Genomic DNA, 57,671 nt, shown 5'->3' on the forward strand with positions numbered 1-57,671 from the left:
ATGAAAAAAGGGCGACAAGATAGAATCGCGGAGACGCTTACTCACACCTTCACAAGATATGCATTTCACAGTCTCGTTATATAGCGAAAATGACTATCCAACATCGGCCGACTATAGTCGACCATATAGTCAACTCCAGTCATCCGATCAGACAACAGGAGTTGTCCAGCTGGCCAACGATAAACGGCCGACAGGGATATTGTTAGTTTATTTATGAATATATGCCCCTATTCAGGCAGCTTATCATGCATGTAAATGCATCCCCAGATACACTCCTATTAAATAAGGTATGAGCCAGATGCACCAAACCACAATACTGAAACGATTAAAATGCTTTTTAGCTTTAGGTGATCCCTTTACATAAGTCCATATTGCCCACGAAGCATGCACAAACATTAGAAGAATAGCAATAGTTCCCGTCAGCGTATGAATTTCGTCATGTAGATGAGTCAGTTCGGCGATGTGCTCCATCAGACTTGTGCCAACCGTATCGGCAAGCAAACCGAGAAGGAAGAAAATGATATGCCAAAACTTCAATTTCTTTTGAATACGTTCCCCCCAAACACCTATCGTATAAAAAATAAGCGCAGATGAAATAACGCAAATTGCCGCTATTAAATAATGTATATCTACTTGATTCAGTTCCATAAATTTTCGTTTTCTAATAACAACAAAGCAAAGAATAGATAGTTCTCCCAGCTTCAATCTTTCACAAATGCAATCCCGACTTTACAAACGAAGAAAAAACGCAAACAGATTTGTCTCTTTTCACAAAAAAGTAATAAAAGGCGATTTGCAGAAACAAATAAATCGACTACCTTTGTGGGCGATTTAGAGAATCGTGACTACGTATTTTTAATTATATCACTTAAAAAAAGAGCTAATTATGACTTATTCACACGAAGTGGAACACATGTGTGTTGTAAAGAAGGGTCCTAACCATGGACCGGCTCCCATACCCGAAGAAGGCAAATGGGTAAGATCTAAAGAAATCGTTGATATTTCTGGTTTGACACACGGTATCGGTTGGTGCGCTCCTCAACAAGGTGCTTGTAAACTGACACTGAACGTTAAAGAAGGTATCATCCAGGAAGCCTTGATCGAGACAATCGGTTGCTCTGGTATGACTCACTCAGCTGCTATGGCTTCTGAAATCCTTCCGGGTAAAACAGTTCTTGAAGCATTAAACACTGACCTTGTTTGCGACGCTATCAATACTGCAATGCGCGAACTTTTCTTGCAAATCGTATACGGACGTACTCAATCAGCTTTCTCTGAAGGTGGTTTGATTATCGGTGCAGGTTTGGAAGACTTGGGTAAAGGTCTGCGTAGCCAGGTAGGTACTCTTTATGGTACTTTGGCTAAAGGTCCTCGTTACCTTGAAATGGCAGAAGGTTATATCAAACAAATCTTCTTGGACAAGAACGACGAAATCTGCGGATACGAATTCGTACACATGGGTAAGTTCATGGACGAAATCAAGAAAGGTACTGATGCTAACGAAGCTTTGAAGAAAGTTACAGGTACTTATGGACGCGTAACAGCAGAACAGGGAGCAGTTAAATCTATTGATCCACGTCACGAATAATATAAGGAGGAAAGAAACTATGATTAGAGAAGTAAAATTCGAAAGCCAAGACCGTCGTATCAAAGGTATCATTGAAGCCTTGAACGCTAACGGCATCAAAGACATCGAAGAAGCTAACGCTATCTGCGAAGCTGCCGGACTTGATCCTTATAAAACGTGTGAAGAAACTCAGCCTATCTGCTTTGAAAATGCAAAATGGGCTTATGTAGTAGGTACTGCTATCGCTCTTAAGAAGAACTGCACAAACGCTGCTGAAGCTGCTGAAGCTATCGGTATCGGTTTGCAAGCATTCTGTATCCCGGGTTCTGTAGCTGACGACCGTAAGGTTGGTATCGGTCATGGTAACCTGGCTGCTATGTTGCTGCGCGAAGAAACTAAATGTTTCGCTTTCCTGGCAGGTCACGAATCTTTCGCTGCTGCCGAGGGTGCTATCAAAATCGCTGCAAAAGCAGACAAAGTACGTAAAGAACCGTTGCGTTGCATCCTGAACGGTCTTGGAAAAGACGCTGCTCAGATCATCTCTCGTATCAACGGCTTTACTTATGTTCAGACTCAATTCGATTACTTCACAGGTGAACTGAAAGTTGTTCGCGAAATCGCTTACTCTGACGGTCCTCGTGCAAAAGTAAAATGTTATGGTGCTGACGACGTTCGCGAAGGTGTAGCTATCATGTGGAAAGAAGGTGTAGACGTATCTATCACAGGTAACTCTACTAACCCGACTCGTTTCCAACACCCAGTTGCTGGTACTTACAAGAAAGAACGTGTTCTTGCTGGCAAACCTTATTTCTCAGTTGCTTCTGGTGGTGGTACAGGTCGTACTCTTCACCCGGATAACATGGCTGCCGGTCCTGCTTCTTATGGTATGACTGACACAATGGGTCGTATGCACTCTGACGCTCAGTTCGCTGGTTCTTCATCTGTTCCTGCTCACGTAGAAATGATGGGATTCCTGGGTATTGGTAACAACCCGATGGTAGGTTGTACAGTAGCTTGTGCTGTTGACGTTGCTCAAGCTTTAGCTAAGTAATTTAGATAATTACTATATATTAAATCCCTGTAACTGATAAGGTTATGGGGATTTTCATTTATAGCTAAGTTCAACTCTTAATTACAGTAATCACCTACCCTACTGACCTCTTTTATGTATCTGCTATTAGTCAAGTCAACAATTCCTTGAACTTCATTTTCCTTCTATTCTGACTTACAAATAAGAGAAGTTAGAGGAATGTCAAAGGTGGCTTATAGATGTTAAAATCACAGCCATTCACAGCCAATTCACAGCCATTAGGCTCTAAAATCAAAAATGGCTGTGATTCAAAGACAATCAACTGTATATCAACACTAAGGTTAAGGTCATACTCCATAATTCTATGCTATAGAAAACATCATTTATAGTATGGAAAGACATACATACACAATTAACTTTTGGGTTAGCCCAAGTAAAGCAAGGAAAAATGGTAAAGCACCCATCAACATTACCATCACTCTAAATGGTCAAAGAGCATCATTCTCATCTAATAAGATGATAGCTCCTAATGACTGGGATGCCACAAGGCAAAGAGTAAAAGGAACTAATGAGACTGCCAAGTTGATTAATGAATCTTTACTCCTAATCAAAAACAAGATATACAAGAAGGAAGTAGAGCTATTGGAAAGAGGTTACATCCTGACAGCAGACTTATTGAGGGATGCCTACCAAAATAAGATAGATGCCATACAAACTAAAACCCTGAATCAAATCTATCAAGAGTTCTTAGATAGCCTTATCAAAGTAGTAGGTAAGGGAACATCAGAAGCAACTTACTACAATTATAATAGAACCTTTAATCTCTTGAAGGAATACATGAAAAAGAAATTCAAGAGAGATGATATGTTCCTCTTAGAGCTTAATTATTCATTCATGGCAGACTTTGATATTTTCCTAAAGACTGAATATAAACAGAAGAAGAATACCACTGTTAAGCATTTAAAGTGCCTGAAAAGAGTAGTAAACATAGCCCTAGCCAATAAGTACCTACAGATAGACCCTTTCCTTAATTACAAAGTAGAAAGAGAGAATGTGGAAAAGGAGTTTCTAACAGAGGAAGAGCTAAGAGCTATCATCAATAAGGACTTCTCACTGCCAAGACTAGAGAGAGTTAGAGATCTTTTCATCTTTAGCTGTTTCACCGGACTTTCATATGGTGATGTTAAGACCCTTAATGAATCTCACTTTATCCAAGATGAAGAAGGTAGAATTTGGATTAAGAAGCATAGAGTTAAAACTGGTGTGCTATCAAGAATCCCCCTACTACCTATTCCTAAGTTGATATTAGAGAAGTACAAAGGTGGAGATAAGCTACTCCCAGTCATTGATATTTCCTCTACAGATTCTTACTTGAAGGAGATTGCAGATTTATGTGGTATCAAGAAGAAGATTAGCTACCATACAGCAAGATTTACATTTGCGACCACAGTTACCATCACCAACAGGATATCACTTGAAGTAGTAAGCAAGATGATGGGACATACCAATACAAGAATGACATCTCACTATGCAAAGATTGTAGACAAGCACATAGGTGAAGAAATGGATAAATTAATGAATACTTATGATGATGTAGCACTAGAATAAAGGCAGATATTGAAAAGAACCTCTGTAGTTGATTGAACTATGGCGGTTCTTTAGTACCTTTGTTCACTTACAATCTATATACTAACTACAAACTAAGTGAGATATGAGCAAAGAAGATGAACTGGCAAAAGAACAAGCAGAAGTAGTACCTAATACCTATGGTGACTTACATGATGCACCTGTAGAATATATTGGAGAAGGAGCAGGCATTAAAACCATACCTCAAGACACAGTAATAACTAGTTTGGATAACTTACTATTTGGCAGACCACCAGAAGTAATAAGAGAAGAAGTTGGTGACTCCTTCTGGAATCTGGCTGACTTCATAGATAAAATGCCTCATGGCATTGTAGACAAACAGATACCCGGCATTGGAGCTACTACACTTGAGATAAACTCAAAGAGAAACTCAATCATAGTCTTTCCTACTAAGGCTCTGGCTTATGGTAAACACTCAAAGCATCCTAATACATTATATGTAGGTAGTGAGATTAAAGGTGAAAAGGTCACTAATCAGCAGATTGAGGAATACTTGGCTAAAGATGGATACAAGAAACTTCTAGTAGTTGCAGACAGTCTAGGTAGACTATTAGGTATCATAGGAAAAAACTACAAGGACTACTTCCTTATGATTGATGAGGTTGATGTTCTCCAGACTGACAACAACTTTAGACCTCAATTGGAGAATGTGATTGACTACTACCTTATGTTCCCATCAAAGAACAGATGTATGGTAACAGCTACTATGAAGGAGTTCAGCAATCCACACTTAAAGACTGAATGTAGATTTCCTATAACATGGCAATACAATACCCATAGAAATATAGACTTACTACATACAGACAATATCACACAGGCTGTCATAGAAAAGGTTATCTCTCATCCTACAGAGAAGATATTCATTGCCTATAACTCCATACTCCAGATAAGGAATATTATAGCATCACTAGATGAAGAAACCAGAAAGGAATGTGCTATCCTATGTAGTGAGGCATCCATAAAGGAAGCAGGAGAATACTTTGCACCCAAATTAGGAGACAATGATACCTTACCTGCTAGGATTAACTTTGCCACCTGTTGCTACTTCACTGGTATAGATATAGAGGATAGTTACCATCTAATCACTGTATCAGATGTAAGAAGAAGCCACTCAATGTTAACCTTAGATAGGATGACACAAATACATGGTAGATGCAGAAAGGTCAATGGGATACTTAGTGAAACTATCATATATAATACCTTAGGATATGTATCAGTAATGGAAAGTATGGATAGCTATACAGTCACCCTCTTAAATAAAGCTAAGAAGGTGCTCAAAGTAATAGAATCAGCAGATAATATCATGCAAGGTGACCATACCCTAACTGATCTGTTTGCAATGGTCAAAGAAGCCATAAGAGAGAAAGCACAAGAAAGAATTGCGGGAAATGAGTTAATTAACTTGACTAGAAAGGATGTATATGGAAAGGATGTACCTGCCTACCTCAACATAGACTACATCATTGAAAGAACCGAGTTATATGCCTCATACTTCATGCCTGAAACACTGAAAGAAGTACTAAGTAAACAGGTTAAAATCATTAGCTACAAATCCCTGAAGTATGATGTATCCCCAGAGCAAAGTAGCATAGAAAAGGCTAATAAGGATGCACAGAACAAACTAACAGACAGCAATATCCAAGATGCCATAAAATACATCAAAACATTATCAACCACAGGACAGTTGAATGATAATACCTTGTACTCATATACTAGACATTGCAGAAGTAAAACTAAGATATTCTTAGAGAGATTCATCAAGCTATATAGGTATGTTGACCTTGATAGTCTGCTACATCAACTATGGGAAAGTAGGACAAGTAACAGTGTAGTCTTCAAGAACCTCAATAATACAGTCATGTACTGGGCACTAGATGAAGAGCATCCTTTCAAAGTTGCTATAAGAAGAAGTTTCACCTTAAATAAGAGCTATTCAGCAAGTGAGATACAAGAGATATTAGCTCCTATAGTTCAGTATCATCTACATAAGGTACTGAAACCAAGAAAGTATGTAGTCTTATTGAAAAGTATGTATGCTACTGATAGAACATCTAGGAATAAATACACCATCAGAGAAGAGAATCCAAGAGGCTTTAAAGAACATACTGGCAGGATAGCTACCAAGGAGAATAATATGTTAAAGCTATTTATGTTATAGAAAGTTAATAAACGACCAAATAAATGATAAGGATGTTGGTGTTACTGATATTATTTGCTATATTTACACCTGATAGCCAGGTAGTTATAGAGTAATTCACCTCTAATATGACATTAACTATCAACAGAACCAACCTTAGGGTCAAATTTCACCCTATACTAATTACCTTTAATCCTTTATTACTGTAGGTAATTAGTATGGGGTGGATTTTGACCCCTCTAAAATAAGAATTAATGATAACAGTTAAGCAATTCACTATCATTCCCATTGAAGCTTGCAGGTACTTCAATCCAAAGCAGCTCTACCTATTAGCAGGTCTCTATATTAATGCTTATCCCCAAAGGGAAAGCAACTACATGACAACAGATACTACTTTCAGCCAGTTAGCAGCTCTTACAGGAGTGAGCATATACTATATCAAAGAATCTTTTGTTCCTAGACTAAAGGAATTAGAAGATAAAGGATATAGGGTAGAGACTATACAATCACAAAGAGAGATTAAAAGGAACATCTATCATCTACCTAATCCACCAGTGAATTTCAGAATTATATGGGCTGAAATATTCAGTGACAGATCTTTAACTCCTGAAGAAAAAGGAGTTATGATAGGGTTATACTGCCTTTGTGTTAACAAAGAGTTCAGGATAGACCTATCAGACAAAGTCATTTATAGTCACTTGGATATGGCAAAGAACACATATAAGAAGTATAGAGACCTATTGATTGAGAAGAAAGTTATCTGGTCTTCCTATGATGTTCCAATGACACTAACATGGAGTGAACACATGGATGCTAAAGTTCTATTATACCCTCACTTAGGTTACAATACTTGGATAGATAAGGTTATATCACATGTACCAGATGATGATGAAATCAAACATTACCTTGATACTACTAATGATGAATGAATGATACATACCTCAATATCCCCTGTTTTCACACCAGAAGGCAGAGGATTATTGTATATATACATAACTAATGTATAGCACTCTCTACTGTCATCTGATATACTGTCTCTCTGATATTTCTAATTTTTATTTTAAATTTCTGCAAACTTGATACCTATAAGTGCACTCTAAGTCACACTTTCACCCACCCCAGACCTTAAGAGTGGGATATCTCCCCTGTGCATATTGGGGATTATTGTATTCACATTGTGAGCTCATTACAGTAAGCTCATTACCCCACCATAGAAACTGAATCAACAGCAGCAGAATGGTCTGTCTGCACAACAATAAAATTACAAGATTATGGAAAGATTAAAGTTCTTAGAGACAGTAACAGTGAATGAGTTTAAAGCTCAAAAGGGAGTAAGCAAGATTGAGGTTAAGCAGAACCCTCATACAGGTAAATGCTTCTTTGTCTATGGCTGTGAAACAGGTGCAGTAAGTGACAAGTTCCTTAATGGAGAAGTAACCAATCCTGTTATCTCTCAAGTATGTTCACCTGATACAGGTGATATGTTTTATATGCTGCATCAGAGAGGTGAAGGTGGAGCTATGACATTGGCAACTCTATGACAGGTATCAATGTAGACCTCAAGGAGGCAAGTTCATTAGGGCTTGCTTCCTTTTTTCTTTATAGATTATACATCAACTATTAATATTATTCAGATATGTTGAACTTAAGAGTTTCATCCAAGAAGCAAGCTAAGATTAAGCTTGCTCTACAAGGCTGTGCAGGTTCAGGTAAGACCTATTCAGCATTACTTTTGGCTTATGGTTTATGTAATGACTGGACTAAGATAGCCATCATTGATAGTGAACATGGAAGTGCAGACCTCTATTCTCACTTAGGTGCTTATAATGTATTAAGTCTAAGTGATAACTTTACACCTGAAATATACATGGAAGCCATTGGTATATGTGAAGATGCAGGCATGGAAGTTATCATCATTGATAGCATCTCACAGTGTTGGGACAACTTGCTTGAATACCATGCAGGATTACAAGGTAACAGCTTCACTAATTGGCAGAAAGTGACACCTAGAATCAATGCTTTCATGCAGAAAGTATTGCAGTCTGGAAGCCATGTAATATGCACTATGAGATGCAAACAGGACTATGTTCTAAGTGAGAAGAATGGCAAGATGATACCAGAGAAAGTAGGACTAAAAGCAGTCATGAGGGATGGTATTGATTATGAGTTTACCATAGTCTTTGACATCAACATGAAGCACCAAACTATTGCATCTAAAGACAGGACAAACCTGTTCATAGGTAAGCCAGACTTTACCATTACACCTGCTACAGGACAGATAATCCTAGATTGGTGTAATGATGGCATCAATCTGGAGATGATAAGGAGTAAGATTAACAGCAGCAAGACCATTGAAGAACTGACTGCCATCTATCATGCTTATCCAGAATGGTATCAGCAGTTAACATCTGACTTTATGCAGAAGAAAGCAGCACTTCAGGTACAAAAGAATCAACCAACTATTAACTATACCCCTAATTACATTAGATATGGAAACAATGCAGTTGCAGCCAGTCAGAGCTAATCTGATATACCCTAATAGAATCAACAAAGAAGGCTCTCATGTTCAAATAGTTAAGCCAATGGAAGTCATTAGCACAGGTATTATATCAACAAATCCTGTAGAAGCTGAACCAATAAGCACCAGAGAAGGTAATAAGTTACCCTTCATTGAGGCTAATACAAAGGAAGTCACTATGCAGTACCTCAAAGAGGAATGTATTACACCTGTGTTCTCTAAGGACAATGAGGTTACTATATCACACTCCAGTTTCATTGAAACTGTATGGGAAGCAGCTAATAAGGTGTTCTCCAATGAGAGAATAGAAGAACCTGCCATCAGGGTAAGCCATGTTATCAAAGGCAGAATACCGGAAGCCATTCATAAGCCAGTGAATCAATTACTGGAATCTGATAAAACCATCTACTTTGAGAGAATGATGTTCTGTTTTGAGATACCTACCATATATGAGGATATTGCAGGTAACAGACTGAATTTAACCATAGGTGGAGTTAGAGCTTATAACCATGAAAACCTTTACAGCAAAAAGGGTGCAGAGAAGTTCAAGGTATTCATTGGCTTTCAAAACATGGTATGTTGTAACATGTGTGTCTCAACAGATGGTTACAGGTCAGAATTAAAGGTTATGAGTACTGCTGATCTATTCAATGCAGTGATGAAACTGTTCCAAGAGTACAACATAGCCAAGCACTTGTATTACATGTCAGCCTATAAAGACAGCTATATGAGGGAGTCTCAATTTGCCCAGTTCTTAGGCAGAAGCAGATTATATCAGTTCTTACCTGTAGACCAAAAGAAGAAGTTACCACAGATGCTAATGACTGATACTCAAATAGGATTAGTTGCCAAAGCATATTACAATGATGATAACTTTAGTACTCTTCTGGATAGTAGGGAAATCAGTATGTGGAATGTGTACAACTTACTAACTGGAGCTAATAAAAGTAGCTACATTGACAACTTCTTGGACAGGTCACTTAATGCCACCCAATTGACGGAAGGACTTAATAAGGCTTTATATGGTGAGAATGAATACAGTTGGTTCATTAATTAGTGCATCTTATGGACAGTATAATGAATGTAGCAGAGGTTCAATTGAGCTATAAAAGCAATGTCAAATCATCAACCAGATACAAGATAAATAGCTCACAAGATGCCTATAAATTATTGATAAAGTACTTCCCTGATAACACAATAGAATATAAAGTGGTACTGCTTAATCAGTCTAACAGAGTATTGGGTATAGTACCTATTTCAGAAGGTGGAATATCTGCAACTTATGTAGATGCAAGGCTGATATTACAAGCTGCATTGTTGGCTAATGCAACACAGATAATAATGGCACATAATCATCCTTCTGGAAGCATGAAACCCAGTACTCTGGATGATGCTTTGACTGAAAAAGTAAGGAAGGTGGCTGAACTCATGGAGATTCATGTAGCAGACCATATAATCTTAAGCCCAGAGCAGGAATACTACTCCTATCATGATGAAGGAAAACTGTAAACACTTAACCTTCTAAGGTCTACAATGCCCTACCTTCTATTAATTCCATGCCACTCTGCTGTTATTATACCATTATGATGGGAAATTTCTCCTGTCTCACTTTCTTGCATATTATATATACAAAGTAAGTGATGTAGAATAGCAAATCAGGGGACAGTTTAATAGAGGTTAACTGCCTCTTCTAATAAAGGTTGATGGTGTTTGATTACAGGGTAGAGAGAGGTACTGCTATAATAACTTAACCACTTAAGGTTCGGTGAAGTATGTAAACATGAATCATAGCAATAGTTAGTAAGTTAGACTAAATTAAATATTTATTAAATTATGTGTGAGATTATCTTAATTGTAGTGGGGTTTGTCCTCACCAGTATGATACTTAAGGATTAAGAGGTTATAGACCTCTTAATATGTGTTTTTATTGTTGTTGATAGCCCTAGTTCTGTAATAGACTGGGGCTTTAACTGGTGTATATATGACAGTATTAGATATGATATTACAGGGGTTCATATTGATAACTACTGGTGCTCTATTTATCAATTGGACATACAGAAAGTGAATAATTAAGCTTATCTTTGTATTATAAGGATATAGCCTACACCTGTGGTACTGATATGACTTTAAGCCTATTAAAAGTAACTCTCAAATGATGAAGTATTGCTGAAAAGTTCTAACTTTGCAGCATGAACTAATTAAATGAGAACTAATGAAATAGAAGTTTAACAAGACATATTAGAAAAGAAGTGTTTGCTTCTTACTTGTGACAGTCCTAAAATTACCACCTTGAAGACTAACAATCACAGCAGTAAGGAAGTGGATACTCATACCATATGGTGTGGGCTTCCCTTATATTGTGTGATTGTGAGCATGTGGTAATGCTTTGGACTCCCCAATATACAAGGTTAAGTTCACACCTTCTTTTTGTAGTATGGCTACAAAAGGAAATACCATGAAATATTATTATGTACTATTACTAGTATTGGTTATTGTTTCTTGTAACAGTAACCAACAGAGGCTCTCCTCATCTGATAAGGAAACCTTCCCAATTACCACATCTCAAGATTCATTACCCGAAGGCTGGTATAATGAGACACTTACTCCTTATACAGGTAAAGATAAAGCTGAAAAGAATATGATTAGCCAAATGAATACTTACAATAATGCTTTATTTAGAGGTGATATAGACAATGCTTCCCTATATATATACCCTGATGGCATAAAATACTATAGAGGATACTACCCAGGGCTTTCTGACAAAGCAATCATACAGACTATATATAAAGATGTATCAGAAATGTACCAAACCTTAAAGACTACTTATGATAAGAAAGGCATTGATTACAGCATTATAGTCAGCAATATAACCAACCGAGTAGTAGATAAAGAGAATATCATTATCACATTTGAAGTAGTCGGTGTACTTACACAAGGAGAGAAGTGTATTCATGACAACCCAGAAACTAATATAGGTGTATCACATAATAAAGGTAAGAATTGGACATTCCTTGCCCTTACTGATGATGTTCCTAATATATTAAGGATGAAGTTTAATGAAGAGATAATTAACAAAATAATGAATTACTAAAAATTAAGTATGTATGGAATTTATGGATTTATTTAGGAAACAGTCCAGAGAGACAGCTTTAAAGGAGAAGATTAGACAAGGTTTTGATGATTCAGTCATGGAAGTCATTAGGGAGGGAGCAGCAGAATCCCCAATGGGTGGATTAATTGTCAAAACAGCTATTGCTAACTTCTATCAAAGAATGAAGTCTAGTGAACTTGCAAACATCTGCCTGGAGACTGGAGTTAATTTTCAGGATATACTTGATGAAGAATGCCAGAATGCATTACATAAATATTTGGAGGAATAAGTCATGTGGTGGGTCATAACCATAGGAATAATAGTCTTCATCATCTACAGAATAACCAAAGAGCATGATGAATATGTAGATAAGCACATTACCAGCTTTGGTGGAATGAGGGTTAAGTACAAATCCCTAATAGATTACTTAATTGAACCACAAGGAGCTAGAATAATTAAAGAAGCCAATGAATATATTGTTATATCTTCTTCTTGTTGGACAGTAAATATCAACTATTCTGCTGGAGATTTAATCATCTCTTTGAAAGGAAGCATGCCACTTATAGGGCAGTTCTCCAAGAAATGGACATATCCTTCAGGATACCCACAAGATAAAATGATAGAAGAAATAGAGAACTATATGACTTGGCTAATGGAAGAATATCAGAGACTAAGTAAAGGTTAAGATATGGAATATCATCTTTCCTTTGGAATACATAAGGCTAAATTACCCATTATCCCTATTGAGATAAAGGGGCAATACCTTAGTTTCATCTTAGATACTGGAAGTACCTGTAGTCTGATAGACAGTACTGTAGTAGAATATTTCAAAGATATAGTAGAGCCAATTGGTGACTATTGTATCAGTGGAATTGAAGGAACTAAGCACAAGGTAGACATGATTACTTTACCTTTCACATTTGAAGGTCAGATATATAAACCCAAGTTTTGTGTAAGACCCTTACTTAATGCTTTTAAAAGTATTGAAGAAGAGAGTAGCATACAGGTACATGGGCTAATTGGAACTGACTTTCTACTAGAGAACAAGTGGGTCATTAACTTTGAGAAATTAGAGCTTATATATTAACAATCAACAGAGCATTATGAAAAAAGTATTTTTAGTGTTAGCTGTGGTTCTACTATGTACAGGATGCAGCAAAAGTGATGAAAATGAACCTTTAACAGACTATCCAGAGATGTCTGACCCTAATGATGTATGTACTGCTATGGATGATTTAGATTTCATGAAATACTGTTATGAGAAATTTGATGTAAACAAGGATGGCAAAGTTTCAATACATGAAGCCAATGCAGTTGAAGAAATATACATATATGGTGTTAAGTCATTAAAAGGTATTCAGTATTTCCCTAACTTAAAGAGACTCTGGTGTACTACCTCATTTCTTGATGTTAGTAAAAATAAAGAGCTGAAGCAACTCCAGTTATGCAAATACAATTTTGACACTCAAACATACATGGGAGGGGCACTAACAAGATTGGATATATCACAAAATGATAAGTTGGAGTCCTTACATTGCTCAAATAATAGGCTTGAGTATTTAAACATATCAAGTAAAAGTGTACGCAGAGTAGTATGTGATGGTAATAAACTGAAGGAACTAGATACCTCCAAAGCTGTCAACTTGAGCTCTTTAGTTTGCTCCAACAATGACTTAAGCAATTTGGACATTACAGAGAATATATGCTTATGGGAATTAGAGTGTTTCAATAATCCTAATTTGACAACCCTTTGGATTAATCCTGAATGGAGTGATTGGGCTAATTCTGACCTTTGTGATATAGACAGAAAAGTTACAACTGTAAAAGTAAAGAAATAAACAAGTATTCAATATGTCAAATCCCAAACCTAACAAATGGTCTGGTATCCTGCTGATAGCAGGTACAGTCTTACTAATCATCATCATGGTGGTACTGACAATCATAGCCAGTTCTCATATGTAAGAAGAGAAGGATCACATGGAGCACTTGGAGTAAGTTAATTTGAATACTTGCACCTCCCTGTCTTATCAAGACTCTGATAAGGTAAATTGTAACTTTATTGATGTCTACTTATACTAAGTGAACATCTATTGAATGACACTTTAAACTAATTAAGTTATGAAACAGAAGCAGGAAACTTAGCACAATCTAAGTGCTATTAGTAGTATGATACTAGCATAGTAGTAATGCTACCATTGTTGGCTAATTCATCTTCAAAGGAAGAGATTAAAAGATGAAGAATAAGCCTCGCCACAAGCTATTCACAACCATTTGATATATAAACAATTTAATTATCAACCAACAGTATTAGGATTATGAGACCCTAATTAAAGTTATACCATTGATATATAAATACTTATAGTAGAGTTATAAAAGAAAAAGTAATAGGGGTATAAAGCCTAGCATATAGTAATACCATTGTATGACTGACACTATGGGTCGTATGCACTCTGATGCACAGTTCGCTGGTTCTTCATCTGTTCCTGCTCACGTAGAAATGATGGGATTCCTGGGAATTGGTAACAACCCGATGGTAGGTTGTACAGTAGCTTGTGCGGTTGATGTAGCTCAGGCTTTAGGTAAGTAATTTAAGTTACTTTTATATAAGGAGAGTGTTTTTTATTGGGCACTCTCCTATTTTTATTTAAAACAACAAACTTTTGGAATAGCGATTCCATTCTTATTTATTAAAAGATATTTGAGCTTTTAGCTCTTATTCTCTGTTCTGAAAACCGCCAAATAGAAGTCCATGAGAATAAGTTACTGAAAGTTCGCGTCCATCGGGCGTGAACTGTTCGTACTTATTTATGGACATGGTGCTTGGCGGTACCTCAGAACAAAATAAGTTTCGAATGGTTCCGCCTTTTTTATTATTATGATACACATCGGGAAACTTATAGAAGAAGAACTTCGCCGTCAGGAACGTTCTGTCAGTTGGTTCGCTAAAAAGCTCTATTGCGATAGGACTAACGTGTATAGTATATTTAAAAGATCAAGCATTGATACAGAGTTACTATTTCGTATATCCATTATTCTTAATAGCAATTTCTTTTCATATTATCTCCAGGAACTCAACAATTGTAAGGAAACAACAATAACGTGACTTTTCTTCTACTATAAAAAAATGTGAGAATTATATAATTTCATACTTTTGTCTGACAGTAAAATTCATTAAAAAACAAACAATATGTCAGAGTATTCATCTACAACTTATTTCATTAGAATCATAGCAAAGTTCCTTGGTTTCGGAGGTATGGTAATCTTCGTTTTGGGATATTGGATATTTGATTCTTTTTGGTTGGGAGCCGGCATTGGCGCAGCTTCATATATCATAGGTATAATAATACTCTCGGTAACTGATAGCCCTATGAAATGTCCTCATTGTCACAGTGTAAACGTAGAATATATCAGCGAAATAAAAAAAGATGGAATGACATTCAAAGGACATGGTTGGAAATGCAACCATTGCGGAAAAGGTTTTGATGGAGAATACAAAGCTAACATAGGAGGACAAACATGGACTATGAAATGGTAACATCGCATTTTATTCACTCCTAAAATTAATAAATGTATTTGTAACAATATACCATGGAAAACACACAGATACCTACACAAAGTCAGCTCTGCGCCTTAATGTTTACCTATAGATGTAATTAAAAAGATATAATTAATTATGGGAAATACAGATGGAGTATGGAAAGAAGACAATGCTCATACGGGCTGTTTCATATTACCTGTCATTTTCTTGTTTATTATTATAGTGAAATCATGTACAAGCTAATCAGACAATGAGATAACATTTTTCTTTGCCACATAAATACTACTTAAATATTTTCAACAATGATACGAAGATTACCTAAAGCTAAAATCGTAACCTTATTTGTTACGTACGGCTGCAACTTAAACTGTATATATTGCTTTGAACATTACAAAGACCCAAGCAAAAAAATGCCATTGGAATTAGCCCAATCAATTATACTGAAAGAAATTGAAGAGATAGAAAAATCAGAAATCAACGACGCCATAAAAATTGATTTATTCGGTGGAGAACCCCTTTTCAACTTTTCTTTTATCAAAGAATTCTGCGAATGGTTCTGGAGTTTAAATATTAAAATTCCTCATATTATTTATGCTACGACCAATGGGACTTTACTTGATAAAACAAAGCAAGAATGGTTCAGGCAACATAAAGATGACTTTGTATTAGTAATGTCAGTAGACGGTGATTCCGCCATGCAACTCGAAAACCGTGGATGCACAATGGAAAGACTGCCAATAGAATTTGCATATGAACTATGGCCGGATCAAGCATTCAAAATGACTATCTCCAGTAATACTCTGCCCCATCTGTCTGAAGGAGTTATTTCACTCCTTCAAAAAGGATATTTGGTTGAAAGCCGTCTTGCACAAGGCGAAACTTGGAAATCTGGCGACGAAGTAATATACAAGCGCGAACTAAACCAAATAGCAAATTTCTATCTACAGAATCCCGAATATCATCCAGGTGCATTATTCACACGTTACTATGGAGACATCTTGCATGATAAAACTCCTCTGAAATTCTGCGGTACAGGTACAAATATGGTAGCATATGATGTGGAAGGAAAAAAATATCCATGTCATATGTTCTCACCTATCGTATTGGGAAGAGATACCAGAGAAGACCTGAAAAAGATCGACTTTTATAATCCGGATGAATTAATAGAGGACTCCTGTAGATCATGCAAAATGTTACGTGTTTGTCCTTCATGTCTCGGATTTAATTATTTCCAAAGAGGTGATGTGAAAAAGCGAGATAAAGGTATGTGCAAACTATTACTGGCAGAAGCGCAAGTTGTCAGTGCTTTTCAAATTCAATATTACACAAAAAATAAGAATATTATTTCATGGGAAGAGAAGATTAAGCTCAAAGCTGCATTAAAAACTTATGAGCTTCTCACTGATTTTTCCTTTGAAGAATAAATTAACATAGTATTAACCCAAAACATGAAGGAAGAATAATGAAAGTATCTGAATCTTTATTAGTAGAAGCTGCTGACATTGTAAAAAATGTCAATGATGAAATCATCTCTGCTATACCCGGTTGCGGCTGTTCAGGCTGCGGATTTGGTTGCAGTGGCACAGTAGGTATGGATTAATTATCCACAGCCTATCGCAAAAATAGTCCGGGCTAGAAAGTCCGGACTCATTTATTCACCCATATTGTAATGATCATGAAACCATATAAAGCACTGCCACCCTATAAAACCATTAATAATATCCGTTCCATTTTAGAGTCACTGGATATTTTTACAACCGAATATCATATCGGATTGAACAACTTCTATCAATCTTGCCGTGTTCTGATAAACAACGGAGAACTGGGACAACTAAATATAGGAACAAATGGAAAAGGGTTAAGGACAGATTATGCCTTAGCCAGTGCTTATGGTGAGCTTATGGAAAGAATTCAAAATAGAATGATTTTCAAAGAAATGTTTTATGCCACTTCTTCGAGCATTAACAAACTGGAAAAGAACTATCCGGTATTTTGCCAAACACTTAGAGATAATGGATGGGAACTAAAATTCAGATACTATCCCGATGAAACAGAATATCATCTGCATACATGGAGCGAATTTGAAGAACAGATAAAAGCATATCTACCGCAAGTTTACAATGATGCCACTAAAGAAGAAATAGAAATAACCAAAAGTATGGAATTCAACCATACTCTACTGCAAGCTCCTTTCTATAATATAAATAGACAACATGTAGTCAATCTTCCATTTCAATTGATCCGACTTTCATCAGGGTCAACTGGTTTATGCGCTGGTAACACTCCAGAAGAAGCTATCTTACAAGGTATTAATGAAATCTTCGAAAGATATGTGCTACAACAAATATATATCAAACAAATCACTCCACCTACTATTCCTAATTCATATTTTCCCAACAATGAGATCATTCAAAGATTAGATAATCTAAAAAAATCGCAGGGAATTACGTATAAAATCAAAGATTGCTCTCTTGGAAAAGGCTTTCCTGTCATCGGACTACTTTTAATAGATACCAGAAACAATCGTTATTCTTTCAGACTGGGAGCAGATGCCAATCCTGAGATAGCTCTGCTAAGATGCTACACTGAAGCTTTCCAAGGAGTCAATAAAGATAAACATATTTTCAACCCCATCAATTTTGATGATGAGAATGTTGATTATAAAAGAGAATACAATCAAAATGTAATAAACGGAAGCGGGCGTTATCCTGAATGTATTTTCCTTTCCATTCCAACTTATCCTTTTCAGGGACTAGTCAGAAGAAATAAAGATACAGATAAAGAAGAACTAAAGGATATTATCAAGTTCATACAATCAATGGACTATACAATATATGTCAGAGATAGTTCGTTTCTAAATTTTCCTGCATATCATATATATATACCCGGACTTTCGGATGTTTCATCCCAATTATATAGTTTAACTCAGATTGTCAGCAGATTGAATGATCACGATTTCACCTATGCCATTCCCCCCGAATATCATATTAAGTCCATTCATTCAGAAGAGAAGAGAACCTTGTATTCCAGAATAAGCAAACGCAATGAAAATAATATCGCACTATTTCCTTATTACATCAGTCCGAACAATACAATCAATAAGAATCTACTATTAACCTTAGTATCTTATCAACTTTCTAACCTAAAGGAAGCCTTCAAACATATGAGTTTATTTTTAGAAGAAAACGAACAGAAACAAATAAAAATTGAAAGATACTATTATGCGTTAAGAGATTTCTTTTATTGGAAAATGAAATGTAATGGAGATGCAACACTACTCCTTGATATTCTTAAAAATATCTATGGAGAACAATTAGCAAATGAAATTATAGCAGATACAAATGATAAAGATGCTATATTCCAAAATTTCCAAATGCCTAATTGTTTCCATTGTGAAGAATGTGATGGAAGAACAAAATGTATGTACTTCTCATTATTAAAACTAGATGTGAATATTCAAAATATGTATCTACAGAATACGCCTCAACAAGATAAATTAAAGGAAACCTTTATCTAACATTGAAATGTAACTTATAATATTCGTACTTCCATCCATTGTATAAGAGAATAAATAAACATCCCTATCTCTAATCTTCACTATAATAGGAACTCTATTCCTTGGATGGACTTATATAAGCAGTGGAATCTTTCTTTGCTGGTAACCATATATTCAAGAATGTTGTTGAATACAAACAAAATAGTTATATTTGCATAAACTCATAGTTAAAAGATTATGGAATACATCAACGAATTTCACAAAAAATGGATAGAGCGTACTCGCCAGTCGATAGTCTCTTGGAGCAAGCAGCCTGCATCGTTAGAAGAAGCAAAGAAGCAACAGGAACGCTTGAACCAACAGAGAGCTATAAGAGAAGGCAAATCAAAGAACTAATCTCATTTGCCAACATTAACGAATTATGGATAGACTTCAATAATATTCCTGCTATTTACCTAGACAAAGGAGGTGAGAATGAAGTCTTTTATGATGGTGCAGCTACCATATATAAACTAAACAACTTTGAATATGCAGGTGATGATTTAGAAAACTTCTTTATTCGCATCACTGCACATAATAAGTTTTTTAGTAATGTCCCTTATCACATGATGGGCTTTGCCTATAATAGTCAGCATGAATTTTGTGCAGTTCTGATACAACCTTATATAAAGGCAGAGCGTGAAGCTACAGAAGATGAAATTGCAGAATATATGGAAGCACTTGGTTTCGAAATAGACTATATAGATGAATTCCATAATGAACAATACGAAATCTTTGACGCTGTCCCTAACAATGTATTATATGGTATTGATGGTGACTTATATTTCATTGATACGCAAATAAGATTAAGATCCCAATCCTACTAAAGATTCTTTTATACCCAAAGAGGGTTTGCCTATGACGCAGCCCTTTTGATAATTCGTTCTCTAATTTTTTGGCAAATAGTTCAGATTACTTTATATAGATAAAGAACTCCTGTAATCTTAATGATTACAGGAGTTCTTTTTATTTGTAGTAATTTGATATGGATAAATTTATTCAGAAATGTATTACTTCATATAGACCATATCATCTTTTCTTTCTCCTTTGTACCAATCAGTGTTTGATTTACATCCACTTTCAACCCACTTTGTATACATAGGGTAAGCCTTATCAATCCGAATACCCTCCAGACACCATTTAAAATTGGCTGATGGAATATTAAGAACATTGGGGAAATCAGCACTATGCTCATTATAAGAATTGAGATCAAAAGTAGCCTTTCCGTTATTTAACATCGGAATGTATTCTGCAGCTTTCGGCAAGGTAATTTGAATGACATCTGTTTCCACTTTAGGAGCATCTTTCACATTCATATAACCAGTCAAATTCTTAACGTAGGTATTACCATTGATACCAAAGCTATTATTAAATAATGCCCCTGTTGCCATAACCTGAATAGAAATCCGCGCATTATTACTATCCTGGATTTCCTCAATATAATACCTCACTACAACATCATTAAAGTCATAGTCTCCCTGGTTGGGATAGTTATCCTCAAACAGCCACATTCCTTCCCAAGCAATCTTAGCCGGATCCAATTCCGGAACCGGTATCTCATTCTCCGGTGTCAAAGCCGGATTGGATTCAATCAGACACAACACATCATTATAATCCTGGTCAAACCATCCGCCAGGCAGCAAATCTTCCATACCCAACGTCTGATATTCTTTACCTTCAAATGTCAGTGTTCTGATAACTCCTGATGTCATCAATACCTTATTATACTTCACATTGAATTTCGGAGTGGAATACCGATAATCACCGGGGTTGAATGCACAGGCAAAGCCTATTTTACAATTGGTAAATGTACCAAGCTTTATTTTATCCCCAATATTTTGAGTTCCATCGAATAGAAGAGTGTGAACTTGAACCTCATCGTCAGTATCGGAATAAGTATAATAGTATAAACTATTATTAAGGTGTGCACCGCCATTACCAATATAAGTAATCCAGACTTCTGTTTCTTCACCTCCGACTATCAAGTCAGAACATACTGCATACATGTCACTCGGTGTATTTCTGATCCCTTCCGGATAATAATTATTGATGGCTGTAATCAAAGCATCGGAAAGTTCGCTTTCGGCTCTCGTAACACCTTTATTTACAACAACATTCCCTTTCGAATAGGTGTACATCTGACCATTCATCAACAGATATAACTTATCTGTAGCTTTAGGGATTCTGACAGTTTCCGAAAATGGAGCATAGTCAACTAAAATAGGTTTTCCAACCAGATGACCATCCACGTAAGGATCGTCAGCATAAAGAAGACAGCGCGTATTTTCAACAGCGTTAACACTCACAGTAATGTCTTCAACCAAAGAGAAATCTTTGCCGGCCTCCGGCTCCTGATAATAATTTCTTTCTTCGCACGAAAAGAACGCAAAAATTGCGATAAGCAAGAACGATAATTTCTTCATACCTTAGTCTGTAAAATAAATATGTTTAGTTTTTAAGTCTGGACAAATATGTAGCTTTTAACTTGAATATACAAATATAAACCTGTAAGAGCAAATAATGTAGCTAATTCGAGAACTTTTGTATGACTTCGCCTGTTTACATAACAGATACTAAAACATTATACAACAATGCTACTCACATTCTTAAATACACTTGCCACTATTATCAGTGTTATTAGTCTGCTAATTGTCACTTACGGAGTATTAGTCTGCTTCATCGCTTTTTTACGCAATGAAATAAAACGATTCAACGGAACATATACGGTTAACAATATACGGCAGTTGAGGGCGGATTTTGGCACTTACCTTTTGCTTGGATTGGAATTTCTAATTGCTTCCGACATACTAAAAACTGTGGTTGATCCAACGTTGGACGAATTGGCAATCCTGGGTGGAGTGGTTGTAGTAAGAACTGTGCTTTCTGTATTTTTGAATAAAGAGATCAAAGAATTGGCCGAAAATGATTCAGCGAAAGAAATATAGCATATCGCCGCACAACTAAGTTTCTCCAAAGCCATATCTTTTTTATTGCCTGATATTTCTATTTTGCCTACCTTTGTACGGGAAACATTTACACACTGACTGGCAAGGAATAGAAACACGTCAAAAAAATGGGAATTACACATCTATCTATTGAGCTTACACTTGATCTGATTGCGTTAATTATAGGAATCATCCTTATTATACGTGCTAAAGACAATTATCCGAAATTATATTGGGGAATTATAGCAACCGGCATCGGTATTATGTTTTCATGGGAAAATATCGGATGGCTGACAATTGTCACAGACACTCCGGAATACAACTTCACAGAATTGCTCAACATAGAGAAAATGCTCAAATGGTATGCTTTAGCAAATATTGTAGCCCTGTTCCCTATCGCTTCTTTATCGCCGGGCTATCTGAACCATTTCAGAATATTTACTTTTCTGTTATTACCTATCATTACGATAACGGTAGGAATCAGTTATTTAGGTTTCAATGGGAATATCACCCCCATCCACTCCATAGATGAAATTATTCCGAATATCCATCAAATAGATGTCAAGCTTAGGGTTTGCATATTCCTGTTATCCGTTTTTACCCCACTCGTTCTTCTTATTTATCCGATGATGAATAACAAGACCTACCGCAGGATAAATAATAACATGTATCTATTCATCGGTTTTCTATTCGTATTTTTAGGGATATACATCTTGTTCACTCTAAATATCAATGAATTTGTTTTCAACTTGTTCGGCATTATGGCAATCGTTTTTACGGTCTTATTCTCCATACAATATTTACGTTATGAGAATCCGTTTTCGAACCATATAAACATGATTCATAATACAAAGAATACGGAAAGCACTATAATGCTACAAGGTGGAAAACCATCTCCTACTCTCCCGCTCTTCTCAACGATTGAAGCCTATCTTCAGGAACAGCATCCCTATACCGATCAACGGTATAATATAGAACTTTTAGCCAAGTCTCTGAATAAACAGGAACACGATATTTCAGCAGCAATCAAAAGTCAGGGCTTTACTGGTTTCCGGGAATACATTAATTATCTTCGACTGGAATATTTCAGACAGCTAGCCGCCGAAAATCCAAAGAGTAATGTAAAAGAACTAATGTTTGCATGCGGTTTCACCTCCCGGGCAACTTTCTATCGTAACTTTTCAGAAAAGTATGGTGTATCACCCAGTAAATTCATTGAGAATCAAAGAGTAGAACAATAATTTTCTTTTTTAAAAGCACAATTCTTAATAGTAAAAAGTGTCTCATTTCAGGAATGAGACACTTTTTATTTTTATAGCTAAAAGCAATCCGTTACTTTTGATGCAAAATAAAACTACGACGTTGGCATCATCAACAGATTAATCGAATACTAAGATAAATAGAATATGAATATTGACAATTGCAATCACACCGACACAGAAAAACATCAAGAAGAAAAAATCTTTTTATATACTACCATTACTGGAAACTTGCAACTAATCCATTTAGAACAGATTGGCTATTTCCGGTATAACTCCAAGAGTAAACTATGGGAAGCTGTGTTAAATAACAATCATACCCTGGCACTCAAAAGAAATACAAACTCACAAAAGATATTGAGTCTGCATCCCTATCTTATCCAGATTAGCCAGTCACACATTATCAATATAAGCTATCTGGTTTCGATTGAAGACAACAATTGCATATTGCTTCCTCCATTTAATGAGATGGAACTTTTACAAGTAAGCAAGTCTTTTATGAAAAAGCTAAAAGAAAAATATCCATGTATCTGATTGTATATAGCTCATCTTTATGCTCTATGCAACACCAAGCAGTTCCACTTCGAAGATCAATGTCGAGTAGGCAGGAATAGAATCAAAAGATTTGATACCGTATCCCATTGCATAAGGAATATAAATAATCCATTTATCACCAACATGCATTTTCTGAAGTGCCACCTGCCACCCTTCTATTACATCACTAAGACGTAGGGCATCGGGACAAGTACGCTCATAAGAATTATCAAACACCCGGCCATCAATCAGACTTCCTTTGTAATGCACGGTAACAATGCTCCGTGCACCCGGAGAAATCGTACTTTCGCCAGTTTCCAAAACTTTGTAATAGATTCCACACGGCAACGCGAAAACACCTTCCTGAAAAGACAGTTTTTTCAGAAATCGCCGATTGGCCTCTTTGTATTCTTTCTTTTTCCCCATAAATAAATTGATTAAGAACTTGCAAAAATAATCAGAATAACAAAGGATTTAGCATAAAAACTGTATATTTGTTTGTTGAACTATAAAAAACTTCTCACTATGGGACAAACAAAGACTACACGTAGCATCAGTGCTACCGGACTATTCTTGCTTATCATGATGACTGTGAGCCTATATTCATGCACACGCACTCAAAAAGACATCATTCCTTCTGCCGATTATGCACCGTATGTAAATGCGTATACGGGAGGAGTCATCTCGCAAAATTCGACCATACGTATAGAACTGGCCCACGACCAACCCATGGTGGATATGAACAATGAGTTAAAAAGCAATCCGTTCAGTTTCTCACCTTCATTAAAGGGAAAAGCATATTGGGTTAGCAACAACACCATTGAATTTGTGCCCGAAGAAGGAGCGCTGAAACCGGGAACACTTTACGAAGGAACTTTCCGGCTCGGAGACTTCATCGAAGTGGACAAAAAGCTGAAAGAGTTCAACTTCTCATTCCGTGTACAGGAACGTAACTTCACCCTGCAACTGGAATCATTGCCGATTACAGCTACCCAACCGAATGAAATAAATATGAAAGGAGAGATACGTTTCAGCGACGTAGTGAAAAAGGAAGAGGTAGAAAAGATGCTGACTGCCAGTGACGGGAAAAAGAGTTATCCGGTGGAAGTCACCGCAACCGACAATCATACCCGTTATTTGTTTAGTATCAGACAAATCCCCAGAGAAGCTGATGATTACCCCTTGACCATCACAGCCAACGGAAACCCGGCCGGAATCAACCGTAAACAAAGCGAAGAAGTGCTGATACCGGCGAAAGATTGTTTCCGTTTCATGTCTGCCGAACGCATCGACCAACCGGAAAATGGAATCGAGATTGTATTCTCCGCTCCTTTATCCACTACCCAGGATTTAAAAGGACTGATTGAGATCCCGGAAATCTCCTCATCGATCTTCCAAATCAGCGAAAACAGAGTTTTTATCTATTTCGAAGCAAACACACAGAATAAACTGACGTTGAATATCCATGAAGGAGTCAAAGACAGTCAAGGTAAAGCGTTGGGAACTTCTCATACGATCTCATTCAGTGAAGTAAGTCTGAAACCACAAGTGGAAATGTCTACTACCGCCGCTATCCTGCCCGATTCGAAAAGTCTGATTATTCCTTTCAGGGCTGTCAACCTGTATGCTGTGGATTTGAGCGTGATCCGCATTTTCGAGAACAATGTATTGATGTTTATGCAAACCAATTCACTGGCCTCGGCCAATGAGCTACGCCGTTCGGGACGACTGGTATACAAGAAAACGTTATGGCTTGCCAAAGATGCTTCCAAAGACATTCATCATTGGGGAGATTACTCGATAGACCTTGCCGGATTGATCCATCAGGAACCGGGTGCCATCTATCGTGTAATACTTTCATTCCGTCAGGAATACTCCGCTTATCCTTGTGGAGGGGTCGAGAATCAGGATATGAAATTCGCCGACAGCAGCACCTCCGACGGGCTGACCAAAGTAAGTGGAAGTGTCTTGTCCGAAGAAGATGAAGCAATCTGGAATACCCCCGAAGCCTACTATTATTACAATGGCGGAACAATGGACTGGAGTGTGTACCGATGGACGGAACGCGACAATCCCTGCCACCCGTCTTATTATATGGATTCAGACCGGGCAGCTGCCTGCAACGTTTTTGCTTCCAACCTGGGAATGATTGTAAAACGGAACTCACTGAATAAACTGTGGATTGCCGTTAGTAATATTTTGGATACCAAACCAATAGGGAAAGCACAGGTAACAGCGTATAACTTCCAGTTACAACCCATAGGGAAAGGAGAAACCAATGGAGAAGGATTCGTTGAAATCACTCCGAACGGTGTACCTTTCATTATCGTGGCAGAATCGGAAAAGCAAAAGGCGTATGTGCGCGTTGTGGACGGTGAAGAACAGTCCGTCAGCAGATTCGACGTGGGAGGAAAAGATATTCAAAAGGGACTGAAAGGATTTATATATGGCGAAAGAGGGGTATGGCGCCCGGGAGACACGCTGCACATTTCCTTTATATTGGAAGACCGCGAAAAGAGAATCCCCGACAAGCACCCCGTAGCACTGGAGATTTACAATCCGAGAGGACAGTTCTACACGAAAATGATTTCAACACAAGGAATGAACGGATTCTATACATTCGACGTTCCGACACAGGCAACAGACCCGACCGGACTTTGGAATGCGTATATTAAGGTGGGAGGAACCACCTTCCACAAAGGTCTGCGTATCGAAACCATAAAGCCCAACCGCCTGAAAATAAATCTGGCATTGCCGAAGGTTCTTCAAGCCACGGACAAGGATTTCTATGCCCCACTCACTTCAACCTGGCTGACAGGAGCAACTGCCTCCAAACTGAAAGCCAAAGTAGAAATGTCTTTATCGAAAGTGAATACACAGTTTAAGAATTACGGACAATATATCTTTAACAATCCGGCTACGGATTTCACAACTATCAAAACAGATATATTTGACGGCACACTGGATGCAGAAGGAAAAGCAAACGTCATGCTGAAAGTTCCGACCGCAACGGAAGCGCCGGGTATGCTGAACGCCACTTTCACCACCCGCGTGTTCGAACCGGGAGGAGATGCCAGCATCTACACTCAAACAATTCCATTCTCACCATTCACCTCTTATGTCGGTATCAATCTGAACCAGCCAAAAGGCAAATATATTGAAACTGACAAAGATCATGTATTCGATATTGTAACTGTAAACACGCAGGGACAGTTAGTGAACAGTTCTAATCTGGAATACAAAATATACCGCATCGGCTGGAGTTGGTGGTGGGAAAACAGCGGTGAATCTTTCGGAACGTATATCAACAACAGTTCCATCACTCCTGTTGCCAGCGGCAATTTACAGACAAGAGGCGGAAAAGCATCTTTCAAATTCCGTATCGATTATCCGTCATGGGGACGCTACCTGGTTTACGTGAAAGATAAAGAGAGTGGACATGCCACCGGAGGTACAGTTTATGTTGACTGGCCGGAATGGCGGGGACGTTCGAGCAAGACTGATCCCAGCGGTATCAAGATGCTTGCTTTCTCCCTGAACAAAGATTCTTATGAAATAGGAGAAACAGCCACAGCAATCATTCCTGCAGCAGCGGGAGGACGTGCACTGGTATCCATAGAAAACGGTTCTACCGTATTACGACAAGAATGGATAGAGGTTTCCAACGGAGGAGATACGAAATATACATTCAAGATTACACCGGAGATGACTCCGAATGTATATCTGCATATCAGTTTGTTACAGCCTCATGCGCAAACAGTCAATGACCTGCCCATCCGTATGTATGGCGTCGTTCCAGTATTCGTGACTAACAGTCAGACGGTGTTACAACCGCAGATACAGATGCCGGAAGTGTTACGCCCGGAAACCAACTTCAATGTGACCGTCAGCGAAAAGACCGGAAAACCAATGACTTATACATTAGCTATTGTAGACGACGGTTTGCTGGATCTTACCAATTTCAAGACCCCAGACCCATGGAATGATTTCTATTCACGCGAAGCACTCGGCATCCGGACATGGGATATGTATGATAATGTATTGGGAGCTTCCGCCGGAAGTTACAGTTCACTTTTCAGTACGGGTGGAGACGCCACATTGAAACCTGCCGATGCAAAAGCAAACCGTTTCAAACCGGTAGTCAAGTTTATAGGTCCTTTCTATCTGGGAAAAGGTAAGAGCCAGACGCATACGCTGAAACTTCCGATGTATGTAGGTTCGGTACGTGCCATGGTGGTTGCCGGACAAGAGGGAGCGTACGGCAATGCGGAAAAAACGGCTTTCGTACGGACTCCGTTAATGATGTTGTCCACCTTGCCCCGTGTGCTTAGTATTCAGGAAGAAATCACCGTTCCGGTAAATATCTTTGCGATGGAAAATCAAGTGAAGAATGTAACCGTATCACTTCAGGCGTCCGGTGGAAGAGTACAGATTGTAGGGGCCAACCAACAGTCGCTCAAATTTAGCCAACCGGGTGACCAGCTCGTGTTCTTTACCTTAAAAACAGGTAGTAAAACAGGAAAGGCTACCATCCATCTGACAGCCAATGGTGGCGGACAACAAACTAAAGAAACCATTGAAATAGAAGTACGCAACCCGAATCCGGTAGTAACCCTGCGCAACAGTCAATGGGTAGAAGCCGGACAAAGCAAAGAACTTTCATACAATCTAAGCAGTTCTTCTGCAAATAACCAGATAAAGCTGGAAGTATCACGCATACCTTCGGTTGACATCAGCCGCCGGTTCGACTTCTTATACAACTATCAGCACCATTGTACGGAACAGTTGACTTCCAAGGCTTTGCCTCTTCTGTTTGTCGGCCAATTCAAAACAATAGATAAGATAGAAGCCGAAAAGATAAAGACAAATGTACAGGAAGCTATCCGGCAGATTTATGGTCGTCAACTCCCCAATGGCGGATTTGTATATTGGCCGGGAAATGCTGTTGCCGACGAATGGATCAGTTCTTATGCAGGAATGTTCCTGACACTGGCACAAGAAAAAGGATACGCCGTTCATTCGAACGTATTGAACAAGTGGAAGCGTTTCCAACGTGCCGCCGCACAGAACTGGCGGATGCCGCAGGATGCAAGCGGCTGGCAACAATGGCAGTCGGAATTGCAACAGGCTTTCCGTTTATATACGCTTGCATTGGCAGGAGCACCGGAATATGGGGCCATGAACCGGATGAAAGAACAGGCAGGATTATCTATTCAGGCTAAATGGAGACTGGCAGCAACCTATGCACTGACCGGAAAGATGAAACCGGCTGAAGAACTGGTGTATAATGCGGAAACAACAGTAAGCCCCTACTCTTCCATGAATCAGATTTACGGTTCCTCCGACCGTGATGAAGCTATGATTCTGGAAACACTGATCCTGATGAACCGGGAACGGGATGCTTTGCAGCAGGCAAAAGTCGTTTCAAAGAATCTGTCACAAGAGGAGTGGTTCAGTACACAATCCACCGCTTTTGCTCTTATGGCAATGGGACGTCTGGCTGAAAAGCTGTCAGGCACATTGGATTTCGTATGGACATGGAACGACAAACAACAGCCTGCCGTGAAATCGGCTAAAGCTGTGTTTGAAAAAGAAATCGCCACCACTCCCAAATCCGGTATGATTGCTGTGAAAAATCAAGGAAAAGGAGCGCTTAGCGTTGACCTTATCACACGCACACAGTTGTTGAACGATACATTACCGGCCATCAGCGACAATCTTCGCATGGATATAAGATATGCCAACCTGAACGGTACACCGATCTCTGTCAATGATATTATACAGGGAACTGACTTTATGGCTATCACCTCCATATCCAATATTAGCGGAACTTCCGATTACACCAATCTGGCACTGACGCATATCATACCGTCCGGTTGGGAAATATATAACGAAAGAATGGTTGCCCCCGAAACGGAAAGCGTAGCAGCCGATGGTTCCGGTAAGTCCGTCAGCAAATATAATTATCTGGATATACGCGATGACAGGGTATTAACTTATTTCAATTTGCGTCGTGGTGAAACGAAAGTGTTCACTGTCAGACTGCAAGCGACTTATGCAGGTAACTTTATTCTTCCTGCCGTTCAATGTGAAGCAATGTATGATGTAAACGTACAGGCACGCAGCAAAGCGGGAAGAACAACTGTCAGTCGATAAATTTCAGGCACGGATTACACGGATTACGCGGTTTTGGTTAACGAGTAGAACCGTGAAATCCGTGTAATCCGTGCCTAATTATTTCGTACCTAATCATTTGTCACAAAGATATGTCTCTTAGCTTTTAACATTTAAATGAATCCTATATATAAATTCTTCAAACGATTATCTGTTACTAAGAAAGTAATGACAATAAGCATTGCTCTTTTAATGATAGGATACATCTTTTGCCTTCCCCGGCAACTGTTTCATGTACCCTACTCTACCGTTGTGACTGATCGAAACGAAGAATTACTGGGAGCACGTATCGCTTCGGATGGTCAATGGCGGTTTCCTCCCCGAAAGACAACACCCGAGAAAATCAAACAATGCCTTATTACCTTTGAAGATAAACACTTTTACCACCATTGGGGAGTTAATCCGTTATCTACCGGAAGGGCACTCTATCAGAATTTAAAGAACAAACGTGTTGTAAGCGGAGGTAGTACCCTTACCATGCAGACCATCCGTCTCGCCCGAAACAAACCCAGAACTATCGGAGAGAAAGTCATTGAAATGATCTGGGCTACCCGTTTGGAGTTCCGGACTTCCAAAGAGGAAATCTTATCCATGTATGTCTCTCATGCACCATTCGGAGGAAATGTAGTAGGACTGGATGCTGCTGCCTGGCGTTACTTCGGTCATTCTGCCGAAGATTTATCATGGGCAGAATCAGCCATGCTGGCCGTCCTGCCCAATGCCCCCGCCATGATTCATCTATCCAAAGGACGAAAAACACTTCTTTCCAAACGCAACCGTCTATTGAAACAACTTTTTGAAGAAGAGATTATTGATGCGTCCACCTATGAACTGGCTATCAGCGAACCGTTACCCGACGAACCACATCCTCTTCCTCAAATAGCCCCACATCTGGTTACCCGCTTTTATCAAGAAAGAAACGGATTATATACCCGCTCAACCATTGATAAAGGAATACAAACCCATATAGAGAGCTTGGCGGAACGGTGGAGTAACGAATTTAATCGAAGTGATATCCGTAACCTGGCTATCCTAATTATAGACATTCCCGCCAATCAAGTGGTAGCATACTGCGGAAATGTACATTTCGACCGTAAACAAGGGGGGAATCAAGTAGACGTGATTCAAGCTCCTAGAAGTACAGGTAGTATTTTAAAGCCCTTTCTCTATGGTGCCATGTTACAGGAGGGAAGTCTATTACCGCAAATGCTATTACCGGACGTACCCGTTAATATCAACGGCTTTACTCCACAAAACTTCAGCATGCAGTTTGAAGGAGCCGTCCCCGCTTCCGAAGCTCTTGCCCGCTCATTAAATATCCCGGCTGTCACCATGCTACAAAGATATGGAGTACCCAAATTTCATCACATGCTGCAACAAATGGGGTTCAAGACTATCAACCGATCAGCCTCCCATTATGGATTATCACTCATTTTAGGAGGTGCCGAAGCTACTCTATGGGATGTAACGAATGCTTATGCACAAATGGGACGAAGCCTCTCCAACAATCATTCCAACGATCTTCCCCAAGAAAAGGAAGTACAGATACTATTAGAAGCAGAAGAAAAGACTGTTTTGGAAAGAGATGATTCAAGAAAAGTTACTTCAGAAAAGACGATTTCGGAAAAGACAACTTCGGAAAGGATTATACCAAAAAGAACTATATCAGAAGAAGCTATTTCAAAAGAGGTTATTTCAGCAGGAGCAGCCTGGCTCACCCTTTCCGCCTTAACAGAAGTCAACCGACCTGAAGAGATTGACTGGAAATCAATCCCCTCGATGCAGACTATCGCATGGAAGACCGGAACCAGTTACGGATTCCGTGACGCCTGGGCCGTTGGCGTAACTCCCCGCTATGCAGTAGGCGTATGGGTAGGAAATGCAACCGGAGAGGGAAAACCTGGATTGGTCGGTGCACAAACGGCCGGTCCCGTATTATTCGATATATTCAATTATCTCCCATCTTCACCCTGGTTCGAACGTCCCACAGGAATTTTCGTTGATGCAGAAATATGCCGTCAATCCGGTCATCTGAAAGGACGTTTCTGTGAAGAAACCGACACTGTACTGATCCTGCCCGTCGGATTACGGACAGAGGCTTGTCCTTACCATCATCTCGTCACACTATCCGCCGACGAAAGCCACCGCATCTATGAGAACTGTGCAAACACGGAACCTACCATTCAGAAATCATGGTTTGCCCTGCCGCCCGTATGGGAATGGTACTATAAACAGCATCATCCGGAATATAAACCGCTGCCACCTTTCAAAGCCGGCTGCGGAGAAGATTCTTTCCAACCCATGCAGTTCATCTACCCTCCGATGAACGCCCACATCAAACTGCCCAAGCAATTGGACGGCAGCAAAGGCTTTATCACGGTAGAACTGGCACACAGCAATCCCAATGCCACTATCTTCTGGCATCTCGACGACACCTATCAGACACAGACACAGGATTTCCACAAAATTTCCCTGCAACCTGCTCCCGGCAAACATTCCCTGACGGCAGTAGACGGAGAAGGTAACACAGTTTCCACCACTTTCTTCATCGAATAAACATCTTATTTTATTATCTTTGCCGCATGAAACAGCCATTAAAAGAAAACGGTGGACTACCGGCATCTATCCTCTGGACACTTGCTATTGTGGCCGGTGTCTCGGTAGCCAACATCTATTATATTCAACCTCTATTAAATATGATACGCCATGAACTTGGCATATCAGAGTTCAGAACTAACCTGATTGCCATGGTCACACAAATAGGCTATGCGGCAGGATTGTTGTTTATCACCCCTTTGGGAGATTTATATCAGCGTAAGAAAATCATCCTCGTCAACTTCACCGTTCTGATATTTTCCCTATTGACTATCGCCCTGACGCATAATTTTCATTTGATACTTATCGCTTCATTCCTCACGGGAGTTTGTTCGATGATTCCACAAATATTCATTCCGATAGCCGCCCAGTTTTCCCGTCCGGAAAATAAAGGCAGGAATGTAGGAATCGTCTTATCAGGATTACTGACCGGTATCCTGGCTTCACGTGTTGTCAGCGGATTTATCGGTGAACTGATTGGCTGGCGGGAAATGTATCACATCGCCGCAGGCATGATGCTTATCTGTGCCATTGTTGTACTAAAAGTCCTTCCCGACATTCAGACCAACTTTCAGGGAAAATATAGCGGCCTGATGAAATCCCTGTTAGCCTTAGTAAAAGAATATCCGCAACTACGGATTTATTCCATCCGGGCGGCATTAAACTTCGGCTCCCTCCTCGCCATGTGGTCCTGCCTGGCATTTAAGATGGGACAAGCCCCGTTCTTTGCCAACAGCGACGTCATTGGTATGCTGGGACTTTGCGGAGTGGCGGGAGCATTAACAGCCTCTTTTGTTGGAAGATATGTAAAACAAGTCGGGGTACGCCGCTTCAACTTTATCGGTTGCGGATTGATTCTCTTTGCCTGGTTACTGTTCCTCATCGGTGAAAACACTTTTATTGGTATCATTGCCGGAATCATCATCATTGACATAGGGATGCAATGCATCCAACTTAGTAACCAGACAAGTATCTTCGAACTGGACCCGCGCGCTTCGAACCGTATCAATACAGTTTTCATGACTACTTACTTTATTGGCGGTTCGATGGGAACATTTCTGGCGGGCAGCTTCTGGCAACTGTATGGTTGGCACGGAGTTATCGGTACCGGAGTCGTTTTAACCGGAATTTCTTTATTAATTACGACTTTCTACAAGAAGTGAGTCAACAAAACGGACGGTCAAACCGTTTATTACAATAAAAAAGCCAATGAAATACGGAGTTAACAGACAAATCTTACTTATCACAGCCGGCACGGTCTGGATTATAGCCGGTGCCAATATTCTGCGAATAGGAATTGTAACCTGGTTAAACACCTCCCAAGATTGGATGTTCAAAATAGGAGAAGCTACCGTCGTTTTCTTGTTATTCTTCGTTCTGGTGTTCAGAAAACTTTATTATAAACATACCCAACGAATCGAACAAAAGAAAGAACACAGAAATTGCCCGTTCTCCTTTTTCGATGTGAAAAGTTGGATTACAATGATCTTCATGATTTCTCTGGGAATTACCATACGTAGCTTCCATCTTCTGCCCGAAACGTTCATTTCAGTTTTCTATACCGGATTATCCATTGCCCTCATCCTGACAGGGGTACTTTTCATCCGTTACTGGTGGATAAGGCGTAAGACTTTCGCTAATTGAGCCGGTCTTATACATATTCCAATCAAATACAAACTTATAATAATTTTTATTGCCTGACGTTTTGAAGCAAAAGATTTCATTCTTTTTTGTTGTATCTTTGCGCGGCTATAAACAAAACAGTAGCCGGAAAACAAATAAAAGGTTATAAGAATCAACATGAAGAAAGCCCCCTCTCCCCTTGTATCATTGATACCGATCATTGTACTGGTGTTATTATTGTTTGCCACTATCCGCACATTTGGCAGTGATGCCCTAAGCGGCGGAAGCCAAGTGTCACTACTCACCACTACAGCTATTTGTATCCTTATCGGTATGGTGTTTTATAAAATTCCCTGGAAAGATTACGAGCTCGCCATCACCAACAATATTGCCGGAGTGGCAACAGCCATTATTATTCTATTGATAATCGGTGCGTTGAGTGGGATCTGGATGATTAGTGGAGTAGTGCCTACGCTAATCTACTACGGAATGCAAATTATCCATCCCAGTTTCTTCCTGGCATCTACCTGCATCATCTGCGCATTGATTTCCGTTATGACCGGAAGTTCGTGGACCACCATTGCTACCATCGGTATCGCCCTGATGGGTATCGGAAAGGCGCAAGGTTTTGAAGACGGATGGATTGCCGGAGCCATTATTTCGGGAGCATACTTCGGAGATAAAATATCTCCTTTATCCGAAACCACCATCCTGGCTTCTTCCATCACAGACACTCCCTTGTTCCGTCACATCCGTTACATGATGATTACTACGGTTCCATCTCTTGTCATTACGCTAATTATTTTCACCGTAGCAGGATTCTCTCATGATGCCAATAATACACAGCACATCGCGGAAGTGGCAACGGCCCTGAATGAAAAGTTTCATATCACTCCGTGGCTGCTGATAGTTCCCGTAGTAACCGGCATATTGATAGCGAAGAAAGTGCCGTCTATCGTTACGCTGTTCCTGTCCACCCTGCTGGCTGCTGTTTTTGCTTTGATCTTTCAGCCGGATTTGTTGGAAGAAATTTCAGGAATTGCCGCTTCCGGATTCGATTCACTGTTCAAAGGACTGATGATGACTATCTACGGAGAGACAAATTTGCACACGGATAATGCCGTTCTGACAGATTTAATTGCCACACGTGGCATGTCAGGAATGATGAATACGATTTGGCTGATACTATGTGCCATGTGTTTCGGCGGAGCAATGACAGCAAGCGGCATGGTGGGAAGTATCACTTCCATCTTTGTGCGCTTTATGAAGAAAACGGTCAGCGTGGTCAGTGCGACAGTTTGTTCCGGTCTGTTTCTTAATCTGACCACTGCCGATCAATATATCAGTATTATTCTGACGGGAAATATGTTTCGCGATATTTATGCCAAGAAAGGGTATGAAAGTTGCTTACTAAGCCGTACCACGGAAGATGCAGTAACCGTTACATCCGTATTGATCCCGTGGAACAGCTGTGGAATGACTCAAGCCACCATCTTGAGTGTACCCACACTTGTGTATCTCCCTTATTGTTTTTTCAACATTATCAGTCCCTTAATGAGTATCACCGTGGCAGCCATCGGATATAAAATTGCACGACGCTCGTGAACAATCTGGCATACACTTTGTTTTTGCAATAAACGAACAACATATTAAACCTAAACAAAAAAAAGTTATGAAAAAGTTTATTGCATTAGTAGCATTAGTATTAGTGAGTGCAAGCACAATGATGTATGCACAAGAAAGTAGCGCAGCAGCACGCCGCGCAGAAAGAAAAGCAGAAAGAGATGCAGAGAGAGCAAAACTCCGTGCCGAAGAAGAGGTGCAGGACATGGTAGCCTACCAACAAGCTGTACAGGCTTTGAAAAACAAGCAATTTGTTCTGGAAGCTAATCAGGTTATTTTCCGCAACGGTATGAGCGCTTTCGTTACTTCAAACACCAATTTCGTTTTGATGAACGGCAACAGAGCTACCGTACAGACTGCTTTCAACACTCCTTACCCTGGTCCTAACGGAATCGGTGGTGTGACAGTAGATGGTAATTCTTCGGATATGAAGATGAATATCGACAAAAAAGGAAATGTGAACTGTTCATTCAGTGTTCAGGGTATCGGCATCTCCGCTCAAGTATTTATTAATATGAGCAGTGGAAACAATACAGCTTCGGTTAGTATCAGCCCGAACTTCAGCAACAACAACCTGACATTGAACGGAAATATCGTTCCGCTTGACCAGTCAAATATCTTCAAGGGACGTTCCTGGTAATCCGGATATAAGAATCTTATCATAACTCCGCTACAAATCACGCAAAATGCGTACATTTGTAGCGGAGTTTTTTTATTCAGTATGGCTTATGAGAGAATTTATCATTGCAGACAATCAGGATATCAGTAAGGCAGGAATGATGTTCCTGTTGAGTAAACAAAAGGAGGTATCCCTCCTTTTAGAAGCTGACAACAAGGCTGAACTGATTCAGCAGTTACGATTGTATCCGCAAGCAGTGATTATTCTGGATTATACCTTGTTCAATTTTGCGGGGGCAGATGAATTGATTGTCTTGCAGGAAAGATTCAAGGAAGCCGACTGGATTCTATTTTCTGACGAACTAAGCCTGAACTTTCTCCGCCAAGTATTATTCAGCAGCATGGCTTTCGGGGTAGTGATGAAAGATAACTCAAAAGAAGAAATCATGACTGCCATTCAATGCGCCACCCGCAAACAACGGTATATTTGCAATCATGTCAGCAATCTGCTGCTTTCAGGAGCTTCTTCTCCGCTGGCAGCGTCAAGCATGGACGACCATTTGCTGACGCAGACAGAAAAGAATATCCTAAAAGAAATTGCATTAGGGAAAACAACGAAAGAGATTGCAGCAGAGAAAAATCTTAGTTTCCATACGATCAACAGCCATCGTAAGAATATCTTTCGCAAATTGGGAGTGAATAATGTGCACGAGGCTACTAAATATGCGATGAGGGCAGGGATTGTGGATTTAGCCGAATACTATATCTGATTATACGCTTTACTTCAAGCCATTTTGTTTCAAAAGTTGTTCTATTTCCTTGTCTGATATAGAAGCCCTGTCTGCTTTATCATAAATATAGAGAAGATTCAAAATTGCATCTTGCTGGGAAACAACCAGAGTGAAAGTGATTACTCTTGCCCCTCCGCTTTTTCCTTTCCCTTTCGCAGTAATTTTCATGCGGACTTTGCGCAAGCCATGACCTAAATCGGTACCTAATTGTGGATTGCGGGATAACTCATCAAGAAGTTTCAAATAATCTTCTTTAAATGAGGCATAATGTTTCGCTAACCGTTTTGCCTCCTTATCAAAAGAGGCAGAGCTTTCTATACTATAATTCATCAAGGAGTTCATAAGCAGATCTCGTCCTTCCAGCCTTTACATCTTTCAGTCCTGCATCAATCCCTGCAAGAATCTCCTCTTTTGTGATTTCTTCCATTTCTTTTTCTGCTTCCATTTTCTTAAGTCGTTTCAAATAGTTCTTCACCCGATTGAGCATCTCTTTGTCATTCAAACTCAGGAGTTCCTCCACCAAGTCCATTTTCAGACTTTTCAATTCCATCGTTGTCATAAGCAATCCTCCTTTATTTATTATTCTACGAAACAAAAGTAGTGAAAATTATCCTGATTATCGAATCCTCACCTTTCAAAATAAACTATTTAACAGATGATTTCTCCGCTTCCCACGCAAACTTTCGCCTCTTCATCATAAATCACCCCAAACTGTCCCGGAGCAATGCCTTGCAGCTTTTCAGAGGACAAAATGTGGAATTGCTTCTCCCCTTCCTGTATCAGTTTTCCTTTGGTAAAGTCGGGAGTGTGACGAATCTTGAAAGTGATGTCTATCTCTTTCTCCTGCCCTTTCCAGGGATTATCAGTAATGAAATGAAAATCATGCATCCGGAATTCATTGCCGTACTGTGTTTCCACACCGTAACCGCGGGACACATAGATTGTATTTTCTTCAATATCCTTCTTAACTACGAACCAGGGACCACCACTCAATCCAAGCCCTTTGCGCTGGCCGATTGTGTGAAACCAATAGCCGCGATGTGTACCCAATTTCTTTCCGGTTTCCAATTCAATAATCGCCCCTTCCTTTTCTCCTAAAAAGCGACGGACAAAATCATTGTAGTTTATCTTCCCGAGAAAACAGATACCCTGACTATCTTTCCTTCTGGCACTCGGCAATCCGGCTTTATTGGCAATCTCACGGACTTCCTGTTTCATCAAACCTCCAATGGGAAACATGAGTTTGGAAACTTGCAGGTAATCAATCTGTGCGAGAAAGTCCGTCTGGTCTTTCACAGGGTCTTTCGCTGTGCCCAACCAAGTTTTACCGTCGAGTAGTAAAGTGGTGGCATAATGACCGGTTGCCGTAAAGTCGAAGTCTTTCCCGACACGCTGTTCAAAGCAACCGAATTTGATTAGCTTATTACACATCACATCCGGATTAGGCGTCAGTCCCTGCCGGATTTTATCAATGGCATAGGCCGCTACATTCTCCCAATACTCCTGATGCAAATCCACTACCTCCAAAGACAGACCGTACTTACGTGCCGTAGCAGTAGATAATTCAATATCTTCCTCTGCCGAACAGTCCATATATTCCGCTCCGTCCATGCCTATCTTAATATAAAAAAGAGTGGGCTTATATCCTTGCTCACAAAGGAGATGTACAACAACCGAACTGTCGACACCTCCTGATAATAATGCAGCTATATCCATGAATAATGATTCGTCTATTAATAACGTTCTATATGTAAGCTAATACCTATTAAAAAATTCTATGCTACAAAGATAAGGCAAGAATCTCTAACAGCCAATCACATATTGAAGGCATTTTTATACCATAAATGTGGTAGATAAGCAAAGTATTTCCTACATTTGCACAGTAAAAAGCTTTTTATGATGACGAAATTAAGAAAGATAATCCTCATACCTGCCCTGAGCATCGTATTTATCAGTGGCTTTTTCTCCTGTGGTGTCGACCGCTGGCCGGAGTATGCCCATCAGACCGCACTGGATACATGGATGCTCGACATCATGCAACAGAACTATCTGTGGTATCAAGATCTACCTTCCTACGATGATGTGAATCTGTTTCTGGATCCTGCTTCGTTCTTGTCTAAAGTAAAATCGAAAAGCGACAGTTATTCGTTTGTGGATTCTGTGATGGAAACTCCCCTACCTACCTATGGATTTGATTATTCACTGGTTCGAAGTGCAGATATCGATACAGCTTATAATGCATTAATTACTTACGTCATTCCCGGTTCACCGGCAGAAGCGGCCGGATTGGTGCGCGGTGACTGGATTATGAAAGTCGATACTTCTTACATCAGCAAAAAATACGAGACTCAATTACTGCAAGGGACCAAAGCCCGGGATTTAGTGATGGGAGTATGGAAAGAAGTTCCCGTTGAGCCTGAAGAAGGAGAAGTAGGCGAAGAAGAAACAACTGTATATAAGGTAGTGCCGAATGATAAAACACTAAAACTACCTGCTGCAAGAGCCGTTGAGGATAATCCGGTACATAAGACAGAGATACTTACGGTAAAAGAAAACAATAGCGACATCAAGGTTGGCTATCTCATGTACAACAGCTTCACCGCCGGGACAAAAGCTGATCCGGAAAAATACAATGACGAATTGCGTCAAATCTCACAAGAATTCAAGAAAGCAGGCGTGAAGTATGTCATACTCGACTTGCGCTACAATGCCGGAGGTTCATTAGATTGTGTGCAGTTATTAGGCACAATCTTAACTTCAAACGCACGATTAAACGGGCCAATGGCTTATCTGGAATACAACGACAAGAACAGAAATAAAGATGCTACCATCAACTTTGATCCTACCATATTAGGAAGCGGTACTAATTTAGACCTGCCCGGTCTGTTTGTTATCACCAGCGGAACAACAGCCGGAGCACCGGAAATGTTAATAGGGAGTCTCTTCTTGAAGGACAGCTATCCCGTTGTAAGCATAGGTAGCGCCACTAAAGGGCAAAATGTAGCAACAGAGCAGTTTGTCAACGAGGAATTCCTATGGTCAGTGAATCCAGTGGTTTGTACAGTTTATAATTCTAAGCATGATGAAAACGGTTCCTTCGTACCTAACGCAGATCTTAAAATCAGTGAAACAACCATTGATGGAATAACCAATTACAGTGAGTTTCTGCCATTCGGTGATCCCAATGAAAGACTCCTGAAAGTAGCCATCGGAGTTATAGAAGGCACTTATCCCCCGAAAAAAGAGGAAGATACAACAACAAAAGCACAATTCAAGATTGAGAAAAGTGTTATTAGTCCCGCAAGTAGGCGGTTTGTCGGTGGCGGCGGTCTAAAGATTAAATAGGAGCAAAGCAAGAACCAAATAGAATGAAAAGAAGTGCTCCCCTAAAGTTATATAAGAAACTTTAGGGGAGCACTTCTTTTCGTTTTTCACCACACTTCTTGTCAATAGCAGATTTACGCATCATTAACAAAAGAATCCCATTATTCCACCTTTTCAAAACAGACCGTCTGATTCTACTAAACAAAGCGTCGGTTTACATCTAACAAAGCATCGGTTTACATCTAACAAAGCATCGGTTTACACTTAACAGAGCGTATGATTTACCCTGATAAAACACCTGATTTACCATCCCCCGGCAGCTAAAGAGTCTTTAGCCCCGGGCTTACAACCGCTACAAGCCGGGGTGAGATTCTCCGTCACCGCAGCATACAACAAAAAAGGAGAAAGCTTTCGCCTCCTCCTTCTATCGTAGTTTAACCTCAATCTATTTTATGATTCTGTATCCAAAGATACGACATTGAAAAGCCAAAGTCAAGTATTCCCGGATTTATTTCTTGAAAAACTTATCGAAGAATAGAATCTGATAATCAATAGAATTACTCCAATACGTTCCGTTATGTGCACCCGGACGAGTTATAAAATCATGATCGATCTTTCTTTCCAACAGAGCGTTATGCAAATCCTTATTCACATTCAGGAAGAAATCCCCTTCTCCACAATCGAAAATGATAGCCAGATCACCATTCTCTATCTTATCAATCTGCGTGATAACAGTGTGATTATTCCAGACTTCTTTATTCGTTTCATATTCTCCCAACTGCTTAGGCATCTCCCAGTTTTTCGGGAACGGGCGGATATCCAGTCCTCCACTGGTACTTCCACTGGCACCAAACGTATCTTTATGACGGATCGCATTCCACATCGCTCCGTGTCCACCCATACTTAATCCGGTGATGGCACGTCCTTTTCTGTCGGCAATCGTCTTGTAATGTTCGTCGATATACTTCACCAATTCCGATGAAATAAAAGTTTCATAACGATAAGACGGATTGAGCGGACTATCCCAGTACCAGCTATTCTTTCCGTCCGGACAAACGAATATAATTCCTTTTTCGTCCGCAATTTGAGGAAGATTCGGTTTAATTCCAATCCATGTTTTAGCATTTCCACCGTAACCGTGCAACAAATAAATGGCGGGACAAGCTACCGCTTTCTTCCCCAGCGCAGCATCCGGCGTTACCACCACCACTTGCACATCCTTATTCATGGAAGGACTTTTAATTAATAAAGTATCTACTTTGGCAGCAAACGAAGGAGCCACCCATACTAAAAGAAGAGCAATTAATAGAAGTTTTTTCTTTTTCATTGTGTGTTATATAGTTAGATATAGTTATTCCTCTGCTACTGCGGAGGGATCAAATTTAGAAACCGGCATTTCAAAGGTTTTATGACATTGCTTACAAATATAATTCCAGTGGTTGTCTCCCGGAGGAATGACCATCAATGCCGAAAGTACGGCAGCACCCATCGCACGCCATCGCTTTCCTTTCCTCAAAACCAACCGGATATCCGACGAGCCGCAATACGGACAAAGCGTCAACTCTTCCGGCCAACTATCGTTATCTCTCAATACTTGAACAGCCTTATCATAGTCTTCATCTGCCACCAGTATATCCACCCCCGCTATACTGCTCACACAGCTTTTATACAAAGTAGAGAAGTTCTCATTGTGCAGAATAGATTCGATACCTTCATTCTCCAATGCCCCTTGAAGGATATGTGCCTTCATCGCATCATTACAAGTTATCAGTTTTACAGTCTTCATGAGGAATCTGTTTTTAATATGTCCCACAAATATAAGACATATTCTGTTTTTATTCACGGAAGGTATCATTCTTTAATACTTTTTTCGTACTTTCGCAGCAATAATTCGCAATCACATGAAAAGACTGTTGACATTGCTACTATTTTCAAACCTTCTGCTTTCCCTGCTACAGGCACAACCTGTACATCAAATCAGGGGAACGGTTATTGAGAAAAACAGCCGTCAGCCATTAGAGTTCATTAACGTAATGGTTCTCGGGCTGAACAAAGGTGGCGTCACCAATGCAGAAGGCCATTTCACCATCGAACAAGTGCCTCCCGGCATCTACCGCCTGCAAGCAACTGCCATCGGCTACAAGAGTGTCACCACTCCCGAATATATTGTATCTACCAAAGATCTGAACATCTCAATAGAGATGGAAGAGAACCTGACCGAACTCGCAGGAGTAACCGTCACCGCTTCTCCTTTCCGACGTGATTTGGAAAGTCCCGTCAGCCTGCGCATTATCGGATTGCAGGAAATAGAAAAAAGTCCGGGAGCCAATCGGGACATTTCACGCATTGTACAGTCTTATCCGGGAGTTGCCTTCTCACCGATTGGATACCGCAACGACTTGATTGTGCGCGGTGGTTCTCCTTCTGAAAACCGTTTCTACCTGGATGGAGTGGAAATTCCCAATATCAATCACTTCAGTACGCAAGGAGCCTCCGGTGGTCCGGTGGGGATTCTCAATGCCGACCTGATACGTGAAGTCAATTTCTACACCGGTGCTTTCCCCACTGATAGAGGAAACGCGCTTAGTTCCGTTCTTGATTTCAAGTTGCGCGACGGAGATATGGAGCACAACTCTGTAAAGGCTACCCTCGGAGCATCCGAAGTCTCGCTCGCCTCCAACGGGCATATCGGGAAAAAGACCTCTTATCTGGTATCTGTACGTCAATCTTATCTACAATTCCTGTTTGATATGCTCGACCTCCCTTTCCTGCCGACTTTCACCGATGCGCAGTTCAAATTGAAAACCCGGTTTAACGAACAGAACGAGTTGACAGTGCTGGGACTCGGAGGAATCGACAATATGCGATTGAACACGAAAGCGGATAGCGAAGACAATGAATACATCCTTAGTTACCTGCCGAAAATCAAGCAGGAGACATTTACATTGGGAGCCGTTTATCGTCATTATGCAGGCGCACATGTGCAGTCGGTGGTAGTCAGTCACAGCTATCTGAACAACCGCAACACCAAATACCGTCAGAATGATGAAAGTATTCCGGAGAATCTGATGCTCCGCCTCCGTTCTACCGAACAAGAGACAAAGTTCCGTTTCGAAAACAATTCTTCTTTCCGCAACTGGAAGGTCAACCTCGGAGTGAACCTGGATTATAGCCAATATACCAACACCACCTATCAAAAGGCATATACCAATCAGGCACAAACGTTTGATTACCATACCTATTTGGGAATGATGCGCTGGGGACTTTTCGGCACTATCAGCTACTCTTCGATGGACGAACGCTTCACTGCTTCTTTGGGATTGAGAGCGGATGCCAACAATTATTCATCGGCGATGAAATCACTCTCCGACCAGCTTTCACCGCGCATATCGCTCTCCTATCAACTTGCCGATCACTGGTTTTTAAGCGGAAATGCAGGACTTTATTACCAGTTGCCTCCTTACACGGCTCTCGGTTTTAAGGATAATAACGGAACGTATGTCAACAAATACAATCTCCGCTATATGAAAGTCAGCCAGGAAAGTCTGGGTATCAGTTGGCGCAAAGGAGATACTTTCGAAGTTTCCGTGGAAGGATTCTACAAAGATTATGATAAAATTCCGCTCTCCGTTGTGGATGGCATTCCTCTCACCTGCAAAGGGAATGACTACGGGGTGATTGGCAACGAATTGCTGACCTCCACCGCCCAGGGACGTTCGTATGGTGCGGAGATTCTGGTGAAATGGCTGATCGCCAAGAAACTGAATCTGGCTTCTTCCTTTACCATCTTTAAAAGCGAATACCGCAACGACAAAGAGAGTGAATACATTGCATCCGCATGGGACAACCGGTATATCTTCAACTTACGGGGAACCTACAATCTACCGCGCCAATGGAGTGTCGGGATGAAAGTCAGTTGCATCGGCGGTGCTCCTTATACGCCTTATGATGAAGAAAAGTCATCTCTGGTATCTGCCTGGGATGCACAAGGTAAAGCATATTACGACTATTCTAAATATAATAAAGAACGTCTTCCGGCCTTTGCACAGGTAGACCTCCGTATCGACAAGACATTTTATCTGAAACATTGTATGCTGGGATTCTATCTTGATTTGCAAAATATCACGGTAAGCAAACTGAAACAGCAAGATGTACTGATGAGCACCGGTATCATTGAAAATCCGGAAGCTCCTGCCGACAGCCAACACTATAAAATGAAACGCCTCAAACAATCGAGCGGGACATTGCTCCCCACATTAGGAATAACATTTGAGTATTAATTTATGCATAAAACTGTAAACTAGAAAAGAGTATGAAAAGAGAAATCGCTATGATTGCCTTCGTATTGTTAGGCATGGGTATGACAGCTTCTGCACAATTCGGCAAGAAGATTAATTTGGGAAAAGCGTTACAAGCCGGTAAAGACGTAGTATCAGCCGTTACTTTATCTGATGCGGACATCGCCAACATGAGTAAGGAGTATATGGTATGGATGGATGCTCATAATCCATTGACCAAACCTGATACTGAATATGGCAAACGTCTGGAGAAGTTGACGGGACATATCAAAGAAGTGGATGGACTGAAACTTAACTTTGGTGTATATGAAGTGGTAGACGTAAATGCTTTCGCTTGTGGCGACGGTAGTGTACGTATTTGCGCCGGTCTGATGGATGTGATGACGGATGAAGAAGTGATGGCAGTGGTAGGACATGAAATTGGCCACGTAGTTCACACAGACTCTAAAGATGCCATGAAGAATGCTTATCTCCGTTCAGCTGTGAAGAATGCAGCAGGTGCCAGCAGCGATAAAGTAGCCAAACTGACCGACTCCGAGCTGGGAGCTATGGCTGAAGCTCTGGCAGGCGCACAATATTCACAGAAGCAGGAAAGCGAAGCGGATGATTACGGAGTAGAGTTCTGTGTAAAGAACGGTATCAACCCGTATGCAATGGCTAACTCACTGACTAAGTTATCCGAACTGTCGAAAGATGCTCCACAAGCTTCTTACCTGCAAAAGATGTTCTCGTCACACCCGGATACCATGAAACGTATCGAACGTGCGAAAGCAAAAGCAGCAACTTACGCTAAATAATAACGGACATCGTCCCTAAATCAAATAAAGGAGGAGATACTGAGGTTGACAAACCAATGTATCTCCTCCTCTGTTTTTGATAAAAAAGGACACACTATTATTAAAAAATCATTAATCTATAACATAGATTTGCATAGTGTCCTGATTTCTTGTAATTTCGACCCTATAACCATTTTAATCCATTTATGGAATTTCTTATCATACTTCTCTTACTTGTACTGAATGGCATTTTTGCCATGTATGAAATTGCGCTGGTATCATCCAGCAAAGCACGTCTTGAAACACTTGTCGCAAAAGGTAACAAATCAGCCCGCGGAGTTTTGAAACAATTGGAAGAACCGGAAAAGTTCTTATCTACCATTCAGATTGGTATCACTCTGATCGGTATCGTATCCGGTGCGTATGGTGGTGTGGCAATTGCCGACGACCTCGTTCCTTTCTTTTCTCTCATTCCGGGCGCAGAAGCTTATGCACGCAACCTGGCAATGATTACTACCGTAGCAATCATTACCTATCTTTCTCTGATTATCGGAGAGCTAGTACCCAAATCTATCGCTCTTAGTAATCCGGAGCGGTACGCCACTTTGTTCAGCCCGGTCATGATTCTGCTGACAAAGGTTTCTTATCCTTTTGTATGGTTGCTGAGTGTCTCTACCCGGCTACTGAATAAACTAATCGGTTTGAAAAGCGAAGAACGCCCCATGACGCAGGAGGAAATCAAAATGATTCTCCACCAAAGTTCGGAACAGGGTGTGATTGACAAAGAGGAAACGGAAATGATACGTGATGTGTTCCGCTTCTCCGACAAACGGGCTAACGAACTGATGACGCATCGCAGAGATCTCATTATCCTTCACCCTGATGATACGCAGGAAAAGGTGATGAAGACGATCGAAGAAGAACATTATAGTAAATATCTGTTGGTGGACGAACGGAAAGATGAGATTATCGGTGTGGTTTCCGTAAAGGATATTATCCTGATGGTAGGCAGTAAAAAGCTGTTTAACTTACGCGAAATTGCCCGTCCTCCCCTCTTTATTCCGGAAAGTTTATATGCAAATAAAGTTTTAGAGCTATTTAAGAAGAACAAAAACAAGTTCGGAGTTGTTGTTAACGAGTATGGCAGCACAGAAGGCATTATCACACTGCACGACCTGACCGAAAGTATCTTCGGAGACATCCTTGAAGAGGATGAAATGGAAGAAGAAGAAATCGTCACAAGGCAGGATGGTTCGATGCTGGTGGAAGCTTCAATGAACATCGACGACTTCATGGAGGAAATGGGTATTTTATCCTATGAAGATCTGGAATCGGAAGACTTCACCACTCTGGGTGGATTAGCCATGTTCCTGATTGGCCGTATCCCGAAAGCGGGAGACATCTTCACCTACAAGAATTTGCAATTCGAAGTGGTGGACATGGACCGCGGACGAGTAGACAAACTGCTTGTCATCAAACGGGACGAGGAACAGGAATAGAATAGCAAAAACGAGCAATAGCTCACTATATTTATATTAACTTAAAGCACTTAACGATGAAAAAAGTAATTATGTTAGCAGCAGTCGTAGCTGCTTTGGCATCATGCCAATCAAAAGCAAACAAAGCCGCAGAGGCTCAAGCAGACAGTCTAGCTCTTGCTATGACTCCGATTACCGAACTAACTGAAGTTTATGAAGGTACTCTTCCTGCTGCCGACGGTCCGGGTATTGACTATGTACTGACCTTGAACGCTGCAACTGACGGTGTAGATACTGCGTATACACTGGATATGACTTACCTCGATGCTGAAGGTCAAGGACAAAACAAGACTTTCACTTCAAAAGGAAAACAGCAGACTGTACACAAGGTAGTGAACAAAAAACCTGTGACTGCTGTTAAGTTAACTCCGAAGGACGGTGAAGCTCCGATGTATTTCGTGATTGTAAATGACACCACTCTTCGTCTGGTGAACGATAGCTTGCAAGAAGCTGTCAGCGATCTGAATTATGACATTATCAAGGTAAAACAATAAAATAAACCTAACCCTAACCAGTAAAAAAGCTCTGCACAGAACCTTCGTTCTTGCAGAGCTTTTCGTTTTTTAGCTTATAATCTATACTAATCTAATTATTCACTTTATGAGTTCTACCGATACTTTGATATTACCGTATTCATAAGCCCGGTAATACGGTTATCCCAATACCCCGTGTCCTTCTTGCAGACGTTTCAGCCTCAACAAGGCTTCGATATAATAATAATCTGCATAAATAATAGAAGCATCTATCTCGGAATGAGCCGGCCAGTGTCCTACACTATGCAACAGGAATGACGGTTTGCTTTTGCCACTCTGATAACTGTCAGAGTTCAGGCTTGCCAGCATTTCAATAGCTGCATCTTTATAACGTTTTCCGGTTCCGTTCGGGAGGTAAGTGGATAGTTCAAGTAAAGCAGAGGCCACCACTGCCGCAGCCGAAGCATCACGGGGAGCATCCGGTATTCCCGGTGCACTGAAATCCCAATAAGGCACTTTATCTTCCGGCAAGCGTTCGAGATAAACATCTGTCACTTTCTGTGCGAAATCAAGATACTTAGGATCTTTCGTCTCCCGATAGACTACAGTATATCCGTAGATTGCCCATGCCTGACCACGCGCCCACATGGTACTGTCTGCATAGCCCTGATGGGTTACTCCTTTTATCAGATTACCTGTGATGGTATCATAGACTGCTACATGGTAGGATGTATAATCGGGACGGAATTGACATTTCATTGTTTTATCAGCATGAGAAACAGCAACATCATACAAATAAGGATTTCCTCCATTCTTCGCTGCCCAGAAAAGCATTTCGAGATTAATCATGTTATCCATGATTGTGTTGTGAGGCCAGTTGCGTGGTTCCACTTCACGAGGCCATGAAAGCATTGTTCCTACCACCGGATTGAATAAAGTAGCCAGCGAATCGGCCGTATCCAAAATCACTTTCTTATAAGCAGGATCTTTCGTCAAGCGATAGCCGTTTCCATAACTGCAGAATACGAGGAATCCCAAATCATGGTCATAAGCCGGTATTTGAGAAAGGAACTCCAATGAGTTCGTAAACTTCTTCGCTTCTTCCAGAATGTGCTTATCCTGTGTATATTCGTAATCATACCAGAGCACACCCGGCCAGAAACCGGCACACCATTCTTCTTTCGTTGCCTTACGACAGTTCCAGTGGTGTTCGTCAGCCATAATGTTACGTGGCATCATCGTATAGTCAATGCCGGAATCTGTTTTCAGTTCCGTAAGCGTACGTTGTGTCTGCTCTGCACAGTAGTCTAATGCCTTATTCACATCCAATGTACCGGAAGGCTTGTGAGTGCACATACAAAAACCTAACATCACAGCCAGACCTACTACAATCTTTTTCATCTTAGTTCAATATATTCGCGTTAATTCTTAATCTTTATTTCTCTTTGTCAGTTACTTGAGCGGTCAGTTACTTAGTCACTCCATCAGTTACTTAGTCATCCGGAACCAGTCTACATCTGCCCATCCACGATTGCCCTCATTCGGAGTTACGCAGAATACTCCGACTTTGGCTCCAATCCATTTGCCTTGTCGGGCTGTGAAAGGCTCTCCCACTGTCGTGTATTTCTTTCCGTCCAGACTATAAGCGAATGTACAAACGGCTCCTTTACGAACCTTTACTTGCAAGTAAACTGTTTGCCACTCGTTATCTGCTACTCCCGGCATCTTCAGATGTTCCACCGGAATGTTTGCCAATTCTTTTATCTGTTCGGGATTTTGCTGTTCCGCATCCTTGCAGACTGCTTGTTGCAGAATAAACTGATCTCCCGCCTTACGAATGGAGAGATAGCTATAATCCCATCCCATCACAATGATTCCGGTTTGTTCCCTGTCCTGCTTGGCAGTAAATGTCAACTTGGTCGTAGCTGTAAACTCTTCAGCCGGAAACTTTTGCATCAACAAGTTAGGAACTTCCCAGAAGTTCACAAATTCTTTCGAGAGGCTGCCTGCATAAAGACGAATATACCCCAAGTCGGTCGTGAACCCGTAAGTGTCTTTTTTATTGGCATGCCATTGCCATTGTAACCCTAAATGACGGGTATTGAATTCATCACTCTCCGGCGGAGTGGCTATCGGATATGTCTTTCCTACATTCGGTTTCTTATAGGTCGTTACCGGTTCACCGCAACCATCTTTATCCTTGTCTACTCCGATTACAGGCCAATCATTTACCCAAGTCATCGGATTCAGATGAATCACGCGTCCGTAAGCACCTTTATCTTGAAAATGAACGAACCAGGATTCTCCTGTATTCGTATCTACCCAACCGCCTTGATGAGGCCCGTTGATATTTGTCTTTCCTTGTGCCATTACGATCTTCGATTCGTAGGGGCCGTAAATGTTCTTCGAGCGAAGTACTAATTGCCAACCGGTTGCTACCCCACCTGCCGGAGCAAAAATATAGTAGTATCCGTTGCGTTTGTAAAGCTTCGGTCCTTCTACCGTATGGTTCTTTCCATCATTTCCGTCAAATACCATCACCGGATCGGAAATTACTTCTGTTCCCTCTGCATTCAGTTCGCAAATAACGAGAATACTATTCACTCCGCTACGGCTTCCGGCATAAGCATGTATCAGATATACTTTTCCGTCTTCGTCCCACAAAGGAGTGGCATCAATCATACCTTTCCCGGCTTTCACCAATACAGGCTTGCTCCATTTTCCTTTCGGGTCTTTGGTTTTAATCATATAGATTCCATAATCCGGATCACCCCAGTAAATGTAGAACTCCCCGTTATGAAAACGAATAGCCGGTGCCCATACGCCTTTACCATGCTGTGCCTTATCGAAGAATTCTTCCGGCTCCTGAACCGGTAACGCATAGTTTACCAGCGACCAATTCACCAAGTCATTGGAATGAAGAATAGGAATTCCGGGAATACAATTAAAACTGGATGCTGTCATATAGAAATCATCTCCGGCTGCACATACATCCGGGTCCGAATAGTCTGCATGAAGAACCGGGTTCTGATAAGTTCCATTTCCCTTATCAGCCACCCAGGTCTTAGAAATTTCTTGTGCACCTGCCAATGAACAGCAAGCCATCATTCCTGCTAAAAACAGAATCTTTTTACGCATAGTACCTAACTAATAATTCTTTTCTAAATTCAAGTATTATTCCTAAAAACAGGTTCTTTCTACCTTTATATAAAACCAATCACTTTAAAAACTGAATCTATTATCTGATTCCAAACAATCTATTTCTTAACCTATTTGCTTATATATACGAAGGGGATTAGGTAAATACCTAATCCCCTCACAACTTTTTTCTATTTATCTAAAAACTCATACTAACTCTATTCACGATACAACATCAACGTAGCCCAACCCAATTGGTCAAAAGCACCGCTATTGGAGCCATAACGATTAGCAGCCTCTCCTGCCCCACCTTCAGGACGCATCTTATCTGCCAGCATTTGAGCATACTTATAACCACTAGTTAATCCTTTGATCTTTGCATAGTGGGTGTAAAAGATTTCCCATCCGGGACGAACTTCACCACGACCATCATCAGACACCATTTTATGATCTTGCCCATGGTTCTTATCTTTACATGTACAATTTATACAATACTGATACTCTTTAAAAGGTATTTTTGCAATATCAATCAACCAAGTACCATCTGAATTGTCATTTTTCACTCCATCCGTTGCATTACTAAGCGCTACATACTCACCCATTTTCATAATTGCATTGTTGTTAGCCGCAAAGAAATCCAGTCGAGCAACATCTTTGTTATCCTGATAGAATGTATAAGCTATCTGACAAAGATTAGCAGTCACAGCTGCCGACATTTGAGCATGTCCCTGATCACGTCCGCTCTCCTGATTCTGACATATCTCTTCATTCGACAATGGATCAATATGGGTGCCCTGAATTAAATTATTTAGGGCTCCATTACCAGCTCCATTATAAAAATAGTTGATGACATAATTAACCATATCATCATCTTCAGTCAAAATGCCAATAGACAGATAAGAACACATATTAACCAAGTCCCAATTCGACCAGTAATGTAAAGCACAGTTACTACTACCTTGGTGGTTATCCAAAAAATCTTTATTTTTAGAAGCGAATACTTTCACAATCCATGTTTTAAAAGTGGCTTTATCCGCTTCTGTCCAACCATCATAAGTTTGCATAATTTCTGCTGCATTAGCAAAAGTATATCCTTGTGCGCCTGCTGCCAGTTTATGATTAGCATCATTAGAAGTTACTTCCGTACAGGTCGCAGCCCACTGATTCAAGATGTTAATTACATTCTTTGCATATTGTTCAGTACCAGTCAGCTTCCATAAAAGTGCCATTTGATAGGCAGCCGCGGCATCCCTCATTGCATAATCGTAATTTTCTTTATTAACGCCCGTTCCGGTCACATCGCCACGAACAATCTTAGTTTGCGGTTGCGGATTGTATGAAGAAGCTGAAACATAAATCGAGTTCTTTAAATTTTCAAATTCATCTTTTACCTTTTGCGGTGCAGTCCCATCATCCAACATATTCTTCACGCGGTCAAAATCAGCCTGATTAAACATAGCACAAGGATGATTATAGGTATATTCTGCTTCTACCGGAACATATACTCCTTCCGGAAGTGTCAAATCCACTACTCCGAATTCATTCTCACGGCAGGAAGTTTGCACTGCTATCAGCAGTGCTAAACCTATTGTCTTTATTATATTTTTATTCATAAGAATCTATTTTGAGACATAATTTATTATTCTATTATTTTATCACTTCATAAGCCAGCCCTTCCGACTCAATATATGCCTGTACATCTTGCAATGTTTTGAATGTCTGTATCCAGTAAACATTATAACTTACAGGCGTAGACGAAACAATATCAGCATATTTAAATTGAAGAGTTGTAAACGCTGCAATAGAAGTTGTCGGAAGCAACCCGCCTGTATTCCATTTCTGACTAGTCATATCATAAATAAATACATGGCTACCATCACTACATTTATAATCATTCAACCATCTATTGTTATTTCCATCTAAACCACCAGAATATTTAGTTCCATCACATGTTCCAGATGCATCAAGAGTTATATTACGTGCAGTTACTCCATCATAATCCTTCACATCATCCATACGAACTGCGAAGATAGGATAATTACCGGCATGCAACCAGGACGTTGGACTCTTACAAATCAAGTCTCCACGACATTTTCCACTTGTCAATTTAGTGTTAATCGTTATATAGCCTTCTTCTTTATTCCATGTATGCGATTCCGCATTTGCAGCATTAGCCCATGTGTAATTCTCGCTACGGAAAAGCTCCCGTATTAATCCTTCCGCTAAGTTCAATTCTATAGATGAAGAGTTTCCTGTCTCCGGACAAGTAGCAGTAATAGTAACCTTACCGAACATACCATTGGTATTAAAAGTAACAACACCAGCTTTCACTGTAGCAATTGTTTCATCACTTGAAGTCCATTCTATCAATGACTTAGTACAATTTTCCGGCACTGTAGTAAAGTTCAATGCTACACTCTTTTCTGCAATAGCAAATTCATAGCCATTGGTTGATGAGTAATCTTGATCGATGGTAATCTCTTCCGGTTGCACAATCGAATTCACGATAATATCTTTAGTAGCTATCACATTTGCACCGTCCAAAGATGTGGCAGTGATAGTAACAGTGACAGCGGCACCTTTACCACTATCCAGTCCCGTAACAAGTCCATCCTTATTTACAGTAGCTACAGTTTCATCGGAACTTGACCATTTCACTGTCTTATAAGTAGCAGCAGACGGCAAAATAGCTGCTGAAAGTTGCAACGTCTCTCCTGCATATACATTATCCGCATCAGAACTAATCGTAATGCTCTCCGCACTAACCAATGAATTAACAACCAACACTTTCAAGGCACTAGCCACATCACTACCCGAATAATAAACACTTGGAGCAACCTGAATTACAGCAATACCCGTACCATTACCACTAACGGCATTTACCGTACCATTGGCATCCACCGTGGCGACATTTTCATTACTGGAAGTCCAATTCACCTCCTTATAAGTTACGTCATCAGGTGTTATACTATATCCCAATTCCACTTTCTCTCCTTTTACTAAAGGAAGTACCTTGACTTTCGTATCATCAATATAGATAAATTGCTGTAAATCTTCAGAAATAATCATTTCAACCGACGCAGGATAAATCGCTTTAGAAAGTGGGGATACCTCATCATTATCATCACATGACAAAAATGTGGAAACAACTGCTGTCATAAAAAGACAACCCAGTCCATATTTTAATATCTGTTTCATACGTTTTCTCTTTTATTCATTATTACAATAATACATCTTAGTTCTTCCAACCAGGGTTCTGTTCCAACTGTGGATTCAACTGTAATTGATCAGAAGGCAGCGGATAAAGATAAAGCTTATCATTCCAAGTACGATCACTATAAAGAATGAGGCAACCGTCAGAACTAAGTGAACGTTTATGATCTGTCCAGTTTGTTTCAAACCAGGTACCTGTTACTTGTATACCAAGCATATCTTGTGGCATTTCATCAGGAGCTGTAGCCCAACGTTTTAAGTCATCAATACGGAAACCTTCCAATACAAGTTCCACAGTACGTTCCCGACGTATCTCTTCACGCATTGAAAGATTGTTTGCCGAAACTAATGTACTACTCAATTTAGGCATATTTGGATTGACACGAAGACGAACCTTATTCAATGAATAATCTAATTCTGAATCTGTAATAGTACCATTCAATTCATAAACAGCTTCTGCATAATTCAACAATACTTCTGCATACCGGATAACTGGGAAATCATAAGATTCGTAATAATCTTCCACCTGGCGTTCAGTACCCCATTTACGGTTTTGATATCCACTACCCGAACGTACATTAGCAGTCAGGCTACTTGTTAAATCAGCATCCGTCCAAGTTGTGCGCCATTTACCGTCATTATTCCAGTATTGTTGTCCATGATATAACATATTATTTCCCATGCGGTTATCCCGATTTTGGAATTCATCCGTCACACCTGCATATTGCTGGAATTTAGATGACTTACCAATAGGCAACCCATCAGAACAAAGATACATATTCGCCAATTTACGGGTTACATAACAAGCATTTGCCACCATACCATGAGTCAGATTCCATGCAGTTTTATCTCCATTGCGATGACGTTTCACAAAGATATATTCTGTATTGTCGCTCTTCGAAAGATTTGCCGGATTACATTGTGCACCATCCTCTAATGTAAACATATAGCGATAGCTCTCATTACCCAGTTTTTCATTATAGAACAACTGATATTTACCACCTTTAATTACTTCATTAGCCGCATCCTTCGCAATAGTCAGCAATTCTGTACTACGGGAAGTATTTGAGGTAGCATCTTTACCGTTAGTGTGAAATTTCTGCCAAGTACCTTCATACAACGCTACACGTGACAACATGGCATATGCAATATATTTATTCAATCGTCCTGCCTCTGATGATGTTTCGGGTAAGCCACCAACTGCATCTTTCAAATCTTTAATCACCTGATCAATCACCTCACCACGATCATTACGTCTGCCGTAAAGTTTTTCAGAATCCAAGTCCAAAGGTTCCGTAAGAATAATAGCATCACCATAAAGCTGTACTAATTCAAAATGACTATATGCACGGAAAAACTTTGCTTCGGCTACAGGTACTATAATATCTGCCGGTACATCAAAACTCTCTGCATTCTTCAACAATAGGTTAGTATAGTAAATGCGTTTATATAGTTTGGTGTAATTAGCATCTGTAGCAGGAATAGCATTTGTACCCTGGCTATATACATTCATGGATGAACCAGCCACTAAATCAGAACGGTAATCACTATGTGGTTCATCTGACACAGCACGGTCAAAATCATGAGGCCAACTATAAAACTGGTTAGCAAACAACTGAAAATTAGCGGCGTTGTCCCACACCAAATTATCTCCCAAATCCGACAATGGTTCCAAATCCATACAGGAAGTTGTCACTGCTACGAAAGAAAAAAGACATGCGGCTTTTATATATTGTTTTAATTTCATATCATCAATTATTTAAAAGGTTAAATTAGCTCCGATAGTAAAGTTACGAGTGAACGGATAACGCTTCACCCCCTTAGCTGCCTGAGTGGTATTATTGGTATCACGAGCAGATGCTTCAGGATCCCACCCATCTTTTATTTTGGTAGTTTCCCACAAATCAGCTCCCGTCAGATATATACGAGCCCCTGATATTACTTTTGTTTTATTCAACAACTTAGCAGGAAAAGTATAACCGATTGTTACATTCTTCAGACGAAGATAACGACCATCTTGTGCTGTCAAAGAGGATGCCTGATAATTGTAATTATTGATATTACTTTCATTGGTATATGGGGCATAGTAAGCATCCCGGTTATTTTCACTCCATGTATTGCCAAGAGAAGCAGTGCTTGTATTGGTATAATTGCTACGGAACGGCACTGTCCAGTTATCAATCGGACGATAAACAAAACGATTGGCAGCTCCCTGGAAAACAACATTGATATCAAATCCTTTATAGTCTGCTCCAAAATTGAAAGAATAAGAGATTTCAGGAGTGTCACTGCCCAGATAGATATAGTCTTTTTCATCTAACACACCGTCTCCGTTTTCGTCACAATACATATTGTCACCTACACGCAGATTCGATGGCATACCAATTCCGTTATTATTATAATACTTTGTCTTGTAGGCAGCCAACTGTTCTTCATTCTGAATCTTGCCACCGTAACGCAGACCGAAAATTGAATTCAGAGGATAACCTTGTTGTGTTTGTACATATCCTGACTTTAAAACTGTTGTACCACCATAATCCACTAATTTATTACGGGCAAAAGTAAAAGTACCACCTATGTGATAGTTTACATCTCCAATCCTGTTGCGATAGTTAAGCTGACCTTCATATCCCCATCCTTTAAACTTTCCGGCATTCGCTTTCGGAGCAGAATCTCCTAATGTTCCCGGGAAAGTGACACTAACTAACATATTATTGTTCTGCTTCATAAAAGCCTCAACAGAACCAGTCAAACTACCATTCAGAAAACCAAAATCAACACCGACATTATAATTTTTTATGCGTTCCCAACTACGTGTTGTAGAAGCCAGAGTTCCGTTCGTTTTTATATAAGAAAGTTTATTAGAACCTATATATGCGCCATCATCACCTGCTGCAACCAAATTATAAAGTTGCACTCCGTCATAGTTTCCAATGCCACTCTGATTACCGACTTCGGCATAAGAAAGACGCAACTTCAAATCACTCAACCAATCAACTTTCTGCAAAAAAGATTCTTCTTTTATACGCCAACCCAATGAAACACCATAAAAGAGATCCCAACGGTTTTCCGGCAAGAACTTAGAAGAGCCGTCGTAACGTCCATTCAGTTCCAGCAAGTAACGTCCATCATAATCATAATTAAAACGTCCAAAATAAGAAAGATTCGCATTTTGATATTTCTTTTCATCACCAGTCAAAGTCACATCACCCGAACCGTTTACTATTTCCATACCATTCTGAATATCTTTCACCATCACTCCAAAATAAGTGTACTCTTTAAATTCATATTGTGCACCCAATGTCAAATTCAACTTATGCTTTTGCGCAAATGTTTTATTAGCTGCCAAATAACCGGAAACTGAATAAAAATCAGTTCTCGAACTTGTCTGAGTGTAAGTTGAGTTTGCTTGCGTTGGATCTGTCCGCACTTCTACATCACCCATATAATTATAAAAAGTGACAGAATTTATTGTTTTATTACGCGATGCCGTACTCGTACTATATCCAACATTAGCATTAGCAGATAACCAGTCTAAAATCTGATAATTCAATGTCTCACTTAATGAGATAGCAGAAACAGAGAGTTTATTATTACCACCATTGCTAACAATAGCCGCAGGAGATCCCCATGTTCCCCATGCATACGGTTTTCCGTTTAAGGACTCAAATGGAAGTCCCGGCATA

The 57,671-nt window shown here is 40.0% G+C and carries 48 protein-coding genes and 1 pseudogene (1 of these 49 running past the window's edge); 35 read left to right on the top strand and 14 right to left on the bottom strand.

Annotated features, from left to right (window positions below; translation table 11 throughout):
• Positions 1-243: 243 nt before the first annotated feature.
• Entirely contained in the window at positions 244-648 is a 405-nt protein-coding gene (locus DXB58_RS22145) for an HsmA family protein (RefSeq protein WP_122138277.1), read from the bottom strand.
• A 238-nt stretch (positions 649-886) separates the two neighbouring features.
• On the opposite strand from DXB58_RS22145, the gene DXB58_RS22150 reads away from it, so the two are divergent.
• From DXB58_RS22150 to DXB58_RS22245, 20 genes and pseudogenes are all read left to right on the top strand, one after another.
• Positions 887-1,588: an iron-sulfur cluster assembly scaffold protein gene (locus DXB58_RS22150; RefSeq protein ID WP_074556386.1), complete on the top strand. Its 702-nt coding sequence runs from the start codon at positions 887-889 to the stop codon at positions 1,586-1,588.
• A 19-nt stretch (positions 1,589-1,607) separates the two neighbouring features.
• Complete coding sequence (locus DXB58_RS22155; RefSeq protein WP_008760490.1) at positions 1,608-2,618, top strand: GGGtGRT protein; 1,011 nt, start codon at positions 1,608-1,610, stop codon at positions 2,616-2,618.
• A gap of 369 nt (positions 2,619-2,987) precedes the next feature.
• On the top strand, positions 2,988-4,205 hold the full coding sequence (locus DXB58_RS22160) for a site-specific integrase (protein WP_122138278.1): 1,218 nt from the start codon (positions 2,988-2,990) through the stop codon (positions 4,203-4,205).
• Between the two features lie 103 nt (positions 4,206-4,308).
• A complete protein-coding gene (locus tag DXB58_RS22165; RefSeq protein ID WP_122138279.1) occupies positions 4,309-6,402 on the top strand; it encodes a hypothetical protein in 2,094 nt (697 codons plus the stop codon).
• 233 nt (positions 6,403-6,635) lie between these two features.
• The gene (locus DXB58_RS22170) at positions 6,636-7,310 is read left to right on the top strand and encodes a hypothetical protein (protein ID WP_122138280.1); all 675 of its coding nucleotides are present in this window, start codon (positions 6,636-6,638) and stop codon (positions 7,308-7,310) included.
• A gap of 342 nt (positions 7,311-7,652) precedes the next feature.
• A complete protein-coding gene (locus DXB58_RS22175) occupies positions 7,653-7,922 on the top strand; it encodes a hypothetical protein (RefSeq protein ID WP_122138281.1) in 270 nt (89 codons plus the stop codon).
• Between the two features lie 95 nt (positions 7,923-8,017).
• Positions 8,018-8,905 carry an AAA family ATPase gene (locus tag DXB58_RS22180; protein ID WP_122138282.1) on the top strand — a complete coding sequence of 296 codons (888 nt, stop codon included), beginning with the start codon at positions 8,018-8,020 and terminating at the stop codon, positions 8,903-8,905.
• Complete coding sequence (locus tag DXB58_RS22185; RefSeq protein WP_122138283.1) at positions 8,871-9,956, top strand: DUF3871 family protein; 1,086 nt, start codon at positions 8,871-8,873, stop codon at positions 9,954-9,956. The genes DXB58_RS22180 and DXB58_RS22185 overlap by 35 nt, the downstream gene beginning before the upstream one ends.
• Before the next feature lie 8 nt (positions 9,957-9,964).
• On the top strand, positions 9,965-10,408 hold the full coding sequence (locus DXB58_RS22190; protein ID WP_122138284.1) for a JAB domain-containing protein: 444 nt from the start codon (positions 9,965-9,967) through the stop codon (positions 10,406-10,408).
• A 946-nt stretch (positions 10,409-11,354) separates the two neighbouring features.
• On the top strand, positions 11,355-11,990 hold the full coding sequence (locus tag DXB58_RS22195) for a hypothetical protein (RefSeq protein WP_122138285.1): 636 nt from the start codon (positions 11,355-11,357) through the stop codon (positions 11,988-11,990).
• A gap of 13 nt (positions 11,991-12,003) precedes the next feature.
• Positions 12,004-12,279: a hypothetical protein gene (locus DXB58_RS22200; protein ID WP_122138286.1), complete on the top strand. Its 276-nt coding sequence runs from the start codon at positions 12,004-12,006 to the stop codon at positions 12,277-12,279.
• 3 nt (positions 12,280-12,282) lie between these two features.
• A complete protein-coding gene (locus tag DXB58_RS22205; RefSeq protein WP_122138287.1) occupies positions 12,283-12,675 on the top strand; it encodes a hypothetical protein in 393 nt (130 codons plus the stop codon).
• A 3-nt stretch (positions 12,676-12,678) separates the two neighbouring features.
• Complete coding sequence (locus DXB58_RS22210; RefSeq protein WP_122138288.1) at positions 12,679-13,077, top strand: aspartyl protease family protein; 399 nt, start codon at positions 12,679-12,681, stop codon at positions 13,075-13,077.
• Positions 13,078-13,093: 16 nt separating this feature from the next.
• Positions 13,094-13,828 (top strand): hypothetical protein, encoded by a 735-nt coding sequence (locus DXB58_RS22215; protein WP_122138289.1) that lies wholly within the window; start codon positions 13,094-13,096, stop codon positions 13,826-13,828.
• Between the two features lie 584 nt (positions 13,829-14,412).
• Positions 14,413-14,577, top strand: a pseudogene (locus DXB58_RS22220) (GGGtGRT protein); the annotation flags it as partial.
• 600 nt (positions 14,578-15,177) lie between these two features.
• Positions 15,178-15,525 (top strand): hypothetical protein, encoded by a 348-nt coding sequence (locus DXB58_RS22230; protein WP_122138291.1) that lies wholly within the window; start codon positions 15,178-15,180, stop codon positions 15,523-15,525.
• A gap of 305 nt (positions 15,526-15,830) precedes the next feature.
• Positions 15,831-16,952, top strand: coding sequence for a radical SAM protein (locus DXB58_RS22235; protein ID WP_122138292.1), 1,122 nt, complete (start codon positions 15,831-15,833; stop codon positions 16,950-16,952).
• Positions 16,953-16,990: 38 nt separating this feature from the next.
• Positions 16,991-17,128 (top strand): hypothetical protein, encoded by a 138-nt coding sequence (locus DXB58_RS27750; protein ID WP_158571580.1) that lies wholly within the window; start codon positions 16,991-16,993, stop codon positions 17,126-17,128.
• 75 nt (positions 17,129-17,203) lie between these two features.
• Complete coding sequence (locus tag DXB58_RS22240; protein ID WP_158571581.1) at positions 17,204-19,045, top strand: YcaO-like family protein; 1,842 nt, start codon at positions 17,204-17,206, stop codon at positions 19,043-19,045.
• A gap of 245 nt (positions 19,046-19,290) precedes the next feature.
• Positions 19,291-19,890 carry a hypothetical protein gene (locus tag DXB58_RS22245; RefSeq protein WP_122138294.1) on the top strand — a complete coding sequence of 200 codons (600 nt, stop codon included), beginning with the start codon at positions 19,291-19,293 and terminating at the stop codon, positions 19,888-19,890.
• 183 nt (positions 19,891-20,073) lie between these two features.
• On the opposite strand, the gene DXB58_RS22250 is transcribed toward DXB58_RS22245, so the two are convergent.
• On the bottom strand, positions 20,074-21,486 hold the full coding sequence (locus DXB58_RS22250; protein WP_122138295.1) for an LruC domain-containing protein: 1,413 nt from the start codon (positions 21,484-21,486) through the stop codon (positions 20,074-20,076).
• A 168-nt stretch (positions 21,487-21,654) separates the two neighbouring features.
• Between DXB58_RS22250 and DXB58_RS22255 the strand changes: the two genes are divergently transcribed.
• The 3 genes from DXB58_RS22255 (at position 21,655) to DXB58_RS22265 (ending at position 23,801) form a co-directional block, all read left to right on the top strand.
• Complete coding sequence (locus tag DXB58_RS22255) at positions 21,655-22,008, top strand: DUF1622 domain-containing protein (protein ID WP_004296944.1); 354 nt, start codon at positions 21,655-21,657, stop codon at positions 22,006-22,008.
• 128 nt (positions 22,009-22,136) lie between these two features.
• Entirely contained in the window at positions 22,137-23,249 is a 1,113-nt protein-coding gene (locus DXB58_RS22260) for an AraC family transcriptional regulator (RefSeq protein WP_122138296.1), read from the top strand.
• 165 nt (positions 23,250-23,414) lie between these two features.
• Entirely contained in the window at positions 23,415-23,801 is a 387-nt protein-coding gene (locus DXB58_RS22265) for a LytTR family transcriptional regulator DNA-binding domain-containing protein (RefSeq protein WP_004296947.1), read from the top strand.
• Between the two features lie 24 nt (positions 23,802-23,825).
• On the opposite strand, the gene DXB58_RS22270 is transcribed toward DXB58_RS22265, so the two are convergent.
• The gene (locus DXB58_RS22270) at positions 23,826-24,227 is read right to left on the bottom strand and encodes an FKBP-type peptidyl-prolyl cis-trans isomerase (protein ID WP_009000886.1); all 402 of its coding nucleotides are present in this window, start codon (positions 24,225-24,227) and stop codon (positions 23,826-23,828) included.
• A gap of 99 nt (positions 24,228-24,326) precedes the next feature.
• Between DXB58_RS22270 and DXB58_RS22275 the strand changes: the two genes are divergently transcribed.
• The 7 genes from DXB58_RS22275 (at position 24,327) to DXB58_RS22305 (ending at position 37,204) form a co-directional block, all read left to right on the top strand.
• Positions 24,327-29,957, top strand: a complete 5,631-nt coding sequence (locus DXB58_RS22275; protein WP_122138297.1) for an alpha-2-macroglobulin — start codon at positions 24,327-24,329, stop codon at positions 29,955-29,957.
• 135 nt (positions 29,958-30,092) lie between these two features.
• Positions 30,093-32,531 (top strand): penicillin-binding protein 1C, encoded by a 2,439-nt coding sequence (gene pbpC, locus DXB58_RS22280; protein WP_199488007.1) that lies wholly within the window; start codon positions 30,093-30,095, stop codon positions 32,529-32,531.
• A gap of 26 nt (positions 32,532-32,557) precedes the next feature.
• Entirely contained in the window at positions 32,558-33,733 is a 1,176-nt protein-coding gene (locus DXB58_RS22285) for an MFS transporter (RefSeq protein WP_117935057.1), read from the top strand.
• A 46-nt stretch (positions 33,734-33,779) separates the two neighbouring features.
• Complete coding sequence (locus DXB58_RS22290) at positions 33,780-34,214, top strand: hypothetical protein (protein ID WP_122138298.1); 435 nt, start codon at positions 33,780-33,782, stop codon at positions 34,212-34,214.
• Between the two features lie 156 nt (positions 34,215-34,370).
• A complete protein-coding gene (nhaC, locus tag DXB58_RS22295) occupies positions 34,371-35,798 on the top strand; it encodes a Na+/H+ antiporter NhaC (protein WP_004325518.1) in 1,428 nt (475 codons plus the stop codon).
• Between the two features lie 67 nt (positions 35,799-35,865).
• The gene (locus tag DXB58_RS22300) at positions 35,866-36,456 is read left to right on the top strand and encodes a DUF4251 domain-containing protein (protein WP_122138299.1); all 591 of its coding nucleotides are present in this window, start codon (positions 35,866-35,868) and stop codon (positions 36,454-36,456) included.
• An 88-nt stretch (positions 36,457-36,544) separates the two neighbouring features.
• Positions 36,545-37,204 (top strand): response regulator transcription factor, encoded by a 660-nt coding sequence (locus tag DXB58_RS22305; protein WP_117935224.1) that lies wholly within the window; start codon positions 36,545-36,547, stop codon positions 37,202-37,204.
• A 9-nt stretch (positions 37,205-37,213) separates the two neighbouring features.
• Here DXB58_RS22305 and DXB58_RS22310 read toward each other — a convergent pair whose 3' ends face one another.
• From DXB58_RS22310 to mnmA, 3 genes are all read right to left on the bottom strand, one after another.
• Positions 37,214-37,555 carry a type II toxin-antitoxin system RelE/ParE family toxin gene (locus tag DXB58_RS22310; protein ID WP_117935061.1) on the bottom strand — a complete coding sequence of 114 codons (342 nt, stop codon included), beginning with the start codon at positions 37,553-37,555 and terminating at the stop codon, positions 37,214-37,216.
• Complete coding sequence (locus DXB58_RS22315; protein ID WP_117935063.1) at positions 37,545-37,784, bottom strand: hypothetical protein; 240 nt, start codon at positions 37,782-37,784, stop codon at positions 37,545-37,547. Before DXB58_RS22315 ends, DXB58_RS22310 begins: the two co-directional genes overlap by 11 nt.
• A gap of 89 nt (positions 37,785-37,873) precedes the next feature.
• On the bottom strand, positions 37,874-38,941 hold the full coding sequence (gene mnmA / locus DXB58_RS22320; protein ID WP_117935065.1) for a tRNA 2-thiouridine(34) synthase MnmA: 1,068 nt from the start codon (positions 38,939-38,941) through the stop codon (positions 37,874-37,876).
• A 180-nt stretch (positions 38,942-39,121) separates the two neighbouring features.
• On the opposite strand from mnmA, the gene DXB58_RS22325 reads away from it, so the two are divergent.
• A complete protein-coding gene (locus DXB58_RS22325; RefSeq protein ID WP_122138300.1) occupies positions 39,122-40,570 on the top strand; it encodes a S41 family peptidase in 1,449 nt (482 codons plus the stop codon).
• Positions 40,571-41,057: 487 nt separating this feature from the next.
• Here the strand turns inward: DXB58_RS22325 and DXB58_RS22330 are convergent, their stop codons facing one another.
• Positions 41,058-41,876: an alpha/beta hydrolase family protein gene (locus tag DXB58_RS22330; protein ID WP_122138301.1), complete on the bottom strand. Its 819-nt coding sequence runs from the start codon at positions 41,874-41,876 to the stop codon at positions 41,058-41,060.
• Positions 41,877-41,900: 24 nt separating this feature from the next.
• Positions 41,901-42,335 (bottom strand): DUF2007 domain-containing protein, encoded by a 435-nt coding sequence (locus DXB58_RS22335; RefSeq protein WP_122138313.1) that lies wholly within the window; start codon positions 42,333-42,335, stop codon positions 41,901-41,903.
• A 115-nt stretch (positions 42,336-42,450) separates the two neighbouring features.
• On the opposite strand from DXB58_RS22335, the gene DXB58_RS22340 reads away from it, so the two are divergent.
• From DXB58_RS22340 to DXB58_RS22355, 4 genes are all read left to right on the top strand, one after another.
• Positions 42,451-44,829, top strand: coding sequence for a TonB-dependent receptor (locus DXB58_RS22340; RefSeq protein WP_122138302.1), 2,379 nt, complete (start codon positions 42,451-42,453; stop codon positions 44,827-44,829).
• Positions 44,830-44,861: 32 nt separating this feature from the next.
• Positions 44,862-45,644, top strand: a complete 783-nt coding sequence (locus DXB58_RS22345) for a M48 family metallopeptidase (protein ID WP_122138303.1) — start codon at positions 44,862-44,864, stop codon at positions 45,642-45,644.
• A 185-nt stretch (positions 45,645-45,829) separates the two neighbouring features.
• The gene (locus DXB58_RS22350; RefSeq protein ID WP_122138304.1) at positions 45,830-47,122 is read left to right on the top strand and encodes a hemolysin family protein; all 1,293 of its coding nucleotides are present in this window, start codon (positions 45,830-45,832) and stop codon (positions 47,120-47,122) included.
• 56 nt (positions 47,123-47,178) lie between these two features.
• Positions 47,179-47,655: a copper resistance protein NlpE N-terminal domain-containing protein gene (locus DXB58_RS22355; RefSeq protein ID WP_004296964.1), complete on the top strand. Its 477-nt coding sequence runs from the start codon at positions 47,179-47,181 to the stop codon at positions 47,653-47,655.
• Between the two features lie 159 nt (positions 47,656-47,814).
• Here DXB58_RS22355 and DXB58_RS22360 read toward each other — a convergent pair whose 3' ends face one another.
• The 6 genes from DXB58_RS22360 to DXB58_RS22385 all read right to left on the bottom strand — a co-directional run.
• A complete protein-coding gene (locus DXB58_RS22360; RefSeq protein WP_074637735.1) occupies positions 47,815-49,035 on the bottom strand; it encodes a glycoside hydrolase family 88 protein in 1,221 nt (406 codons plus the stop codon).
• Positions 49,036-49,122: 87 nt separating this feature from the next.
• Positions 49,123-50,772, bottom strand: coding sequence for a glycoside hydrolase 43 family protein (locus DXB58_RS22365; RefSeq protein ID WP_122138305.1), 1,650 nt, complete (start codon positions 50,770-50,772; stop codon positions 49,123-49,125).
• A gap of 218 nt (positions 50,773-50,990) precedes the next feature.
• A complete protein-coding gene (locus DXB58_RS22370) occupies positions 50,991-52,385 on the bottom strand; it encodes an alginate lyase family protein (RefSeq protein WP_122138306.1) in 1,395 nt (464 codons plus the stop codon).
• A 34-nt stretch (positions 52,386-52,419) separates the two neighbouring features.
• Complete coding sequence (locus DXB58_RS22375; RefSeq protein ID WP_122138307.1) at positions 52,420-53,970, bottom strand: Ig-like domain-containing protein; 1,551 nt, start codon at positions 53,968-53,970, stop codon at positions 52,420-52,422.
• Between the two features lie 37 nt (positions 53,971-54,007).
• Positions 54,008-55,732: a RagB/SusD family nutrient uptake outer membrane protein gene (locus DXB58_RS22380; RefSeq protein WP_122138308.1), complete on the bottom strand. Its 1,725-nt coding sequence runs from the start codon at positions 55,730-55,732 to the stop codon at positions 54,008-54,010.
• 12 nt (positions 55,733-55,744) lie between these two features.
• On the bottom strand, positions 55,745-57,671 hold the 3' portion of the coding sequence (locus DXB58_RS22385; protein ID WP_122138309.1) for a TonB-dependent receptor. 1,361 nt of this gene lie beyond the right edge of the window; only the last 1,927 of its 3,288 coding nucleotides appear in the window; the start codon falls outside the window, past its right edge; its stop codon occupies positions 55,745-55,747.

The organism is Bacteroides sp. OM05-10AA, assembly GCF_003439055.1.
GTDB classification, from domain to species: domain Bacteria; phylum Bacteroidota; class Bacteroidia; order Bacteroidales; family Bacteroidaceae; genus Bacteroides; species Bacteroides intestinigallinarum.

Coding starts and splice junctions, on each gene's coding strand:
- DXB58_RS22145 (WP_122138277.1), bottom strand. CDS start 648: ATGGAACTGAATCAAGTAGATATACATTATTTAATAGCGGCAATTTGC.
- DXB58_RS22150 (WP_074556386.1), top strand. CDS start 887: ATGACTTATTCACACGAAGTGGAACACATGTGTGTTGTAAAGAAGGGT.
- DXB58_RS22155 (WP_008760490.1), top strand. CDS start 1,608: ATGATTAGAGAAGTAAAATTCGAAAGCCAAGACCGTCGTATCAAAGGT.
- DXB58_RS22160 (WP_122138278.1), top strand. CDS start 2,988: ATGGAAAGACATACATACACAATTAACTTTTGGGTTAGCCCAAGTAAA.
- DXB58_RS22165 (WP_122138279.1), top strand. CDS start 4,309: ATGAGCAAAGAAGATGAACTGGCAAAAGAACAAGCAGAAGTAGTACCT.
- DXB58_RS22170 (WP_122138280.1), top strand. CDS start 6,636: ATGATAACAGTTAAGCAATTCACTATCATTCCCATTGAAGCTTGCAGG.
- DXB58_RS22175 (WP_122138281.1), top strand. CDS start 7,653: ATGGAAAGATTAAAGTTCTTAGAGACAGTAACAGTGAATGAGTTTAAA.
- DXB58_RS22180 (WP_122138282.1), top strand. CDS start 8,018: ATGTTGAACTTAAGAGTTTCATCCAAGAAGCAAGCTAAGATTAAGCTT.
- DXB58_RS22185 (WP_122138283.1), top strand. CDS start 8,871: ATGGAAACAATGCAGTTGCAGCCAGTCAGAGCTAATCTGATATACCCT.
- DXB58_RS22190 (WP_122138284.1), top strand. CDS start 9,965: ATGGACAGTATAATGAATGTAGCAGAGGTTCAATTGAGCTATAAAAGC.
- DXB58_RS22195 (WP_122138285.1), top strand. CDS start 11,355: ATGAAATATTATTATGTACTATTACTAGTATTGGTTATTGTTTCTTGT.
- DXB58_RS22200 (WP_122138286.1), top strand. CDS start 12,004: ATGGAATTTATGGATTTATTTAGGAAACAGTCCAGAGAGACAGCTTTA.
- DXB58_RS22205 (WP_122138287.1), top strand. CDS start 12,283: ATGTGGTGGGTCATAACCATAGGAATAATAGTCTTCATCATCTACAGA.
- DXB58_RS22210 (WP_122138288.1), top strand. CDS start 12,679: ATGGAATATCATCTTTCCTTTGGAATACATAAGGCTAAATTACCCATT.
- DXB58_RS22215 (WP_122138289.1), top strand. CDS start 13,094: ATGAAAAAAGTATTTTTAGTGTTAGCTGTGGTTCTACTATGTACAGGA.
- DXB58_RS22230 (WP_122138291.1), top strand. CDS start 15,178: ATGTCAGAGTATTCATCTACAACTTATTTCATTAGAATCATAGCAAAG.
- DXB58_RS22235 (WP_122138292.1), top strand. CDS start 15,831: ATGATACGAAGATTACCTAAAGCTAAAATCGTAACCTTATTTGTTACG.
- DXB58_RS27750 (WP_158571580.1), top strand. CDS start 16,991: ATGAAAGTATCTGAATCTTTATTAGTAGAAGCTGCTGACATTGTAAAA.
- DXB58_RS22240 (WP_158571581.1), top strand. CDS start 17,204: ATGAAACCATATAAAGCACTGCCACCCTATAAAACCATTAATAATATC.
- DXB58_RS22245 (WP_122138294.1), top strand. CDS start 19,291: ATGGATAGAGCGTACTCGCCAGTCGATAGTCTCTTGGAGCAAGCAGCC.
- DXB58_RS22250 (WP_122138295.1), bottom strand. CDS start 21,486: ATGAAGAAATTATCGTTCTTGCTTATCGCAATTTTTGCGTTCTTTTCG.
- DXB58_RS22255 (WP_004296944.1), top strand. CDS start 21,655: ATGCTACTCACATTCTTAAATACACTTGCCACTATTATCAGTGTTATT.
- DXB58_RS22260 (WP_122138296.1), top strand. CDS start 22,137: ATGGGAATTACACATCTATCTATTGAGCTTACACTTGATCTGATTGCG.
- DXB58_RS22265 (WP_004296947.1), top strand. CDS start 23,415: ATGAATATTGACAATTGCAATCACACCGACACAGAAAAACATCAAGAA.
- DXB58_RS22270 (WP_009000886.1), bottom strand. CDS start 24,227: ATGGGGAAAAAGAAAGAATACAAAGAGGCCAATCGGCGATTTCTGAAA.
- DXB58_RS22275 (WP_122138297.1), top strand. CDS start 24,327: ATGGGACAAACAAAGACTACACGTAGCATCAGTGCTACCGGACTATTC.
- pbpC (WP_199488007.1), top strand. CDS start 30,093: ATGAATCCTATATATAAATTCTTCAAACGATTATCTGTTACTAAGAAA.
- DXB58_RS22285 (WP_117935057.1), top strand. CDS start 32,558: ATGAAACAGCCATTAAAAGAAAACGGTGGACTACCGGCATCTATCCTC.
- DXB58_RS22290 (WP_122138298.1), top strand. CDS start 33,780: ATGAAATACGGAGTTAACAGACAAATCTTACTTATCACAGCCGGCACG.
- nhaC (WP_004325518.1), top strand. CDS start 34,371: ATGAAGAAAGCCCCCTCTCCCCTTGTATCATTGATACCGATCATTGTA.
- DXB58_RS22300 (WP_122138299.1), top strand. CDS start 35,866: ATGAAAAAGTTTATTGCATTAGTAGCATTAGTATTAGTGAGTGCAAGC.
- DXB58_RS22305 (WP_117935224.1), top strand. CDS start 36,545: ATGAGAGAATTTATCATTGCAGACAATCAGGATATCAGTAAGGCAGGA.
- DXB58_RS22310 (WP_117935061.1), bottom strand. CDS start 37,555: ATGAATTATAGTATAGAAAGCTCTGCCTCTTTTGATAAGGAGGCAAAA.
- DXB58_RS22315 (WP_117935063.1), bottom strand. CDS start 37,784: ATGACAACGATGGAATTGAAAAGTCTGAAAATGGACTTGGTGGAGGAA.
- mnmA (WP_117935065.1), bottom strand. CDS start 38,941: ATGGATATAGCTGCATTATTATCAGGAGGTGTCGACAGTTCGGTTGTT.
- DXB58_RS22325 (WP_122138300.1), top strand. CDS start 39,122: ATGATGACGAAATTAAGAAAGATAATCCTCATACCTGCCCTGAGCATC.
- DXB58_RS22330 (WP_122138301.1), bottom strand. CDS start 41,876: ATGAAAAAGAAAAAACTTCTATTAATTGCTCTTCTTTTAGTATGGGTG.
- DXB58_RS22335 (WP_122138313.1), bottom strand. CDS start 42,335: ATGAAGACTGTAAAACTGATAACTTGTAATGATGCGATGAAGGCACAT.
- DXB58_RS22340 (WP_122138302.1), top strand. CDS start 42,451: ATGAAAAGACTGTTGACATTGCTACTATTTTCAAACCTTCTGCTTTCC.
- DXB58_RS22345 (WP_122138303.1), top strand. CDS start 44,862: ATGAAAAGAGAAATCGCTATGATTGCCTTCGTATTGTTAGGCATGGGT.
- DXB58_RS22350 (WP_122138304.1), top strand. CDS start 45,830: ATGGAATTTCTTATCATACTTCTCTTACTTGTACTGAATGGCATTTTT.
- DXB58_RS22355 (WP_004296964.1), top strand. CDS start 47,179: ATGAAAAAAGTAATTATGTTAGCAGCAGTCGTAGCTGCTTTGGCATCA.
- DXB58_RS22360 (WP_074637735.1), bottom strand. CDS start 49,035: ATGAAAAAGATTGTAGTAGGTCTGGCTGTGATGTTAGGTTTTTGTATG.
- DXB58_RS22365 (WP_122138305.1), bottom strand. CDS start 50,772: ATGCGTAAAAAGATTCTGTTTTTAGCAGGAATGATGGCTTGCTGTTCA.
- DXB58_RS22370 (WP_122138306.1), bottom strand. CDS start 52,385: ATGAATAAAAATATAATAAAGACAATAGGTTTAGCACTGCTGATAGCA.
- DXB58_RS22375 (WP_122138307.1), bottom strand. CDS start 53,970: ATGAAACAGATATTAAAATATGGACTGGGTTGTCTTTTTATGACAGCA.
- DXB58_RS22380 (WP_122138308.1), bottom strand. CDS start 55,732: ATGAAATTAAAACAATATATAAAAGCCGCATGTCTTTTTTCTTTCGTA.